At 57.9% G+C, this 57,671-nt stretch carries 41 protein-coding genes and 3 pseudogenes; 25 read left to right on the plus strand and 19 right to left on the minus strand.

Annotated features, from left to right (window positions below):
- The coding region (locus tag ACM6IR_RS08555; protein ID WP_414907310.1) for a retention module-containing protein at positions 1-1,843 on the minus strand (1,843 nt) is incomplete at its 3' end.
- A 596-nt stretch (positions 1,844-2,439) separates the two neighbouring features.
- On the opposite strand from ACM6IR_RS08555, the gene ACM6IR_RS08560 reads away from it, so the two are divergent.
- From ACM6IR_RS08560 to ACM6IR_RS08570, 3 genes are read left to right on the plus strand one after another with little or no spacing between them, the layout of a single operon-like run.
- Positions 2,440-3,798, plus strand: a complete 1,359-nt coding sequence (locus ACM6IR_RS08560) for a TolC family outer membrane protein (RefSeq protein WP_414907311.1) — start codon at positions 2,440-2,442, stop codon at positions 3,796-3,798.
- Positions 3,799-3,816: 18 nt separating this feature from the next.
- Positions 3,817-5,976 (plus strand): type I secretion system permease/ATPase, encoded by a 2,160-nt coding sequence (locus ACM6IR_RS08565; RefSeq protein WP_414907312.1) that lies wholly within the window; start codon positions 3,817-3,819, stop codon positions 5,974-5,976.
- Positions 5,977-5,985: 9 nt separating this feature from the next.
- Positions 5,986-7,365: an HlyD family type I secretion periplasmic adaptor subunit gene (locus ACM6IR_RS08570; protein ID WP_414907313.1), complete on the plus strand. Its 1,380-nt coding sequence runs from the start codon at positions 5,986-5,988 to the stop codon at positions 7,363-7,365.
- Positions 7,366-7,476: 111 nt separating this feature from the next.
- On the opposite strand, the gene ACM6IR_RS08575 is transcribed toward ACM6IR_RS08570, so the two are convergent.
- Both ACM6IR_RS08575 and ACM6IR_RS08580 read right to left on the minus strand, forming a co-directional pair.
- Entirely contained in the window at positions 7,477-8,073 is a 597-nt protein-coding gene (locus ACM6IR_RS08575) for a tRNA-uridine aminocarboxypropyltransferase (RefSeq protein ID WP_414907314.1), read from the minus strand.
- 14 nt (positions 8,074-8,087) lie between these two features.
- Positions 8,088-8,984, minus strand: coding sequence for a LysR family transcriptional regulator (locus ACM6IR_RS08580; protein WP_414907315.1), 897 nt, complete (start codon positions 8,982-8,984; stop codon positions 8,088-8,090).
- 242 nt (positions 8,985-9,226) lie between these two features.
- On the opposite strand from ACM6IR_RS08580, the gene speB reads away from it, so the two are divergent.
- From speB to ACM6IR_RS08600, 4 genes and pseudogenes are all read left to right on the plus strand, one after another.
- On the plus strand, positions 9,227-10,177 hold the full coding sequence (speB, locus tag ACM6IR_RS08585) for an agmatinase (RefSeq protein ID WP_178129018.1): 951 nt from the start codon (positions 9,227-9,229) through the stop codon (positions 10,175-10,177).
- 9 nt (positions 10,178-10,186) lie between these two features.
- Positions 10,187-10,288: pseudogene (locus ACM6IR_RS08590) on the plus strand (DUF4440 domain-containing protein); the annotation flags it as partial.
- Between the two features lie 342 nt (positions 10,289-10,630).
- Positions 10,631-12,010 (plus strand): sodium:solute symporter, encoded by a 1,380-nt coding sequence (locus ACM6IR_RS08595; RefSeq protein WP_414907316.1) that lies wholly within the window; start codon positions 10,631-10,633, stop codon positions 12,008-12,010.
- A gap of 184 nt (positions 12,011-12,194) precedes the next feature.
- A complete protein-coding gene (locus ACM6IR_RS08600; protein ID WP_414907317.1) occupies positions 12,195-12,446 on the plus strand; it encodes an acyl carrier protein in 252 nt (83 codons plus the stop codon).
- 214 nt (positions 12,447-12,660) lie between these two features.
- Here ACM6IR_RS08600 and ACM6IR_RS08605 read toward each other — a convergent pair whose 3' ends face one another.
- Entirely contained in the window at positions 12,661-12,789 is a 129-nt protein-coding gene (locus ACM6IR_RS08605; RefSeq protein WP_007914492.1) for a PA1414 family protein, read from the minus strand.
- Between the two features lie 139 nt (positions 12,790-12,928).
- Entirely contained in the window at positions 12,929-13,822 is an 894-nt protein-coding gene (gene ptrR / locus ACM6IR_RS08610; RefSeq protein WP_414907318.1) for a putrescine utilization regulator PtrR, read from the minus strand.
- Between the two features lie 103 nt (positions 13,823-13,925).
- Between ptrR and ACM6IR_RS08615 the strand changes: the two genes are divergently transcribed.
- On the plus strand, positions 13,926-15,107 hold the full coding sequence (locus ACM6IR_RS08615) for an MFS transporter (RefSeq protein ID WP_414907319.1): 1,182 nt from the start codon (positions 13,926-13,928) through the stop codon (positions 15,105-15,107).
- On the opposite strand, the gene ACM6IR_RS08620 is transcribed toward ACM6IR_RS08615, so the two are convergent.
- Together ACM6IR_RS08620 and ACM6IR_RS08625 are read right to left on the minus strand one after the other, a co-directional pair.
- Positions 15,052-15,984, minus strand: a complete 933-nt coding sequence (locus ACM6IR_RS08620) for a DMT family transporter (RefSeq protein ID WP_414907320.1) — start codon at positions 15,982-15,984, stop codon at positions 15,052-15,054. The genes ACM6IR_RS08615 and ACM6IR_RS08620 overlap by 56 nt on opposite strands.
- 426 nt (positions 15,985-16,410) lie before the next feature.
- Positions 16,411-16,674 (minus strand): hypothetical protein, encoded by a 264-nt coding sequence (locus tag ACM6IR_RS08625; RefSeq protein ID WP_414907321.1) that lies wholly within the window; start codon positions 16,672-16,674, stop codon positions 16,411-16,413.
- Between the two features lie 208 nt (positions 16,675-16,882).
- On the opposite strand from ACM6IR_RS08625, the gene ACM6IR_RS08630 reads away from it, so the two are divergent.
- A complete protein-coding gene (locus ACM6IR_RS08630; protein ID WP_414907322.1) occupies positions 16,883-26,092 on the plus strand; it encodes an amino acid adenylation domain-containing protein in 9,210 nt (3,069 codons plus the stop codon).
- 166 nt (positions 26,093-26,258) lie between these two features.
- A complete protein-coding gene (locus ACM6IR_RS08635; RefSeq protein ID WP_414907323.1) occupies positions 26,259-27,467 on the plus strand; it encodes an MFS transporter in 1,209 nt (402 codons plus the stop codon).
- On the opposite strand, the pseudogene ACM6IR_RS08640 reads toward ACM6IR_RS08635, so the two are convergent.
- Positions 27,430-27,890: pseudogene (locus ACM6IR_RS08640) on the minus strand (DUF2177 family protein). The gene ACM6IR_RS08635 and the pseudogene ACM6IR_RS08640 overlap by 38 nt on opposite strands.
- Positions 27,891-28,001: 111 nt before the next feature.
- Positions 28,002-28,838, minus strand: a complete 837-nt coding sequence (locus ACM6IR_RS08645) for a S1 RNA-binding domain-containing protein (RefSeq protein WP_414907324.1) — start codon at positions 28,836-28,838, stop codon at positions 28,002-28,004.
- A 352-nt stretch (positions 28,839-29,190) separates the two neighbouring features.
- Between ACM6IR_RS08645 and ACM6IR_RS08650 the strand changes: the two genes are divergently transcribed.
- The 3 genes from ACM6IR_RS08650 to ACM6IR_RS08660 all read left to right on the plus strand — a co-directional run bounded on the left by ACM6IR_RS08650 (position 29,191) and on the right by ACM6IR_RS08660 (position 31,236).
- Positions 29,191-29,379 carry a hypothetical protein gene (locus ACM6IR_RS08650; RefSeq protein WP_017337097.1) on the plus strand — a complete coding sequence of 63 codons (189 nt, stop codon included), beginning with the start codon at positions 29,191-29,193 and terminating at the stop codon, positions 29,377-29,379.
- 208 nt (positions 29,380-29,587) lie between these two features.
- Positions 29,588-30,301 (plus strand): TorF family putative porin, encoded by a 714-nt coding sequence (locus ACM6IR_RS08655; RefSeq protein WP_414907325.1) that lies wholly within the window; start codon positions 29,588-29,590, stop codon positions 30,299-30,301.
- 65 nt (positions 30,302-30,366) lie between these two features.
- Entirely contained in the window at positions 30,367-31,236 is an 870-nt protein-coding gene (locus ACM6IR_RS08660) for a DUF6279 family lipoprotein (RefSeq protein ID WP_414907326.1), read from the plus strand.
- Positions 31,237-31,298: 62 nt separating this feature from the next.
- Here the strand turns inward: ACM6IR_RS08660 and ACM6IR_RS08665 are convergent, their stop codons facing one another.
- On the minus strand, positions 31,299-31,691 hold the full coding sequence (locus ACM6IR_RS08665; RefSeq protein ID WP_414907327.1) for a transcriptional regulator: 393 nt from the start codon (positions 31,689-31,691) through the stop codon (positions 31,299-31,301).
- A 174-nt stretch (positions 31,692-31,865) separates the two neighbouring features.
- On the opposite strand from ACM6IR_RS08665, the gene ACM6IR_RS08670 reads away from it, so the two are divergent.
- The 3 genes from ACM6IR_RS08670 to ACM6IR_RS08680 all read left to right on the plus strand — a co-directional run bounded on the left by ACM6IR_RS08670 (position 31,866) and on the right by ACM6IR_RS08680 (position 33,594).
- On the plus strand, positions 31,866-32,597 hold the full coding sequence (locus tag ACM6IR_RS08670) for a DUF899 domain-containing protein (protein WP_414907328.1): 732 nt from the start codon (positions 31,866-31,868) through the stop codon (positions 32,595-32,597).
- Positions 32,598-32,606: 9 nt separating this feature from the next.
- Complete coding sequence (locus ACM6IR_RS08675; RefSeq protein ID WP_414907329.1) at positions 32,607-33,074, plus strand: AraC family transcriptional regulator; 468 nt, start codon at positions 32,607-32,609, stop codon at positions 33,072-33,074.
- 244 nt (positions 33,075-33,318) lie between these two features.
- A complete protein-coding gene (locus ACM6IR_RS08680; RefSeq protein ID WP_414907330.1) occupies positions 33,319-33,594 on the plus strand; it encodes a hypothetical protein in 276 nt (91 codons plus the stop codon).
- Between the two features lie 132 nt (positions 33,595-33,726).
- On the opposite strand, the gene ACM6IR_RS08685 is transcribed toward ACM6IR_RS08680, so the two are convergent.
- On the minus strand, positions 33,727-35,073 hold the full coding sequence (locus ACM6IR_RS08685) for a DEAD/DEAH box helicase (protein ID WP_414907331.1): 1,347 nt from the start codon (positions 35,071-35,073) through the stop codon (positions 33,727-33,729).
- A 193-nt stretch (positions 35,074-35,266) separates the two neighbouring features.
- Between ACM6IR_RS08685 and ACM6IR_RS08690 the strand changes: the two genes are divergently transcribed.
- A complete protein-coding gene (locus tag ACM6IR_RS08690; RefSeq protein ID WP_414907332.1) occupies positions 35,267-36,565 on the plus strand; it encodes a mechanosensitive ion channel family protein in 1,299 nt (432 codons plus the stop codon).
- Positions 36,566-36,664: 99 nt separating this feature from the next.
- Here the strand turns inward: ACM6IR_RS08690 and ACM6IR_RS08695 are convergent, their stop codons facing one another.
- The 3 genes from ACM6IR_RS08695 to ACM6IR_RS08705 form a co-directional block, all read right to left on the minus strand.
- Positions 36,665-37,534 (minus strand): carboxylate/amino acid/amine transporter, encoded by an 870-nt coding sequence (locus ACM6IR_RS08695; RefSeq protein ID WP_414907333.1) that lies wholly within the window; start codon positions 37,532-37,534, stop codon positions 36,665-36,667.
- 342 nt (positions 37,535-37,876) lie between these two features.
- Complete coding sequence (locus ACM6IR_RS08700; RefSeq protein WP_414907334.1) at positions 37,877-38,476, minus strand: FMN-dependent NADH-azoreductase; 600 nt, start codon at positions 38,474-38,476, stop codon at positions 37,877-37,879.
- 240 nt (positions 38,477-38,716) lie between these two features.
- Positions 38,717-39,031 (minus strand): 3-phosphoglycerate kinase, encoded by a 315-nt coding sequence (locus tag ACM6IR_RS08705; protein WP_414907335.1) that lies wholly within the window; start codon positions 39,029-39,031, stop codon positions 38,717-38,719.
- A 49-nt stretch (positions 39,032-39,080) separates the two neighbouring features.
- Here ACM6IR_RS08705 and ACM6IR_RS08710 point away from each other — a divergent pair, with 49 nt between their 5' ends.
- The 6 genes and pseudogenes from ACM6IR_RS08710 (at position 39,081) to ACM6IR_RS08735 (ending at position 44,919) form a co-directional block, all read left to right on the plus strand.
- Positions 39,081-40,004 carry a LysR family transcriptional regulator gene (locus ACM6IR_RS08710; protein WP_414907336.1) on the plus strand — a complete coding sequence of 308 codons (924 nt, stop codon included), beginning with the start codon at positions 39,081-39,083 and terminating at the stop codon, positions 40,002-40,004.
- A gap of 14 nt (positions 40,005-40,018) precedes the next feature.
- Positions 40,019-40,824, plus strand: a pseudogene (locus tag ACM6IR_RS08715) (alpha/beta fold hydrolase).
- A gap of 3 nt (positions 40,825-40,827) precedes the next feature.
- Complete coding sequence (locus ACM6IR_RS08720) at positions 40,828-41,385, plus strand: peptidylprolyl isomerase (RefSeq protein WP_414907337.1); 558 nt, start codon at positions 40,828-40,830, stop codon at positions 41,383-41,385.
- An 82-nt stretch (positions 41,386-41,467) separates the two neighbouring features.
- Entirely contained in the window at positions 41,468-43,300 is a 1,833-nt protein-coding gene (locus tag ACM6IR_RS08725; RefSeq protein WP_414907338.1) for an ABC transporter ATP-binding protein, read from the plus strand.
- A 284-nt stretch (positions 43,301-43,584) separates the two neighbouring features.
- Positions 43,585-44,280: an aquaporin Z gene (gene aqpZ, locus ACM6IR_RS08730; protein ID WP_414907339.1), complete on the plus strand. Its 696-nt coding sequence runs from the start codon at positions 43,585-43,587 to the stop codon at positions 44,278-44,280.
- A 237-nt stretch (positions 44,281-44,517) separates the two neighbouring features.
- A complete protein-coding gene (locus ACM6IR_RS08735; RefSeq protein WP_414907340.1) occupies positions 44,518-44,919 on the plus strand; it encodes a hypothetical protein in 402 nt (133 codons plus the stop codon).
- Between the two features lie 67 nt (positions 44,920-44,986).
- Here ACM6IR_RS08735 and ACM6IR_RS08740 read toward each other — a convergent pair whose 3' ends face one another.
- Positions 44,987-46,111, minus strand: a complete 1,125-nt coding sequence (locus ACM6IR_RS08740) for a GNAT family N-acetyltransferase (protein ID WP_414907341.1) — start codon at positions 46,109-46,111, stop codon at positions 44,987-44,989.
- Between the two features lie 281 nt (positions 46,112-46,392).
- Between ACM6IR_RS08740 and ACM6IR_RS08745 the strand changes: the two genes are divergently transcribed.
- Entirely contained in the window at positions 46,393-47,724 is a 1,332-nt protein-coding gene (locus ACM6IR_RS08745; protein ID WP_414907342.1) for a putative porin, read from the plus strand.
- Positions 47,725-47,840: 116 nt separating this feature from the next.
- On the opposite strand, the gene ACM6IR_RS08750 is transcribed toward ACM6IR_RS08745, so the two are convergent.
- From ACM6IR_RS08750 to aceK, 3 genes are all read right to left on the minus strand, one after another.
- The gene (locus tag ACM6IR_RS08750) at positions 47,841-48,962 is read right to left on the minus strand and encodes a beta-ketoacyl-ACP synthase III (RefSeq protein WP_414907343.1); all 1,122 of its coding nucleotides are present in this window, start codon (positions 48,960-48,962) and stop codon (positions 47,841-47,843) included.
- 339 nt (positions 48,963-49,301) lie between these two features.
- Entirely contained in the window at positions 49,302-53,213 is a 3,912-nt protein-coding gene (hrpA, locus tag ACM6IR_RS08755; RefSeq protein WP_414907344.1) for an ATP-dependent RNA helicase HrpA, read from the minus strand.
- A 257-nt stretch (positions 53,214-53,470) separates the two neighbouring features.
- Entirely contained in the window at positions 53,471-55,189 is a 1,719-nt protein-coding gene (gene aceK, locus ACM6IR_RS08760; RefSeq protein WP_414907345.1) for a bifunctional isocitrate dehydrogenase kinase/phosphatase, read from the minus strand.
- Between the two features lie 203 nt (positions 55,190-55,392).
- On the opposite strand from aceK, the gene ACM6IR_RS08765 reads away from it, so the two are divergent.
- Positions 55,393-56,301 (plus strand): DMT family transporter, encoded by a 909-nt coding sequence (locus tag ACM6IR_RS08765; protein WP_414907346.1) that lies wholly within the window; start codon positions 55,393-55,395, stop codon positions 56,299-56,301.
- Positions 56,302-56,450: 149 nt separating this feature from the next.
- Here ACM6IR_RS08765 and ACM6IR_RS08770 read toward each other — a convergent pair whose 3' ends face one another.
- Positions 56,451-57,314 carry a DMT family transporter gene (locus ACM6IR_RS08770; protein WP_414907347.1) on the minus strand — a complete coding sequence of 288 codons (864 nt, stop codon included), beginning with the start codon at positions 57,312-57,314 and terminating at the stop codon, positions 56,451-56,453.
- Between the last annotated feature and the right edge of the window lie 357 nt (positions 57,315-57,671).

Consider the following 57,671-nt stretch of genomic DNA (forward strand, 5'->3'; position numbering starts at 1 on the left):
TGACATCGGCATGCGCAGTCGGCACGTCATCGACGATGTTGACGTTGATTTGCCCGTGCGCGGTACTGCCATCGGCATCGGTGGCGACGACGTGGATGTTCTCGGAAATGCTGTTGGCGCCGTTGCCGGTCGGATGCGTGTCGCTGTAGTTCAGGGTGTAGCTGTAGCTCACCACGCCCGTGACCGGGTTGTAACCGGTGACTGTGAAGGTGGCGCCGTGGTCGGTGGCGGCCGATTGCGGGAAGCTGGCTGCCATGCCGCCACTGATCACCGCAACGCCACCCACGGTCAGGGTTTGCAGGCCGTCCGGCGCGCTGACGGTGAAGGTGCCGGTCTGGGTCAGGGCCGGTGCGTTGGGCTCGCTGCCGGAGGTGAGGTTTTTCTCGTAGACCGTCAGCTCGCCGCCCTGGACGTCGAGGCCGTTGAGGGTCACCGGGCTGTTATGGATGTTCAGCTGCAAGGTGGCGGTGCTGGTATCGCCGTCGGCATCGGTCAGGGTGTAGGTGAACTTCTCGGTGCCGCTGCCGCCGTCGTGCAACGCGTTGAAGTCGGCACTGCTGGTGTTCAGGGTGTAGGTATACGTGCCGTTGGCATTGAGCACCAAAGTGCCATAAGTGCCGGTGAAGGTGCCCGCCGTAATCGGTCCCGAGTCCGGCCCGGTGGGGACGCGGTCTGCACCCTGCACGTCGTTGGTCAGCACATTGCCTTCCAGCGTCAGGGCTGTTGGCGTGGCGGTAATGGCGTTGCCGTCATCGACCGCTTTGGGCACGTCGTCGGTGATGTTGATGTCCAGCGAACTTGTGGCGGTATCACCATTGCGGTCTCCGGCAACCACGCTGAATTGTTCGATGAGGTTATTCGTGCCGTCACCGGCTGAATGGGTTTCGTTGACGTTGAGCGTATAGCTGTAACTCACCATGCCGGTCGCCGGGTTGTAGCCGGTGACGGTCAGGGTATTGCCCAACTGAGTTGTGATCGAATGTGGAAAGCCTGCGGCCACACCGCCGCTCATCACACTGATGCCGCCGATGTTGAGAGTCAGCAAACCGTCAGGGGCCGCCACGGTGAAGGTGCCGCTTTGGGTCAGGGCCGAAGGATTGCTGGCCGAGCCATCGGGCAGATTGGCCTCGTTGAGGGTCAACTCACCGCCGAGACCGCCGAGGGTGACCGGATGGTTGACCACAACCGGTGGCACCACGCCTGGAACAACGGCTGGAACAACGGCTGGAACAACGGCTGGCACCACGCTTGGCACAGCGTCTGGCACCACGCCTGCAACCACATCTGGCACAACGTCTGGCACAACGCCTGCCGCTGGGGTGTTGCCGTTGATATCGGCGTTGTGGCGCTCTTCAGGGAGTTCAGGAATGCCGCCAAACCCGGCCGTAGGGAAACCGATCGCAGGATCGATGTGCCCGCCCACTTCTTCCAGCATCACAAAACTGTGACCGCCACCCAATGCGCCACCGGGGGCCCCGGGCGCATCAGGCCCCGCCGCCGTGGCTTCGCCGGTCTGGGTCGGGTCGGCGCCGGCTGCGATGGCTTTTTGCAGTTGCTGGACATCGGTCAGTTGCGCTTCGCTCGGCGTGACCGCTTCAGATGCGACTACGTGTGGCGTCTGATGCGCGAGCAGTTGCGAATTCATTTGCAGATTGCTGTCGCGCCCGAGCGTCAGTTCCTGGCCATTTTGCAGATGCACCGCCACTGCGCCTTCAGCCCCGGTAACCAGTTGATCGCTGGCGAACAACCGGTCCCCCTCGATCAAGGCGCGTCGGGTGCCATCGCTCGCGACTGCGAACACCTGACCAATGACTTTACTGACGATACCGATGAGCATTGCCATGTGCATTTCCTCCGCTGCCAACTGCTGTCGGCGTCCTGTTTTTTGCGAAGAACGTGCTCATGGCTCAAGCAGGTTGCCCGGCAAGTCGTCTTCCCCCAGAGGCGCAGTTTTTTGAAGTCAACCGCAACCTTGGCGACGTCCTCGCCAAACATGGCACTCGCGGACTGCTTGTCCGGTTGGGATAAAACCCTATGCAATCAATGGCATCGGGATCCACTTTCCAAAACAACTTGCCCTGCGAGCAATGCGTAACGGTTCTGAAGCACCACCGTGACAGAAAACCGTCACTCAAAACCCGTTCCGCGTCCCTCCCCTCCAGCACTTCTCCGCCCTATGCCAATAAGTGGATTGAACTTTTTTTAACCCCCATGAGCTCCCAAAGGCTCGTAAATCAAGGGCTTTCGAATTGAACAATGTGCTGGAAATTGCAGAGCGCATAAGTTTTTTTTGAAATAAGCTTATGAATATTAGTTCTTAGGTTTTCTCTAAAATGTTCTTAGCTCTCTTGTTAGAAACTTGAAATGACTTTACCTATAAATACCGTCAAATAATTGGCGAACTATAATGTACCTTTAGGACTTCAGGGAGATACACCCATGCGGCATTTGACTCCCCTATGCAGTGCGATTCTGCTGGCCATGGCCTGTGCGTCTCCGGTTCAAGCCATGTCTTTGACAGAAGCGATCCAGAACACCATCGCGACACACCCGGAGCTGGCGTCGCGCGTGGACAGCCGCCTCTCGGCCGATGAGGAAGTGAAAGTCGCCAAGGGGGGCTTTTATCCGTCGGTTGATCTCAATGCCTCTTACGGGCGCGGGTACAGCGATAACACCAATACCCGTGCCTTGGGCAATCACCACACCGAAACCCTGAACTACACCCTATCGGAATTGCGCCTGCGGCAGATGCTCTTCGATGGTTTCCATACGTCCAACGAAGTCGAACGCACCAAAGGCGTGGTCAACTCCCGGGCCTATTACGCTCAAGGCACCGCTCAGGACCTGGCCCTGCGCACCATCGAGGTCTACCTCGAAGTGCTCAAGCGCCGCGAACTCGTGACCCTGGCCAAGAACAACCTGCAAGCCCACCTGCGAGTCAACGACCAGATCGGCCTGCGTACCCAACGCGGCATCGGCAGCCGTGCCGACGCCGATCAGTCGGCTGCTCGCCGGGCACTGGCGGAGAATAACCTCGACACCGCCGAAGTCGATCTGGCCGACGCCGAGTCGAATTTCTCCGCCGTCGTTGGGCGCCTGCCCGATGAACTCGAAACACCGCCTTCGACCCGTGGCGAACTGCCTGCCACCCTGCAAGAAGCCCAGCAAAGCATGGTGGAAAACAACCCATACCTGAAATCCGCCCAGGCTGATGTGCAATCGGCCGAGAGTCAGTACGAGGTCGCCAAGTCGCCGTTCTACCCGCGTTTTGACGCCGAAGCCGCGGTGGGGGCGAACAACAACGTGCAGGGTGACGTAGGCCACGACAACGAATGGCGAGTCGGCATCGTGATGAACTACAACCTGTTTCGCGGTGGCAGCGACAAGGCACGCCTGGCCTCCGATGCACACCAAATCAACCAGGCGATGGACATCCGCAATAATGCCCTGCGCCAACTCAACGAGAATATCCACCTGGCCTGGAACGCCATGGTCAACGCGAAAAAACAAACCCCGACCGCCCGCGAATACGCGGAGACCAGTAAACGCGTAAGGGTGGCGTATCAGGATCAGTTCGGCCTTGGCCAACGAACCCTTCTCGACCTGCTGGACAGTGAAAACGAACTCTATAACGCCAACCGCCGCTACACCGAAGTGCTCTACACCGAGGAATACTCGATGTACCGCGTACTGGCAAACATGGGGCAGTTGCTGAGCAAACAACGGGTCGTGCTGCCCGCCGATGCGATCCCCCAGGCCGAAGTGAAAAGCGAAGCCCGGTTGCCGGAACTGAAGTAGTGCAATGGAGTGACCAATTTGACCAGCATGGAACCCGGCAACATCGGTGTCGACCCGCGTCTGAGCTTTGATGACCCGCTTCTGGACGGTCTGTTGATTCTCTGCAAACTCCACGGCGCGACGGTCAGTCGCGCCAGCCTGAGTGCCGGCCTGCCCCTGAACAAACAACGTTTGAGCCTGGACTTGCTGCCGCGCGCAGCGGCCCGTGCGAGCTTGCAGGCGCGATTGCTGCGCCGTGAACTGGCGGACATTTCTGCCCTCAACCTGCCCGTATTACTGATCCTCAACAACGGTCGAACCGCCGTCCTGCGACGCTTTGGCGATGACGATCAGTTGCAGATTCTGCCCAGCGAAGCCGATGGCGGCGAACAATGGGTCAGCCGTGCAGAGCTGGCCGAAAACTACAGCGGCCAGGCCTTGTTCGCCCGGCCACGCCACGAACTCGAAGACTTGCGCTCGCCGCTGGTGCCGCGCGTAGAGGCCTGGTTCCGCGACACCCTGAAGCTGTCGAAATGGCTATATGGCGATGCGATCCTGGCGAGTTTCCTGATCAACCTGCTGGGGCTGATGGTGCCCCTGTTTGTGATGCAGACCTATGACCGGGTGGTGCCGAACCAGGCCACATCGACCTTGTGGGTGTTGTCCATCGGCTTGCTGATTGGCACCGGGTTCGAACTGGCGCTGCGGGTCGTGCGCGCGCACTTGCTGGACACCGCCGGGAAGAAGACCGATGTCATTCTTTCCGCCACGTTGTTCGAACGCATCACCGGCATGGCCATGAAAGCACGACCGGCAACCATCGGCGGTTTCGCCCAAAGCATTCACGACTTCCAGGGCCTGCGCGAATTCCTCACCGCCGTGACCCTGACCAGCCTGATCGACCTGCCCTTCGCCGTGCTGATACTGCTGGTGATCGGTCTGCTCGGCGGTTGGCTGGTGGTGATTCCGCTGTTGGCGTTTCCGATCACGATTATCTTTGCGATGGTGATTCAGGTTCGCCTGCGCGACACCGTACAGAAAAGCCTCAGCCTCGGCGCCGAACGCCAGGCCCTGCTGATCGAAACCCTCGGTGGCCTGGAAACCCTCAAGGCGTGCAGCGCCGAAAGCGAACGTCAGCACAAATGGGAGAGCACCCACGGCGCGCTCACCCGCCTCGACAGCCACGCGCGCAACCTCTCGGCGGTGGCCACCAACGGCACGCTGTTCATCCAGCAATTTTCGGGCATGGCGACCATTGTCGCCGGGGTCTACAGCATCATCGCCGGTAATCTCAGCGTCGGCGCGCTGGTGGCGACTTACATGCTCGGCAGCCGCGTGCTCGCACCGCTGGGGCAGATTGCCGGGCTGATCACCCGTTACCAGCAAGCGCAACTGACCATGAAAAGCACCGATGCATTGATGGGGTTGCCACAAGAGCGCGACGCCAGACAACGGCCACTGGAGCGCACGCAACTGCAAGGCGCGCTGGACGTCAGCGGCGTGACGTTCCACTACACCGGCCAGAGCGCGCCGGCGCTGGCTAATGTCAGTTTCAGCGTAAATCCCGGGGAACGGATCGGCATTATCGGTCGCAGCGGTTCGGGCAAAAGCACCCTGGCACGACTGGTGATGGGGTTCTATGCGCCGGAAGAAGGTCAGCTGTTGCTCGATGGCCTGGATCTGCGCCAGCTCGATGTCGCCGACCTGCGCCAGCAGATCGGTTACGTCGCTCACGACCTGCCACTGCTGGCCGGCAGCCTGCGCGACAACCTGACCCTCGGTGCGCGCTACATCAGCGATTCGCGCATGCTCGAAGTCGCGGAACTGACCGGCGTCACCGAGCTGGCCCGTCAACACCCGCAAGGTTTTGATCGGCCCGTCGGCGAACGCGGACAATTGCTCTCCGGAGGCCAACGCCAGGCCGTATTGCTGGCCCGGGCCATGTTACTGGACCCGCCGATCCTGCTCCTCGACGAACCGACCAGCGCCATGGACAACAGCAGCGAAGACGTTCTGCGGCAAAAACTGCACAGCTGGGTCCAGGGCAAAACCGTGCTACTGGTCACTCACCGTACGTCGATGCTCAGCCTGGTGGATCGACTGGTAGTGCTGGACAACGGACGGATCGTCGCCGACGGTCCGAAAGAATCGGTCATCGATGCACTGCGCAAGGGCCGGGTCGGCTCTGCGGCTGTCTAGGAGCTACCCATGGCCCGTTCATCGTCCGACGCCTCGAACTCTAATTCGAAGAAACGAGGCTATTTTGGCAGCTTCAGAAAAAGCGCCGAAAGCGAATTCATGCCGGAAACCGCTGGCGCGGCGTTGCAGGACTCCCCGCGCTGGTCGCGGATCACTGTGTGGCTCGCTGCCGGGCTGATTATCAGCGCGCTAGTCTGGGCCAAGTTCGCCGTGCTGCAGGAAGTCACCATGGGCGAAGGCAAGGCGATTCCGTCGAGCAAGGTTCAGGTGATCCAGAACCTGGAGGGCGGCATTGTCACCGAAATCTTCGTGCGCGAAGGGCAAATGGTGAATAAGGGCGATACGTTGCTGCGCCTGGATGACACGCGCTTCCTGTCAAATAAAGGCGAAAGCGAGGCGGATCGTTATGCGCTGACGGCCCAGGTCGAACGCTTGTCGGCCGAAGCAGAGGGGCGCCCCTTCAAGTTATCGACTGAAGTCATCGCCAAAGCCCCGCAAGTGGCGGAAGACGAACGCTCGCTGTACGACCAACGCCAGCGTCGATTAGCCAGTGAGCAGCGCACACTGAGTGAACAACTTCGGCAAAAAACCCAGGAGCTGGCGGAATTCCGCTCCAAACAGAGTCAGTTCAGTTCCAGTCTGGCGCTCTTGCAGCAGGAGATGAACATGTCCACGCCGCTGGTGAGCACCGGGGCGGTTTCACCGGTGGAAATCCTGCGACTCAAGCGCAGCGCCGTGGAGATTCGCGGCTCGCTGGATGCCACGACGCTGGCGATTCCCCGGGCGGAATCGGCGATTAACGAGATCAAGAGCAAGATTGACGAGTCAGAACAATCCTTCCGCTCGGACGCGGCGAAAGAGCTGAACGAGAAACGCACGGACCTGTCGAAAATCACCGCCTCGAGCATCGCCATCGACGACCGCGTGACTCGCACCACGGTGGTCTCGCCGGTGCACGGCATTATCAAGGTGCTCAAGGTCAACACCATCGGCGGCGTGGTTCAGCCAGGCAGCGACATGGTGGAAATCGTGCCCCTGGAAGACAATTTGCTGATCGAGGCCAAGGTGCGGCCACAGGATGTAGCGTTCCTGCATCCGGGGCAGAAAGCGATGGTCAAGTTCAGTGCTTACGACTACACGATTTATGGCGGGTTGAGTGCCAAGCTCGAGTTGATCGGGGCGGACACGATAACGGATGACAAGGGCAACAGCTTTTATCTGATTCAGGTTCGCACTGATAAAAACCACTTGGGTGGGGATGTGAAACCGTTGCTGATCATTCCGGGGATGGTGGCGACGGTGGACATTATTACCGGGGAGAAAAGTGTGTTGGATTACCTGTTGAAACCGGTGCTGAAAGCCCGGACCGAGGCGATGCGCGAACGATAAGTCCGGCTGGCGTTTGCTGTGATGGTTCCACTGCATTCGCGAGCAGGCTCGCTCCCACCACTGCTCCTGTGGGAGCGAGCCTGCTCGCGAAGAGATCATCACAAACACCGACTATTTCGGCCCATGATTACGCCGGTAGATCTCCTCCCCCATCGCCGCAATCTGCCCTTCGATCAACGCCTCGAAGGGTTTTAGCAAGGGTTCAAAGGTCATCGGTGCTTCAAGCGTCTGCAACGCCTGAACAATCGCCTCCACCGTCGACAACGCACCTGGCCCGGGCGCCTTACGCAATCGATAACGCGACACCGCACCCTCGGCCAACGTCACTCTGGGCAACGCTGCCAGCAGCGGATTAAGGTGCAACATTTTGCGTGCCTTGCGCCATGTGCCGTCCGGAACGACCAGCAGCAAGGGCTCATCGGTGGCGGCATAGGCCTGCAACGGCTGAGCCTCATCGGCAGGAAACAGCAGCCGCGCCTGATAGCCTGCCTGATTCAACAGCGTTGGCAGTTCCTCGAACACTTCGCCAACGATCAACTCGGCATTTTTCAACCCCAAGGCTGCCAGCCGCGCAGTGTTCAGCGCATGGTTCACTTCGCTCGGATGCTGCAACAGCAACACCCGGGTGCGACTGTCGAGGCTCGGAATCAGTGGGCACAGGCAATGGGATTGCGGGCGCAGACACCGGGAACATTGAATTCGGGACATCGCTTCCTTTTCCTTTAAGCCGCCTGGTTCAGTTGTGCTTTAAGCAGGTCGCGAAAGGTCTGGATCAGCGGCTCGCGGCTGCGGCCACGACGCACGATCATTGAAAACGGCGCCTGATAACCAAAGGTCGCCGGCAGTAGCACGCGCAAATCGCCCCTGTCCGCCCAGGACTGAGCATAGTGCTCCGGTAGATAACCGATGTAAGCGCCGGACAGCACCAGAATCAGCTGTGCCTCCATACTTTCCACCGTCGCGGCGCTGTGCTTGAAACCGTGCCGTGCCAGTTCGGCCTGACTCCAGTAACCACGGCCAACCATGCGCTGCTGGGTGATGACTTGCTCAGGTATGCGCCGTTCGGTGAACAATGGATGGCGACTGCTGCAATACAGCCAGTGTTGTTCGCGGTACAGCGGCATGTAGACCAGACCACTCATACGCGTGGAAAACGCACCGATGGCCAGGTCGAGGCGATTGTCCTGCACGCCGAGTTGCAGTTCGTAAGGGCTCATGACCGACAAGTGCAAATGCACGGCCGGGTGCTCCTGGCTGTAGGCACCGATGGCTTCGGCGAACGGCAGGGCCTTGTCGCTGACGGTGGAGTCGATCACACCCAGGTTCAGCGTGCCGCGTAACTCGCCCTTGAGGGCGGCGGCGTATTGCTCGAAGCCTTCGAGTTCACCCAGCAGGCGCAAGGTCTCCTGATGGAACAATTCGCCCTTGCTGGTCAGGCTGAAACCGCCCCGGCCGCGATGGCAGAGCACCAGGCCGAGCGTCGATTCGAGCTGGCTCATGTAGGTGCTGATAGCCGAGGTCGAGAGGTTGAGCTCTTGCTGGGCGTTGGCGAATCCCTGATGGCGCACTACGCTGACGAAGATACGCAATAGTTTCAGGTCGGGTAAAGCGTTGGCCATTGGGGGGCTCCAGCAAAAACACATTCAGGTGTTGAGTCATGTAGCAGCTGCCGAGCCTGCTACAGGAAACCCTGCAAGTCTATCTCTGCTCCCGCCATTAGTTTAGAAAAATCTGAACTAAGTATTTGCCCCTAGCGATTCTTCCCGGACACCACATTTCGCAGAATTGACCCCAATGGTGCCCGTGTCTCTGCGACCGGTGTAACCAACATAAATAAAACAACGACGATGAGGCCCTACCCGTGGACAAGATTCTTCACCAACCACTGGGCGGCAATGAAATGCCGCGCTTCGGCGGCATCGCCACCATGATGCGACTCCCCCACCTTCCAACCGCTGCCGGCCTGGATGCTGCCTTTATTGGCGTTCCGCTCGACATCGGCACCTCGCTGCGTCCGGGCACCCGTTTCGGGCCTCGTGAAATCCGCGCTGAATCCGTGATGATTCGCCCGTACAACATGGCCACCGGCGCCGCCCCGTTCGACTCGCTGTCGGTCGCCGATATCGGTGACGTGGCGATCAACACCTTCAACCTGCTGGACGCCGTACGGATCATCGAAGAGTCCTACGACAATATCCTTGAACACGATGTGATCCCGCTGACGCTGGGCGGCGACCACACCATCACCCTGCCGATCCTGCGTGCCATCCATAAAAAGCACGGCAAAGTCGGCCTGGTGCACATCGATGCTCACGCCGATGTGAACGATCACATGTTCGGCGAGAAAATTGCCCACGGCACCACGTTCCGTCGCGCTGTCGAAGAAGGTCTTCTGGACCCGGACCGCGTTGTGCAAATCGGTCTGCGCGCACAGGGCTACACCGCTGACGACTTCAACTGGAGCCGCAATCAAGGTTTCCGTGTGGTTCAGGCCGAAGAGTGCTGGCACAAATCCCTGGCGCCATTGATGGCTGAAGTTCGCGAGAAAGTCGGTGGCGGTCCGGTGTACCTGAGTTTCGACATCGACGGCATCGACCCAGCCTGGGCGCCAGGTACCGGCACCCCGGAAATCGGCGGTCTGACGACCATTCAGGCGATTGAGATCGTTCGCGGCTGCCAAGGCCTCGATCTGGTCGGCTGCGACCTGGTAGAAGTCTCGCCCGCTTATGACACCACCGGCAACACCTCGCTGCTGGCGGCCAACCTGCTGTACGAAATGCTCTGCGTACTGCCTGGTGTTGTCCATCGCTGAGAATCGGCCATGAGCGGACGTGATCAGGTCTTGCAAGCTGCCGCCGATCGGGTGGCAGCCTTTGCACGTAACGATCGCGAAGCCTGCTTCGGCGCCGATGCGAGCTTCGTGTAGTCGAACAGATCCCGGACAGCGAACGAACCGCGAGTATTCGCCCCTGACGATGTACGCAGTAACGGTACGGGTTCTCTCGGCAAACCGGTGCTGCGACACGTCGCCTTATTCAAAAAAAAACAGTGATAAACGGCACCTCTGTGGCGAGGAAGCTTGCCCCCGCTCGGCTGCGCAACCGTTGCAAAACAGGCCAGTGAGATTCTCCTGACGAAACTCGACTGCGGGTTTTGGGGCTGACTCGCAGCCAGCGGGAGCGAGTTCCTTCGCGACAAAAAACGGTTTCATTGCCTCATTGCAACTTTGCCTCACCATAAAAAAGACAATTGGAGACACGCCATCATGGCATTGGATTTATTCGTCGTTCTCATTTACGCCGCCGCGATGCTGGTGCTTGGTTACTTCGGCATGCGCAAAGCCAAGACCAACGAAGATTACTTGGTCGCCGGTCGTAACCTCGGCCCGACGCTTTACATGGGCACCATGGCCGCTACCGTTCTGGGTGGCGCGTCCACCGTCGGTACTGTGCGTCTGGGCTACGTCCACGGCATCTCTGGTTTCTGGCTGTGCGCCGCACTGGGCTGCGGGATCGTGGCGCTGAACCTGTTCCTCGCCAAGCCGCTGCTGAAGCTGAAAATCTTCACCGTCACCCAAGTGCTGGAAAAACGCTACAACCCGATGGCCCGCTCCGCGAGCGCGGCAATCATGCTGGCCTACGCACTGATGATTGGCGTGACCTCCATCCTGGCGATCGGCACCGTGCTGCAAGTGCTGTTCGGCTTGCCGTTCTGGATGTCTGTGCTGTTGGGCGGTGGCGTGGTGGTGGTCTACTCGGCGATCGGCGGCATGTGGTCCCTGACCCTGACCGACATCGTCCAGTTCGTGATCAAAACCGTAGGCCTGATGTTCATCCTGTTGCCAATTTGCCTGTACCGCGTCGGCGGCTGGGATGAATTGGTGATGAAACTGCCGGCGACCGCCTTCAGCTTCACCACCATCGGTTGGGACACCATCATCACCTACTTCATGATCTACTTCTTCGGGATCCTGATTGGCCAGGACATCTGGCAGCGCGTGTTCACCGTCAAGACCGCTAAAATCGCTCAGTATGCCGGTACCTTTGCCGGGCTTTACTGCATCCTTTACGGCCTGGCCTGCGCCCTGATCGGCATGGCTGCTCACGTGCTGATTCCGGATCTGGACAACGTCAACAATGCCTTCGCCGCCATCGTCAAACTGTCCCTTCCGGATGGTATTCGTGGCCTGGTGATCGCTGCTGCACTGGCTGCGATGATGTCCACCGCCAGCGCTGGCTTGCTGGCCGCTTCCACCACCCTGACCGAAGACCTGCTGCCGAAACTGCGCGGAGGCAAACAATCGACCCTGGGCCTCAACCGCCTGTTCACCCTGCTGACCGGTTTCGTTGTGCTCGGTATCGCCCTGGTGGTGAATGACGTCATCAGCGCCCTGACCCTGGCCTACAACCTGCTGGTGGGCGGCATGCTGATCCCGCTGATGGGTGCGATTTTCTGGAAACGCGCAACCACCGCCGGTGCTATCGCCAGCATGGGTATGGGCTTTGCCACGGCGCTGGTGTTCATGTTCAAGGATGGTCTGGATGCCAACACCCCGATCTACTACAGCCTCGGCGTAGGCCTGGTGAGCTTCGTGCTCGTCAGCCTGCTGTCCCGCCGCACGGCGCTGGTGGCTAGCGCCGCGTAAGCTGAACATAACAATTTGATGTTTTCTTCGGCGGGTGTGGCGTCGGTTGCCACACCCGTTTTTTTTCGCCTGAAGGAAAGTGCTGATGAAAATCGTCAGCTTGACCAGTGGCAACACCAGCACGGCTGGAGCCTGCTGTACTCACACGCAGGGACAACAACAATAACGCCCTCGAAGATTGACCATGAAAAGAGCCGCCGTTCGTGCCGCCGTGCATCGCTTTATCAGCCGTTTGCTGGAAAGTCAGGATGACTTTGACGACAACACGAGCCTCGCGCAGTTGGGATTGGATAAAGAAGATATCGAGGAGCTGATCTTCCATCTGGAGGATCAGCTAGGGTTGACAGCATTTACGGCAGAAGAAGATCAAATGCTCAAGACCGCGACGACGGCCAATGACTTGAGTCGGTTTTTGCTAGCGATCGGGCGGCATTGAGTTTGCCCCCCTTAAAATCGCGCATTCCCCTGTAGCAGCTGCCGAGCACCGCGAGGCTCGGGCCGCGTTCGGACGAAGCAGTCATAAACCCACCATGCAGGATTTTCCTGATACACCGCGCCGCCTGATTTCACGACGGCTCCGTCCGAACGCGGCCCTCGCCGAACGCAGCCTCGCGGTGCTCGGCAGCTGCTACAACTATGGGTGGGCGCGATTACCGGCGGCGCTGCTGGCGTCGGCGTTGTTCGTCGTCAGTGCGAATAGGCACAGGTTGCAGAGGCGGTTCGATCAAACCGAGTGCGACACCCAGGTCGTGCAGCCAGTTTTGGATTTTCTCTTTCATGGTGCCCCCTTTTGGGTAGTGCCGAGCGACCGGAATTCTGTAGCCGCTTCGCACTGATAATAGTCCGAAGTCCTACGTAATGCTCGCCAAAATCCTCAATGATCTGTTACTGAATCGATCCAAATTCCTGACCGTTAATTCAAGCAATCGCCTGAGCCTGAATCGCTGCGCACGGATAGACCGCTTGTTGCTGTTCGATCCACGCATTCAGATTGGCCCCGACCATGCCCTTGCGCCACATCAGCCAGGTTGTGGCGTTGGCAAACGGCTCAGCCAAGGGATGCACCGCCACGCTTTCACGGCCCGGCAGACTGGCGAGCATCGACTCCGACATCAGCGCCACTCCTGAGCCCGCAATCACACAGGCAAGCATCCCCGGATAGGACTCAATCTCCATCGCGCGCCCCATGGCCGCGTGATCGTGGGCAAACCAGGCTTCCAGGCGCATCCGGTAAGAACAACCCTGCCGAAAGGTGAACACCGACCGCCCTTCCACATCCAAAGCGCTGCGCACCGGCGGGTGATCGGCCTCGCTGATCAGCACCAGCCGTTCGTCGCACAGTGGCACGCCATCGAGCCCGGCCAGCTCCAACGGGCCGTCCACCAATGCCGCGTCGAGCCGACCGGTGAGCAAACCTTCCAGCAATTCGCCGCTGGGTCCGGACTGCACCTGCAGGTTCACCGCCGGGTAAGTGCGGTGATAGCGCGCCAACAGCCCTGGTAGGTGAATGGCGGCCGTGCTGTACATGGTGCCGAGCACGAAGTCGCCAGCCGGTTGCCCGCCTTGAACGGCCGCACTGGCTTCGTCATGCAAGGCGAAGAGCTTGGCGGTGTAATCCAGCAGGACTTTGCCCGCAGGTGATAACTGCAAACGCTGACGCTCACGAACGAAGAGTTCTACACCAAGCTGTTCTTCAAGTTGTTTAAGCCGCGTCGACAGGTTCGACGGCACCCGATGCAACCGTTCGGCAGCACGCGTGATCGAACCCTCCTGCGCCACGGCCTGGAAGATCCGCAATTGGCTGAACTCCACGATCTTCTCCAAATCAGAACAAGTTACTCACTATTATTCATTTTTAAAGAAAGTCAATCAGTCCTAGCCTGACGGTCATTGATCCTCTGCCGGAACTCAGACCATGCCCCCTCTGATTCGCTTACTCGCCAGTTTTATCGCCCTGATGATGGCCATGGGCATCGGGCGTTTTGCGCTCACGCCGCAACTGCCGCACTTGCTCAGCGAAGGTCAGATCGACCTGACCGCCGCCGGTCTGATCGCAGCCGCCAACTACCTCGGTTACTTCGTCGGCGCCATCGACGCGATGTTTTCCCGGCGCCCCGAGCAAGTCCGCCGCCGTTTGCTGGGTGGTTTGTGGCTCTGCGTGTTGCTGACCTTGGCATCGTTCTGGGCCAATGGTTTCTGGTCGCATCTATTGCTGCGTTTCGGGACCGGGGTGGCCAGCGCCTGGGTGCTGGTGATGATCACGGCGTTGAGCCAACCACTGGCCGCAGCGGCCGGTCGTCCGCGACTGGGCGCTCTGGTATTTGCCGGACCCGGCTTAGGGATTTTTCTGACAGGACTGCTGGCCTTGGGTTCGAACCTTCTAGGTCAGACTTCCGCCACCTTGTGGCTGGTGTATGCCGGCGTCGGGTTGGTGATGCTGCTGGGGATTCTGCCACTCCTGCCCCAATCTGCCACGACTGCGACTGTCGTCCCCACCGCAACGACTTCCGGCAATCAAGGCATTGCCCGTTTAGGCGTGATCTATGGGTTATACGGTTTGGGCTACATCATTCCGGCCACTTTCCTCTCGCAAATGGCTAATGCGCAGTTCCATGGGCAATGGCAGGCCGATCTGTTCTGGCCGTGCTTCGGGCTGGCGTCGGCTATCGGCGTGGTGCTGGTCAGTCTGCGTCGACAACGCCCGGATGGCACTCGTCATTGGCTGATGGCGACGTTATGGCTGCAGGCCGCCGGCGTGTTCGCCTGCCTGCTGGGCAGCGGGCCGGGCCTGGCGTTGGGGGTGATCCTGTGTGGCACACCATTCCTGGCCTGCATGCAGCTGGTGATGCAACGCTCCCGGGAGTTGGCGCCCCATGCCGCCCAGCGCAATGCGGGATTGCTGACGGCGTGCTTCGCCGTGGGCCAACTCACCGGACCGTTGCTGGCCGCCTTAAGTAGCCACTTCAGTGGAGGGTTGCAGCCAGCGTTAGTGATCGCCGGCAGTGGTTTGTTCATCGCCGGCGGGTTGTTGTTGCGCCCGGTCAGTATTGCCCGAGGGCTTTGCGTAAACGACGGCGAACCCACTGCTCAGCGCTGACAAACGTGATACCTAAAAGCACCAGCACCGCGCCGATAATGAAGTTGAGGCTCAGTTTTTCACCCAGCAACACCACGCCGAACGTGACACCGAACAACGGTGTCATGAATGAAAACACTGCCAGGTTCGCCGCCAGATAGCGGCGTAGCAGCCAGAACCAGGTCAGGTAACTGAAGAACGACACCACCAGTCCCTGAAACAGGACACTGGCCACCGCGACGGTGGTCAGGCTGACGTGGGTGACCTGGCCGCTGAGGATCGCGATCAACAACAGACCGACGAACCCCACAATCAATTGATAGAACAACGTCAGGGTCACTGGTGCTTCCGACAGGCGCGAAGCACGCACCACCACCGTGGTCGCGCCCCAAGAGGCCCCGGCCAGTATGCCTAATGCATCGCCCATCAACATGCGGTGATCGAGGTTGTCCCAGGACACCCCACCGGCAAACGCGACGGCGATCCCGACGAAGGCGAGGAAAATTCCCAGCCATTGGACGGGCCTTAAACGTTCACTGGGCAACAACCAATGAACGCCCAACGCAGTGAAAATCGGTGCGGTGTAGAGGAACACCGACATGTGTGCGGCCGTAGTCAGCTGCAATCCTTCGGAAATGAAGAAGAACTCCAGGCCAAATAAAGCACCGGCCAACAATCCGCCACGCCAGGTGCGACCGACCTGATCCCAGCCGCCCTTCCAGCAGATCAGCAATCCGACGAGCAATGCGGAAATACCCGATCGCGCGGCGGCCTGCATGACAGGTGCGATATCAGGCGCCGCCCACTTGATCATGACCTGTTGAACGCCCCAGATCAGGCACAAGCCAACCATCACTTGCAGAGCAAACCCATCGGCGTTACGCCGGGTGGCGCTCACCGGAAGACCTCAAACACACAAAACATGGCAGTGACTCGCAAAGCCCCAGTGCAAGGCTGGGGCGAAAAATTATGCGGTCGATTATTAACCAGATGGCTAGAAACTGCCTCCTCTGGATGACGTTTAAATGCCCGATTGCGTCATCCGGCCGTAACCACCGCACCCGCTCTTTTCAGTTTTACTTGGGTAAGATGGTCAACTTTCCATCAGTATTGACTTCGGTGTGTCATGGGTAGACCCTGATCGTTAATGAGCCCCAGAGTTGAATCGGATCGAAATCCTCTAGCGAAAGATCAAGTACGAGGGGCTCGTCTTATCGCAAACATACACGGACAGGGCTAGAGGGCGCCCTCGACTGCAACCAGGTTGTATCCGGCAAAGATTACACCCTGACTTTTAACAAAGCATTTAATGGCAGGTGGTGTCTCACTGCTCAGTGGCTTGTGCCAGGCGGCTTTTGCGACAGTACTTTTCGCAGACAACCCAGGATTCATCACGAGAATAACCCAAGCTGCAACTTTGATTTTTTGTTACCGAATGTACTCCAAGATCGTTATTTATCTCTATTGCAAAAACGAAACATCCTGTTTCATCTGACCGCGCCAGCAGGTTACTTTCCGTGGAGAGGAAGTATAGTAAATTCTTAGCTGCGAAATTTTCAGCATACACAACAGCTCTAGAATTAGTCATGTACGACAATTCTGACAGAAAAATATCCGCTGATACCCACTCTACATAACAAACAGTAGTTATTCATGACGATCGATATTTATCGGCGGATGATCGTGGGGACGTACGGCAGTATATTTCAATAGATAATATTTCATGAAATTTGCACTTACAGGCTGTAGGTGCAATCAATCGATAGAAGTGACGTCATTCGCTTCTGGAGGCAAGGATGCAAGACCAAGTTACTGCTAAATATTCAGATCATCTGTGTATTCATCATCTATTCGAAGAACAGGTTGCACGCGATCCTGAGGCAACCGCACTGGTCTTTGAGAGCGAGGTGCTCAGCTATGGCGAACTCAACGTCAGGGCCAATCGGCTGGCGCATAGGCTGATCGCTTTGGGAGTCCGGCCTGATCAGCGGATAGCAATCTGTGTCGAGCGCTCTGCGGCCATGGTTGTTGGCCTGATGGCGATCCTGAAGGCCGGCGGCGCCTATGTGCCGCTCGATCCGGAGTATTCGGGCGAGCGACTGGTTTTCATTCTTGCCGATACGGCTCCGGCCCTGGTGCTGGCTGATGCGGCCGGGCGCCAAGCGCTCGGGGACGCTTTGCAGGCTCGTACCGTACTCGATCCCGATGAGGTCCATGCTGATGCTTTGACGGGGGCTGACGCCAACCCTGAACTTCCTGACCTTAGTCCCAGTAACCTCGCTTATATCATCTATACCTCGGGTTCAACCGGGCAGCCTAAAGGGGTCATGGTCGAGCACGTCCAAGTGGTACGTCTGTTCGATACGACACACGCCGCCTTTGGTTTTGCGGCCAGTGACGTTTGGGGCCTGTTCCACTCTTTTGCCTTCGACTTCTCGGTCTGGGAACTGTGGGGAGCCCTTCGTTATGGGGGCACGCTGGTGTTGGTTCCTCAGGCCACTACCCGTTCTCCGCTAGCGTTCTACCAGTTGATTTGTGAGCAAGGCATCACAGTCCTGAACCAGACCCCGAGCGCCTTTAACGCCTTGATGTCGTATATGAAACCGACATCGGACCGGCTGCGCTATGTCATCTTTGGCGGTGAGGCACTGCAGCCTTCGACCCTGCGCGACTGGTATGACATGCGTGGGGAATCTGCCCCGCAACTGGTCAACATGTATGGGATTACGGAAACCACGGTCCACGTCACCTATTACCCCCTGACTTCATCCGATGCGCAACAAGTCGGCAGCGTGATCGGTCAATGTCTGCCGGATTTGGATCTCTATCTTCTGGACGTACATGGCCAGCCTGTTCCGATAGGGGAAGTGGGTGAACTGTACGTAGGCGGTGCCGGTGTGGCACGCGGCTATCTGAACCGTCCCGAGCTGACGACAGAGCGTTTCCTGCACGACCCCTTTGCGGGGAAGGCTGGCGCGCGGATGTACAGGTCGGGGGATCTGGCCCATTACCTTCCGAACGGCAATCTGGCGTTTCTGGGGCGCAATGACGATCAGGTCAAGATCCGCGGCTTCCGGATCGAGCTGGGTGAGATTGCGGCCAAATTGGCCGAGCATCCCTCCATCCGCGAGGCCGTAGTGGTGGCGCAAGGCGAGGAGACCGACAAGCGCCTGGTTGCTTATGTTTTGGCTCAGTCTGACGTAGCGGGGAATGACGTCGCTCAGCACACGTCGGTTGCCTCTGAGGCCAGCTTAGCGCTGGCGGGAGCGCTGCGTGATTACCTGAGCAGCCGTTTACCCGACTACATGGTGCCGTCTGCCTTTGTGCGGATGGAACGCTTCCCCCTGACGGCTAATGGCAAGCTTGATCGCAAGGCGTTGCCTGTTCCGCAGGAGGACGCCTTTGCCCATGAGGCCTACGAGGCGCCGTTGGGCGAGATTGAGGTCATCCTGGCCGGGATCTGGTCAGAGCTGCTTGGGGTGGAACAAATCGGTCGCCATGATAACTTCTTCGCCCTCGGCGGCCATTCACTCATGGCCGTGCGTCTGGTCAGTCGCATAGCGGCCGTTGGGGCTGAAATACCTCTTGCAACCTTGTTCGCCTCTCCAACGCTCAAGGCTGTGGCATTGGCGATTGAGGCTGAACGCAAAACTGGCGCTGTAGCGCGCGCATCGATCAGGCCCCTCTCTAGCGACGAGTCCTTGCCGCTGTCTTTTGCTCAGCAGCGACTATGGTTTCTGGCACAACTCGACAGTGAAATCAGCGACGCCTATCACATCCCCCTAGCTCTGAGATTGCGTGGCCAATTGAACGTGACGTTCTTGCAGCAGGCCCTTGATGCACTGTGGTCCCGCCATGAGGCATTGCGCTCGGTCTTTGTCACCAAAAAGGGTGAGGTCGAAGTGCGTCTGCTCTCCTGCAACCAGGGTTTGCCATTGCGCCACATTGATCTCTGTGAGGGACCGATCAAGGGATCGGGCGCAGAGGTCGAGCTTGCAAGGCTTTGTACGGAAGAGGCTTGCGCCCCCTTTGATCTCGCTATAGGACCGCTGATCCGGGCTTGCCTAATCCGAGTGTCTGTCACCTCATCTGTAAATGAGCATGTTTTGCTACTCACCCAACATCACATCGTCTCGGATGGCTGGTCGCTCGGCATACTTTTGCCTGAGTTAAGTGCGCTGTACACGGCGTTTAGCAACCACGAGGCCAGTCCATTGCCGCCGCTGGCGATCCAATATCCGGACTATGCCGCCTGGCAGCGGCACTGGCTCTCGGGGGAGCGCTTGAATGAGCAGGCCGCTTACTGGAAGCAGGCACTGGCCGATGCGCCAACGCTGCTCGACCTGCCCACAGACCGGCGGCGTCCTGAACAGCAGTCCCTTGTGGGCGCGTCTGTGCCGATCCAACTCAATGCAGAGCTGACAATGGCCCTCAAGCGTTTCAGTCAGCAGCAGGGTGTGACGCTATTCATGACCGTGTTGTCGGCCTGGGCGGCAGTACTGTCACGCCTGTCGGGGCAGGAGGATATTGTGATCGGCGCGCCAAGTGCCAACCGGGGCCATTGCGACATCGAGCCGCTGATCGGTTTCTTCGTCAACACACTGGCGCTGCGGATTGATCTTGGCGACAACCCGAGCGTTGCCGACCTCATTGGGCGAGTGCGCGAACGGGCACTCAAGGCCCAGGATCATCAGGATCTGCCGTTCGAGCAGGTGGTGGAGATAACGCAGCCACCAAGACGGTTGAGCCATACACCACTGTTTCAGGTGGTGTTTGCCTGGCAAAACCATGATGCAGGCCAATGGGCCTTACCCGACCTTGAAGCCAGCCCGGTGGGTTCTACTTATGAGGTAGCCCGATTCGATCTGGAGCTGAACCTGGCCGAGGCGGACGATCGAATCGTGGGGGCTCTTGGCTATGCGACGTCGTTGTTTGACTCGGCCACGATCGAGCGCCACGTGGGTTACCTGAAGACTGTCCTTGCCGAGATGACCCGGGATGCCAGCCAGCCTGTCGCCCAAATAGACCTGCTTGATGAGTCTGAGCGCACCTTGTTGCTCAATACGTGGAACTCGATGGATGAATCCTGCCCAGCGCATCTGTGTATGCATCAGCTATTCGAGGAACAGGTTGCACGCAGTCCTGAGGCAACGGCACTGGTCTTTGAGGGCGATGTGCTCAGCTATGGCGAACTCAATGTCAGGGCCAATCGGCTGGCGCATCGGCTGATTGCTCTAGGCGTCAAGCCTGACCAGCGTGTGGCGATTTGTGTCGAGCGCTCTGCGGCCATGGTTATTGGCCTGATGGCGATCCTGAAGGCCGGCGGCGCCTATGTGCCGCTCGATCCGGAGTACTCGGGCGAGCGATTGGCTTTCATTCTTGGCGATACGGCGCCGGTTTTGGTGCTGGCTGATGCGGCCGGGCGCCAAGCGCTCGGGGACGCTTTGCAGGCTCGTACCGTACTCGATCCCCATGAGGCCCAAGCTGATGCTTTGACAGGGGCTGACGGCAACCCTGAACTTCCAGGCCTTACCCCCAATAACCTCGCTTATATCATCTACACCTCGGGTTCAACCGGGCAGCCGAAAGGGGTCATGATCGAGCACGCTCAGGTAGTGCGTCTGTTCGATACGACACACGCTGCCTTTGGTTTTGCGGCCAATGACGTTTGGTGCCTGTTCCACTCTTTTGCCTTCGATTTCTCGGTCTGGGAACTGTGGGGAGCCCTTCGTTATGGCGGCACGCTGGTGTTGGTTCCGCAGGCTATTACCCGTTCTCCGCAGGCGTTCTGCCAGTTGATTTGTGAGCAAGGCGTCACCGTCCTGAACCAGACCCCGAGCGCCTTTACCGCATTGATGGCGTATATGAAAACGACATCGGACCGGCTGCGCTATGTCATCTTTGGCGGTGAGGCACTGCAGCCGTCGATGCTGCGCGACTGGTATGGGGTGCGTGGCGAATCTGCCCCGCAACTGGTGAACATGTACGGGATCACGGAAACCACGGTCCACGTAACCTATTACCCCCTGACTTCATCCGACGCGCGACAAGACGACAGCGTGATCGGTAAGCGTCTGCCGGATTTGAATCTGTATCTTCTGGACGCGCATGGCCAGCCTGTTCCGATGGGGGCCGTGGGTGAAATGTACGTCGGCGGCGCCGGTGTGGCGCGTGGTTATTTGAACCGGCCCGAGCTGACAGCAGAGCGTTTCTTGAACGATCCCTTTGCCAGCAAACCTGAAGCGCGAATGTACAAAACAGGGGACCTGGCCCGTTACCTTCCGAACGGCAATCTGGCGTTTCTGGGGCGCAATGACGACCAGGTGAAGATCCGCGGCTTCCGGATCGAGCTGGGTGAGATTGCTGCGCGATTGACCAAGCATCCCTCTATCCGCGAGGCGGTGGTGGTGGCACAAGGCGAGGATGCCGACAAGCGCCTGGTTGCTTACGTGGTAGCGCAGCCCGAGGTTCAGGACACGCCGGTAGACTCTGACGCTGGCTTGGCGCTGGCGGGAGCGCTACGTGATTACCTGAGCAGCTGCTTACCCGACTACATGGTGCCTTCTGCCTTTGTACGCTTGGACAACTTACCGCTGACGGGTAATGGCAAGGTTGATAGGCGAGCATTGCCGGCTCCTGAGGGCGATGCCTTTGCTCATGAGGCCTACGAGGCGCCGTTGGGCGAATTAGAGGTCACCCTTGCAGGGATCTGGTCAGATCTGCTTGGCGTTGAACAAGTCGGTCGCCATGACAATTTCTTCGCCCTCGGCGGCCATTCACTGTTGGCTGTGCGGTTGATCGAGCGGTTGCGCCGCCAGGGCTTGAACCTTGCTGTGCGTGATCTGTTTCAGACACCGGTGTTATCGGTGCTGTCCAGCGCGCTTGGCCAACACCGCGAGGTGGTGGTGCCACCCAATCTGATCAAGCTCGAGACGTTCAGAATCACGCCCGACCTCCTGCCGTTGATAGATATCAGCCAATCGGACATCGACCTGATCGTTTCACAGGTACCTGGGGGGGCAGCCAACATCCAGGATATCTATGCGCTCTCACCCATGCAGGACGGCATCCTGTTCCACCACATGCTGGCAAAAGAAGGTGACCCTTATTTGCTGGTAGCCCAGATGGCCTTTGCTGATCGTGAAACATTGGAACGGTATCTTGGCGCCGTTCAACAGGTTGTAGACCGCCACGACATTTTGCGTACCGCCTTTTTTTGGGAAGGATTGTCTCGCGCCGCGCAAGTTGTCTGGCGACAGGCTCCACTCTCCGTCACTGATGTTGTTATCGATCCGGCAGACGGCCCCATTGCCGAACAGCTTTCCCGGCGCTTCGATTCATCTCGGCACCGAATTGACCTGACCCAGGCACCGGTGCTGCGCTTTATTGTTGCCCATGATCCTGTCGAAGGCCGCTTCATTCTGATGCAGCTGCAGCATCACTTGATTGACGATGCTTCTTCATTGCAGTTTTTTTATAACGAAGTGCAAGCCTTCCTTGCTGATCGCGGTGGGAAATTGCCATCGCCTCAGCCGTTCCGCAATCTGATCGGTCAAGTGCAGTTGGGCAAGAGCGTGGAAGAGCATGAATGTTTCTTCAAATCAATGCTGGCTGACATAGAAGAGCCGACGCTGCCATTTGGATTGGCGGAAGTGCATCTGGACGGTGCGAAAGTGGGACAGACCCACCGCATGGTTTCGGCCGAACTCAATGATCGGCTACGAGCGCAGGCTAAGCGATTGAATGTGAGTCTCGCAAGTCTGTGTCATGTCGCCTTTGCTCAGGTACTGGCACGCACCAGCGGTCAGGAAAAGATCGTGTTTGGTACGGTGCTGTTTGGGCGCATGCAAGCAGGCCATGGGTCAGATCGAGCCATGGGCATGTTCATCAACACGCTACCGATCCGATTTGACTCAGGCGGCATTGATACCGCTGGGAGCGTCCAACAGGCTCATGCTCGACTGGCTGAGTTGCTCGCCCATGAGCATGCCTCGCTGACACTGGCACAAAGGTGCAGTGGGGTGGCTACAGGTGCGCCACTGTTCAGCGCATTGCTCAACTATCGGCACAATGACCTGGCTGGTGAGGACAACATTGTCCAGACCATGAGGCAAATGCCAGGTGTCGAGTTCTTGAGTGAACAAGAACGGACCAACTATCCGTTCACATTGTCCGTGGAAGATTTCAGTCACTCATTGGGGTTAACGACCCAAGTGGTCACGCCGTTCGATTCCGCTCGCGTGTGTGGCTACATGGAACAGGCGCTGGAAAGTCTGGCGCAGACCTTGGAGCGCTCGCCGCACCATCCGGTTCGACAGCTGGCGATTCTGCCTGCGTCCGAGCGTACATTACTACTCAAGACGTGGAACGCGACGGATGCACTCTGCTCAGATCATTTGTGCATTCATCATTTATTCGAAGAGCAGGTTGCGCGCAGTCCAGAGGCCATGGCACTGATCGTTGAGGGAGAGGCGCTCAGTTATGGTGAGCTCAATGCCAGGGCAAACCGACTGGCACATCGGCTGATCGATCGAGGCGTCGGGCCAGACCAACGCGTGGCGATCTGTGTCGAGCGCTCGACGGCGATGGTCGTTGGCCTTATGGCGATCCTGAAGGCGGGCGGCGCTTATGTGCCGCTTGATCCGGCCTATCCCGGAAATCGACTGGCCTACATTCTGGCCGATACGGCTCCGGCCCTGGTGCTGGCCGATGCGGCCGGGCGCCAGGTGCTAGGTGAGGCGTTGCAGACCCATATCGTGCTTGATCCCAATGAAACACAGACGAGGATATTGACGGAGGATGATGTCAATTTCCAGGTTCCCGGCCTTACACCCCGCAACCTCGCTTATCTTATCTATACCTCGGGTTCAACCGGACAGCCCAAGGGTGTCATGATCGAACATCGTGGATTAATCGCATCGACACTGGCAAGAACCACGGTCTATAAACCGAGATCCGATGCCGTATTTTTACTGTTGTCATCGATGGCGTTTGACAGTTCCGTAGCAGGAATCTTCGGAACGTTAACCACCGGTGGTGCTTTGTGTTTACCAGGCAGCAACACAGTGGTAGATCCACAAACTATCAGCAGTCTTGTGATTGAAAACAGCGTCACGTCAGTGCTGCTTGTGCCGTCTCTGGCAAGATTGGTGCTGCCGCAAGTCGCCCAACTCGGATATGGACAACTGCGTCAGGTGATTGTCGCGGGTGAATTATGTCCTGCGAAGCTAGTCCAGGAAGTGACTTCAGCATTTACCAGTGTTGAATTATTCAATGAATATGGCCCGACTGAAGCGACAGTCTGGGCGGCGGTCCATCGCTGTTCCTCTGATGACGTTGATCCGGTTCCGATAGGCCGACCGATTTCAAACACACGCATTTACCTTCTTGACGCGCATGGCGAACCTGTTCCGTTGGGTGCAGTGGGTGAGATGTATATCGGGGGAATGGGGGTTGCGCGGGGATATCTGAACCTCGCCGAGCTGACGGCTGAGCGTTTCTTGCTCGATCCATTCGCCAGCAAGTCTGACGGGCGAATGTATAAGACGGGGGACCTGGCCCGTTATCTGCCGAACGGAAACCTGGTGTTTCTTGGCCGCAATGACGACCAGGTCAAAATCCGTGGCTTGCGGATTGAGCCGGGTGAAATTGCGGCCAGATTGACCGAGCATCCCTCCATCCACGAGGCGGTTGTGGAGGTGCAAGGCGTAGGCCCCGACAAGCGACTGGTCGCATATGTAGTGGCTCTTCCAGAGGTCACGGGAAATAATGCCTTTATATCCAAGGCAGACTCAGAGGCGGGTTTACCGCTTGCACGACGACTGCGTGATTATCTGAGTGTACGTTTACCCGACTACATGGTGCCATCTGCCTTTGTGCTGATTGAACGCTTGCCGCTGACCCCAAATGGCAAGCTTGATCGGCGGGCGCTGCCAGTCCCTGAGGGCGATGCCTTTGCCCGTGCGGCCTATGAGGCACCACAAAGTGAGACTGAGACGATCCTGGCAGCGCTTTTGGCAGGGTTACTCGGGGTTGAACAGGTCGGTCGCAATGACAACTTTTTCGCCCTAGGCGGCCATTCACTCATGGCCATCCAACTGATGCAAAAAGTCAGAAGTTATGGTTTGGAGTGTTCGCTGAGCGACATTTTTGAACATCCGCGATTGGCTAACCTTGCCTCTCAGATAGCACAGTTTCCTGTGTTCAATCCGCATACCGGGGCGATTACGGTGCGCGCTGGCGGGACTGAGCCTCCAGTCTTTTTTGTTCCCTCGGGACTGGCTGATTATTCATATGCTATTTCTCTGGCGCAACAAATCCGAGTGAGCTGTCCGATCCATGTATTGCCCTGGTCGGCCATTGGCGACCCTCTACCTCACTCAATGGAGGATATGGCCGAAAGAATGATACCGCTCATCAAGGCGATCCAGCCTGAAGGGCCTTATCGAATAGTGGGGTATTCTTCTGGAGGAATCCTCGCTTATGCCATCGCCCATGGGCTTATGTGCAAAGATGCCTGCATTGAGTTTTTAGGGTTTATTGACGTTCCTGCGCCGCATAAGTTGTTTTATAAAAATCAAGATATTAAGCAGTATTTTATTGAGCATGTTAAGGCGGTTGCTTCGGAGGCGGAGCGTCATGTATTCGATGCATTAAATGAGGGTGATGAGTTTGCTGAGCTGATTAAAAAAGCCCAAGATTTGGGTGGCTATGATTTAAATGCAGCCCCCTCACTGGAGACCGTCAAATGGCGAGCCATTTATCATTTTTCAAAAATCGCCGGTGCCTATAAACCATCACTATTGCCGATCAACCTCTATCATTTCTACGCGGCTGATCGTGAGCGCACCCATCTTCCGAAGGTTGATATGGTAGGCGGGTGGAGGGAGCTATTACCTGACTTAGCGATTAGTTCTGTTTCTATTCCAGGCAATCATGTGTCCGTGATGGAGGATGTTAGTAATCGCAAGCACTTGGCTGAAGCCTTAAATCGAGCGCTTTTGTAAGAGGTGATGATTGAGCGTAATGCTCATCTACCTGCAAGTGGAGCAGTTACACCTGTTGTAACTGCCTCACTTGCTTAAATGCACCTTTCAGTCACCGGTAAACCGCCCACAATATTTTGCGTCGCGTTTAGCACTCACCAGCGTCAAATTATAAACTGGAGAAATCATGGCAAATCCCTACCGGGAACTTCTCACAACCCCAGGCGTCATGGGGTTAGTGATCGCAAGCTCCATTGCCCGCCTGCCACAGGCAATGATCGGCATCGGCATCATTATCATGTTGGTGCAGCAGACGGGTCTTTATTGGCTGGCTGGCTCGGTCGCGGGTACCTTTACATTAGCCAATGCGCTTATCGGCCCACAAGTATCGAAACTCGTTGATCAGCGAGGTCAGAGTCGGGTTCTGCCCTTTGTGACTGCCTTCAGCATTGGTATGTTGCTGACGCTGATTATTGCTGTCTATATAAAAGCCCCCGCCATAGTGCTGTTTATTCTTGCGGCACTGGCGGGCACGATGCCAAGCATGCCCGCCATGATAAGAGCACGCTGGACACAGATTTTCCGTGGCAAGCCGCAATTACACACGGCCTTCTCCTTGGACACCGTTCTAACTGAGCTGGCGTTTATTATCGGTCCACCACTTGCCATTGGTTTGAGCACCAGTTTCTTCGCCGAAGCCGGACCTCTTGTTGCCGTCTTGTTGCTGGTCATCGGCGTGACGGCTTTTCTTCTGCAGCGGCAGACAGAACCCAAGGTGATCGTGGTCAGCAGAAGGCGCGCAGGCTCGACCTTGCTTATCCCTGGCCTTCGCACCATTGTTCTGGCGCTTTTAGCGATGGGAGTGATTGGTGGATCAATCGATGTGGCGGTTGTGGCCTTCGCCACTGCACAAGGCTGGCCAACGTCCGCAAGCTTCATCCTGGCAGCCTATGCGCTCGGCTCAATGATCGCTGGCCTGACGTTCGGCGCGTTAAGGATTTCCTTGCCGATTGAAAAGCAGTTCTTTGTTGGGGTATTGGTTACGGCAGTCACAGCCGTATTGCCCATTTTCTCACCGGACGTTTACATCCTTTCTGGGATGCTCTTTGTGGCAGGTATGTCATTTGCGCCAACTATGGTCGTCGTTATGAATCTCGGTACGATCATTGTTCCACCGTCCAGGATCACCGAAGGACTAACGTGGATGACAACAGGCATCAGCATCGGCGTAGCGATCGGCGGAGTACTTTCGGGCTTAATCATCGATGTCTATGGCGCGCAGGCAGGGTTCGGTGTAGCAATTGTCGCGGGACTCATGATGGTAGTGATCGTGCTTTTGGGATTGCGAACACTTCGTGCTACGTCAGCGACTTACGCCGAGCCGACCTTTCACTAATCAGCAACATGAGACAGCGTCTTTGGGTGACTGCTCGCGATGCCGTCATTACATACAACCGCGCACGCAATGCAGGTCGCCACGCGCCCCACGCTATGCCCATCAACATCAACTGCGCCGGCCAACCCCGCAGCGTAGCCCAGTTGCTCAGGTCATAGGTGCCGTAAGCCACTAATCCCAGTAACGCGCCCAGACGGGCGGCTCGCTGTCAGCAGTTCGCCGGCAACACCACGAACACCACGCAACCAAGGACATAAAGGAGATAGAAAAGGACTGCCGTGCCGGGGCCAGCAACGGTTGGTCGAGCATCAGCGAGCCGAGCAGCGCCCTATACGTCGGGGCCATCAGCACGCCGAGCCACAAGTCGTCGAGCACGAGAAACGCGAGCAACGTTGCGGAGTAAGCAATCAATGCTTTCTTCACGACACCCGACTTCAAATAAACCTGTGGAGCTGCCGCAGGCTGCGACCTTTTGATGTTAAAAAGATCAAAAAATCGCAGCCTGCGCAGCTCCTACGGGAGGGCGACGCGAGATCAGCTGAGTTCAATGCGATCAGCATGAATGACGATCTGGCCGTTCTTGTACAACGCACCTATGGCTTTTTTGAAGTTGCCTTTGCTGACGCCAAACATGCTGCTGATCACCGTCGGATCACTCTTGTCGCTGACCGGCAGGCTGCCGTTGTTTTCACGCAACTTGGCGAGAATCTTCGAGTTCAGGCTGGTGGCCGCTTCTTCACCCACCGGTTGCAGGCTCAAGCTGATTTTGCCGTCGGCACGGACTTCCTTGATAAAGCCCTTCTCTTCTTTACCGGCGCGCATGAACTTGAAGATTTCGTTCTTGTGAATCAGGCCCCAGTGCTTGTTGTTGATGATCGCCTTGAAGCCCATGTCCGTGGCTTCAGCCACCAGCAAGTCTACTTCCTGGCCCGGGGTGTAGTTGGCCGGAGTCTTGTCCAGGTAGCGGTCCAGACGCGCCGTCGCGGTGATGCGGCGGGTGTGCTTGTCGAGGTAGACGTGCACCACGCAATACTCGCCAGCGGTCATCTGACGCTTCTCTTCGGAGTACGGCAGCAACAGATCCTTCGGCAGGCCCCAATCCAGGAATACACCGATGCTGTTGACCTCAACGACTTTCAAACTGGCAAATTCACCGACTTGAACTTTCGGCTTTTCGGTAGTTGCGATGAGTTTGTCATCGCTGTCCAGATAAATAAAAACGTTGAGCCAATCTTCATCTTCGCTGGGAATATCTTTGGGAATATAACGATTAGGCAGAAGGATTTCGCCATCCGCGCCACCGTCCAGATATAAACCGAAGTTAGTGTGTTTAACCACTTGCAAACTGTTGTAACGCCCAATTAAAGCCATTTCCAATACCCTCATTGCGTGGGCGGCATTCTACCCGGTTTTACGGGCGGTGTTTGGCGGCCAGCCCGGTGGCGGCAGAAATTCCTCTGAACACCTTCATTTTCCTGGGTTTTGTCAGCGAGCTCGCGGCCGCTCGTCAGACCGATCTGGCAACATTGGCCAGCACCTGTCGAACCGAATGGGTTTTTCCACAGGCAATGTTCTTATTTAAAACAGCAGCTTAGCCGGACAACTCGGACAATTACCGGTGAATGATCAAGCACCACCTCCGGTTATTTCAGGAGGATATTTACCAAGCAATTGTCAAGTATTTCCTGTACGATGCCTGGCCAAGTTAATTTTCTACAGGTTAATGGCCGCCATGCGTGTAAAAGCATCCAACAGCAAAGCAAAGCCAGCTCCAGCCGTTGAAACCAGCGAATCGATCAACAACCAGATTGCTGCGTTCCTCAAGTCCGGCGGCGAAATCCAGCAAATTGCCAAAGGCGTCAGCGGCCAGACATTCGGCCCGTCCAAGCAGATTACACTCGGCAAGAAGTAACACCCTGCTTTAACTGGTCCCAAAGCGCTTTGAGCTTCGAAGCGCTTGGACTGGAACCTTCCCTGCAACACCTCGCCAACACATCAATATTTCAAAAATCGACGAACGGCCTTCGATGCCGAGCATTCGCCGGTATGCTTGCACCCGTCTAGATCAAGCGTTTCAGTAGGTTTACGGTTCCTGCTGCGCGCTGCTCATGGAATGACGCATGCTCAAGCCCTCACTCATATTGCTCGGCACCTTGCTGTCGTGTTCTGCCCAAGCGCAAATCTTCCAGCGTGAACTGGGTGACTTCGATCTCAAACTCGGCACCACTCCCAGCCGCAGCATGGCTCAGGGATTGGTCAAACCTGCCAGCACCGGTTCGTTCCACGGCGGGCTCGACCTGAGCCACGACAGTGGATTCTATGTGGGCCAATGGTCACCGAGCGCCGGGTTGAGTCCGGGGAACAACCTGGAAGTCGATTCCTACATGGGCTTCAAACAACCTTTCGATCATACTCTTGGCTACGAAGTCGGCATGATCCGCTACAGCTATCCGAAAGTGGACACCCTCGACAGCCAGGAGCTTTTCGGTGGCCTGACCGTGCTCGGCAGCCGTTTCGGCGCAGCCTTCAGCAACGACCCGGACAAACAGAACAGCACCGTGTTCGCCGACCTCGGCGGCAATCAACCGTTTGGCATCGGGATCAGCCTGAAGTACACCACGCACCAGCTCAATACACCGGTGTCCGTCGACGGGGGATATGTCGCGAGTTTTACCGATTGGTCGGTGCAACTCTCGCGACCGTTCATGGGTATCGACCTGGACCTGATCTACAGCGATTCCAACTTAAGCGGCAGCGACTGCTCGGCTTATTCCGGGCATAACAGCCAGTGCGACGGTCTGGTGACACTCAAGGCTGAACGCGCGTTTTACTGATTGGCTGAACTGCCGGGTTCATCCAGCGCTCAAATGAGAACCTACGCTTTCGCAAGGGCTCGCCCATGACGCGCTGGTTGCAGCATTTCGCCGTTCTCATCGCGATGAGCGTCGTCCTCTGCGCGTGCAGCCGTATAGGTCTGGCCTACCGCAATCTCGACGTGCTCATTCCTTGGGCGCTCAGCGACTATCTGGACATGAACAGCGAGCAGAAAGGCTGGTTTAACGAACGCCTCAAAGAGCACCTGAGCTGGCATTGCAGAACGCAGTTGCCGGACTATCTCGACTGGCTGGATCGCTTGCGGCTCATGGTCGAAACCAACCAGGTCACTGACGCCGAGCTGCAAGCCCGTACACAAGAAGCCAAACAGGCTATCGCCCAGACTGCCCGGGAGATCACGCCGTCCGCCATTGAGTTGTTAAAGGGGCTGGACGACAAGCAAGTCGCGGAAATGAACGACGCCTTCGCCAAGGACCTGCGCAAACACCAGGAGGAATACCTCAAACCGCCTCTCGCCCAACAGATCAAGGAGCGTGGCGAGCGCATGGAAAAACGCCTGAATGACTGGCTCGGACCGCTTAACGCCACCCAACAACAACGGGTCGTTTCGTGGTCGCACGCGTTGGGTGATCAGAATCAGCAGTGGATCGCCAACCGCGCCCATTGGCAGAAGCAGTTCAGTGAGGCGGTAGCGCAGCGCCAGAGCCCTGAATTCCCACAGCGAATAGAAACACTTTTGGTGAATCGCGAAAGTTTATGGACACCGGCCTACCGCCAGGCCTACGCCAATACTGAAGCCCAGGCGCGCGGGTTGCTGGTGGATTTGATGGCCGAGAGTACGCCGACTCAGCGCCAGCGGTTGTTGAAGAAGATTGATGGGGTGAGGAAGGACTTCAGCGATTTGAAGTGTCTGAAGACAACGAAACAAAGTTAACCCCAACACAAGTCAATGTGGGAGCGCCGCACCGTCGCTCCCACATTGGAAATGGGTCGTCTTCAGGCAATCTGCGCGTTGGACGCTATTCTTTCAAACGTTGCCTCATCCAGCGGATCTTCCTGCTCATCCAGCACCTGCCGCGGATGGTCATTACCCGGAATGCAGCTGTCGAGCAGGCTCAACAAACACGAGCCGCGCATCGTCAAAATGTAGTTCGAGCCATTACCGCCCTGGTCTTCCGGACGAGGCTCGATATAACCTCGCAGCAACAGTAACTTTTCGTACTCGCCGGCCACCGTTTTCAGGTGATCGAGGTTTTCAATCTGCTCTCCCGCCGCCGATTTCTCTGCTGCGTACTGTTCGGCATAGGGGCGTGGTGTGAAGTTGTGACCGGCGCTGTTCTGGGCTTCGTGCAACAGGCGTTCAATCAAATCCCAGTTATAAGTCGTCATCCTATTCAACCTCCAAAGCGAGAGTGAGATGTCCCTATTAGTTGTGACCGGCGCCAGGTGCAGCCGTTCAGCTGAGCTTTAAACGTGTACCGACCGGCGGCATGTCGAATTGAGCGTAGGCCAAACGACTAATCTGTGTAGGTCACCTCCCAGCATTCCGCAGGAGAAATCACCATGAAGATTCAGAGTCATGCCGTCGTATCCCGGGAAGAATGGCTCACCGCGCGCCGCCGGCATCTGGCCCACGAAAAAGCCTTCACCAGGGAGCGGGACAAACTCAGCGCTGAACGCCGCGCCCTGCCCTGGGTGAAAATCGACAAGGACTATCGCTTCCAGGGCCCCCAGGGCGAACTTAAACTCGCCGATCTGTTCGGCGGCCGTAGCCAGTTAGTCATCTATCACTTCATGTTCGGCGAAGGCTGGGACGAAGGCTGCTCCGGTTGCTCGTTCCTGTCCGACCACGTCGACGGCGCCAACCAACATTTGGCCCACCACGACGTGGCAGTGGTGGCGGTTTCCCACGCACCGTTCGCCGAATTTCAGCCCTTCAAACGACGCATGGGCTGGAAATTCGACTGGGTATCGTCAGACGGTAGCGATTTCAACTATGACTTCGGTGTCTCGGCCCGAGCCGAAGAAGTCGCCGCCGGAACGGCCACTTACAACTACGAAAAATCCGATGGTGCCGAAGAAGAACTCCCCGGCCTCAGCGTGTTTTATCGCAATGACGCCGGCGAAATCTTCCACACCTACTCTACCTATGCCCGAGGCCTGGACCTGCTGGTCGGCGCCTACAACTACCTCGACCTCACACCCAAGGGGCGTAATGAACAAGAAATCATGGAATGGGTACGGCATCATGATCGGTATGAAGACAAGGAACCGGCCAGTGGCTGTCACTCATAGGAATCCCCAATGAACGTTACCCTGAAAACCCTGCCCCCGGCCCGTGTCGCTTACCTGCGCTACACCGGCCCCTACGGCCCGGAAATCGGCACTTTCTGGCGCGAAACCATCGCCCCGTGGATGATCGAAAACAACCTGCTCAACCGCGTACGCTACGGCATCGGCCACGACGACCCGAGCACCACGCCGCCGCAATACTGCCGCTACGACGCCTGCGTCGAAGTGCCCGCCGACTTCGAACCCAACTACCCATTCGCCGTCACCCACCTGCCTGGCGGGCGTTACGCTGTCGCCCACTTCAAAGGCCCGGTCCGTGACATCCCTGCGGCGTGGGGTGAGTTTTGCGAAAAGTGGATGCCTGAAAGCGGATTGGCCTACGACCAGCGTCCGGGTTTCGAGCGTTATCCGGTGGAAGCGGTCTACGACCAGAAGTCCGATGTGATGGAAATGGAGATGTGCATCGCAGTGAAAGGTTGATAACCCCTTCGCCCAAACCACAAAAAACCCTGTGGGAGCGAGCTTGCTCGCGAAAGCTGTCCAACATTCAACATTGATATCGAATGATAGACCGCGAACAGGCTCGCTCCTACAAGGTTCCGTATTGTTCTGTAGACCGCCCCCTCCACCGTCACTCAAATTTTGGGGTCAATTCGCTGAACTTTCCCCTGTTCTCAACCCTCAACCGGTTAACCCGCCTTAACTGGAAATGAGGCCCACCCCCATGAAAACCCTGCTAAAAATCATCCTGGCCGCCACTCTCGCCTGCGCCCTCCCCGTCTGGGCCTGCACGCTTGAGGAAGCCACGGCCAAGCGCGAACAATTGGCCAAGGAAGTGGCCACGCTCACAGAGCAGAATCCAAAGAAGGCCAAGGAGATCAACGACGAGTTGCAGAAAATGGATTTGGCTACGGCCAGTGCGGATTTGCCGGACAAGTGCCAGCTGATCGATCAGCGCATGAAGGAGTTGGAGACGGCGGATAAAAAGGCCGAGGGTTAATAGCAGATCAAAAGATCGTCCGAACGCGGCCCGAGCCTTCGCCAGCGCCTACAGGCGCTGCCGCAGCCTGCGATCTCTTGACATAAAAAAACCGGACATTGGTCCGGTTTTTTTATGGGTCGCGACGCAGCTTTATTCAGCGGCCGGCGCTTCCGGCTTGCGGCGCTTGAGCGGCGCCATGCCGTCCTTGCTGACCAGCGACAGAGCGTCGGTCTTCGGACGGTTGGCGATTTTGCGCTTGGTCGGGGCCTTGGCGCCGGTTTTCTTCTTGTCGCCTTTGGCGTCGACCTTTTTCTTCTTCACGCCAACGGCTTTGCCCGAGGCCTTGACCTTTTTCGGTCCGCCGTAAGTGCCTTTGACTTCCTTGATGGTACGGCGCTCGAAGCTCTGCTTGAGGTAGCGCTCGACGCTCGACATCAGGTTCCAGTCGCCGTGGCAGATCAGCGAGATGGCCAGGCCATCGTTACCGGCACGGCCGGTGCGACCGATGCGGTGAACGTATTCGTCGCCGCTGCGCGGCATGTCGAAGTTGATCACCAGGTCCAGGCCTTCCACGTCGAGGCCGCGAGCGGCGACGTCGGTGGCGACCAGGATCTTCACGCCGCCCTGCTTCAGGCGATCGATCGCCAGTTTGCGGTCTTTCTGGTCTTTGTCACCGTGCAGGACGAACGCCTTGTAGTCCTGCGCCACCAGGCGGCCGTAGATGCGGTCGGCCATGGCCCGGGTGTTGGTGAACACGATGGCTTTCTGATAGGTCTCGTTGGCCAGCAGCCAGTTCACAATTTGTTCTTTGTGCTGGTTGTGGTCAGCGGTGATGATTTGCTGACGGGTGGTTGCGTTCAGGTCGCTGACGTTGTTGAGCTGCAGGTGCTCTGGATCGTTCAGCACCTTGGCAACCATCTCGCGCAGGCCCGAACCGCCGGTGGTGGCGGAGAACAGCATGGTCTGCTGGCGATTGGTGCACTCTTCGACCAGACGCTGGACGTCTTCGGCAAAGCCCATGTCGAGCATGCGATCCGCTTCGTCGAGGACCAGCACTTCAACTTCTTTCAAGTCGAGGTTGCCGGCGTTCAGTTGCTCGATCATCCGGCCCGGCGTACCGATCAGGATGTCTGGCACCTTGCGCAGCATGGCGGCCTGGACCTTGAAGTCTTCACCGCCGGTGATCAGGCCGGACTTGATGAACGTGAACTGGGCGAAGCGTTCGACTTCCTTGATGGTCTGCTGGGCCAGCTCGCGGGTCGGCAGCAGAATCAGGGTCTTGATGCTGACGCGGACTTTTGCCGGGCCGATCAGACGGTTGAGGATCGGCAAAACGAAGGCGGCGGTTTTGCCGCTACCGGTTTGCGCTGTCACCCGCAGGTCACGCCCTTGGAGCGCCAGCGGAATAGCCGCTGCTTGCACTGGCGTTGGCTCGACAAATTTAAGCTCGGCCACGGCTTTGAGCAGGCGTTCGTGCAGGGCGAATTGGGAAAACACGGGTGCTACCTCGAAGAAATACAAAAAAACAGCTGCATAGGGTACCGGTTTCGGGCGCTCAGGCCGAGTTTCTTTATGCAATCGGCAATAAACAGTCGCTTTTTTGTTGCCTGATTTGTCCTCGAACGTAATACAAAGCGTCTTAAATGCTCTAATCGCCCTGTCGCGTCCTATAGAAGAATCGTTTCCGCCCATGGATATCAAACAGCTCTGGCTCAACACCCAAGACCTTTGGGGTGCCCTCGATCAGCATCCGCTCCTGCATTCCAGCCTGGCGCTGGTGGTGTTGCTGGTGATTGCCCTGTTCCTCGGACGAGTGGCGCGCTACCTCACGCTTCACGCAACCAAAATGCTCGGCCGCCAGCCGGCGCTGCACTGGGTCAACGATTTGCGCCACAACAAGGTCTTTCATCGGCTGGCGCAGATGACACCGTCCCTGGTGATCCAGTTCGGCCTGCACCTGGTGCCGGAGTTGAGTAAAACCAGCCTGATCTTTCTCGGCAATGTCGCGCTGGCGTTCACCATTCTGTTCCTGGTGCTGGCAATCAGCGCCCTGCTCAACGCCCTGCTGGACATCTATGCGCGTACCGAGCACGCCCGCACCCGTTCGATCAAAGGCTATGTGCAATTGACGAAGATGGTCTTGTACGTGTTTGGCGCGATCATCATTGTCGCCACGTTGATCGACCGTTCGCCGCTGTTGCTGCTGTCAGGTCTGGGTGCGATGTCGGCGGTGATTCTGTTGGTCTACAAGGACACGTTGTTGTCATTCGTCGCCAGTGTGCAGCTGACCAGCAACGACATGCTGCGGGTCGGCGACTGGATCGAGATGCCGCAAGTCGGCGCCGACGGCGACGTGGTGGACATCACGCTGCACACGGTGAAGGTGCAGAATTTCGATAAAACAATCGTTTCGATTCCAACCTGGCGTCTGATGTCCGAGTCGTTCAAAAACTGGCGCGGCATGCAACAGTCCGGCGGGCGGCGGATCAAGCGCAGCCTGTTCATCGATGCCAGCGGCGTGCGGTTCATCCGCGATGAGGAGGAGCAGAAGCTGTCCCAGGTTCACCTGCTGACCGATTACATCAGCCGCAAGCAGGCCGAACTCAAGGCCTGGAACGCAGCCCAGGGCAACGTCGCGGCAATGTCGGCCAATCGACGGCGGATGACCAACATCGGGACCTTCCGCGCGTATGCGTTGGCGTACTTGAAGAGTCACCCGGAGATTCAGCCAAACATGACCTGCATGGTTCGACAGATGCAGACCACCGCCCAGGGGATTCCGCTGGAGATCTACTGCTTCACCCGCACCACGGCGTGGACCGATTACGAGCGGATTCAGGGGGATATTTTCGATTACCTGCTGGCAGTGATGCCGGAGTTTGGATTGAGTGTTTATCAACAGCCGAGTGGCGGGGATCTAAGGGCCGGGCTCTTGCCGGCCATGCTCGGTGCGAATCATATCCCCGCGCCCGAAAAACACCTGATGTAACACCCATCTCCCTCGTAGGAGCGAGGCTTGCCCGCGAAAGCGGTGTGTCAGCAACACACATATCGACTGACACTCCCTCTTCGCGGGCAAGCCTCGCTCCTACGAAGTGCGGATTGCGGCAGGCCTGATACCCAACCGGCTGATCCACACCGCCATCAAAATCACCGATCCCCCCAGGAACAACCGCCCCAGCTCTTCATGCTGATTCCAGATCAGCAAGTTGATCAACAAACCCACCGGTACATGCAGGTTGTTCATCACCGCCAGCGTCCCGCCGTTCACCAGGCAGGCGCCTTTGTTCCACCAGTACAGCCCCAATGCGGTCGAGACCAGGCCCAGAAACACCAGCACGCCCCATTGCAGCGGCGCTTCAGGCAGGTAGTTTTGTTTGCCGAACAGCAAAAACGCTGGCAATGCCACCGCCAATGCGCCGAGGTAGAAATAGCCGAAGCGCCGGTAATGCGGCAGATCGCTCGGGTGGCGCGCCACCAAATGCTTGTAAAGCACCTGCCCGGCGGCGTAGGTGAAGTTGGCCAGTTGCAGCAACAGGAAACCCATGAAGAAGTCCGGGTTGATCCGGTCGTAGCGAATCACCGCCGCGCCCGCGATCGCTACCAGTGCCGCGATCAATGCCCATGGATTGAAGCGGCGATTCAGCGCGTCCTCGATCAGCGTCACATGCAGCGGTGTGAGGATGGTGAACAGCAACACTTCCGGCACTGTCAGCACCCGAAAGCTCAGGTACAGGCAGACATAGGTCACGCCAAACTGCAACGCACCGATCAACAACATGCCGCGCATGAACACCGGTTCGACCTGGCGCCAGCGCGTCAGCGGAATAAACACCAGCCCCGCCAGCACCACCCGCACCAGCACCGCGAAGTAACTGTCGACATGACCGGCCAGGTATTCACCGATCAGGCTGAAGGAAAACGCCTGAATCAGCGTGACAAAAAGTAGATAGCCCATGCTCGCCTCGTTTCGATTGGCGGCGACGATAGCGGTTTTTGCCCGATATCGCGAACGTCAGCCACCACACAATCCCCTGTGTAGGAGCGAGCTGGCTCGCGATGGAGGGTCAGCATTGTGTCGACTGACACACCATCGCGAGCCAGCTCGCTCCTACACAGAGGGGTTGTGTTCGGTCATTAAATAAATTGCAGGCAAAAAAAAGCCCGATCTCGCCAATGCGTTCAATCGGGCTACAGCACTCAGAAGCAACAAGTGCAAAGGGAGGTTCATGCGCGTAAAGCTTTAAAGGGGATGCGCCAGGTCACTAGACCATCCAGCGATTATCTGGCGATTAACGGCTCAGGCCACCAGGGAAAGCTTGGCATTGGCCTGGTTCAAGCCCTTCTCCTGGAAGTCACCGCCCAGGTTCATGCCCTCGGCATGAATGAAAGTCACGTCGTGAATCCCGATGAAGCCCATGACCTGACGCAGGTAGGGTTCCTGATGATCCGCAGTACTTCCGGCGTAGATCCCGCCGCGAGCCGTCAGCACGTAAGCGCGCTTGCCGCTGAGCAAACCTTGAGGACCGGTGTCGGTGTATTTGAACGTCACGCCGGCCCGCAGCACATGGTCGAGCCAGGCCTTGAGGGTGCTCGGGATGGCGAAGTTGTACATTGGCGCGGCCATGACCAGCACGTCGGCGGCCAGCAGCTCATCGGTCAACTGATTGGAGCGTTCCAGGGAAGTCTGTTCGATGTCGTTACGCTGTTCGGCAGGTTTCATCCAGCCGCCCAACAAGTTGATGTCCAGGTGCGGGACCGGGTTGACGGCCAGGTCACGAACGGTGATTTGGTCGTTCGGGTGAGCGGCTTTCCATTGATTGATAAAGGTCTGGGTCAGTTGACGGGAAACCGAGTCTTGCTGACGGGCGCTGCTTTCGATGATCAGAACGCGTGACATGGGATGTAGGCTCCATCTGAGAATGCTGTAGGTCGATGGAGTGAAGGTTAAACAGAGTCATATCGATGAAAAAGCGCAAATAACTGCTATAAACCATCAATAAATTCGTTTATAAGCGGAGCATACTCTGTGGGAGCGAGCCTGCTCGCGATAGCGGTGTGTCAGTCAATATCAATGTTGCATGTGACACCGCTTTCGCGAGCAGGCTCGCTCCCACAGGATCTCCCACAGGGTTTGATGCTATTTCGGGGTGCAGGTCAGGTCGATGCGCATTTTAATGATGCTGCGGGTGAACTTGGCGGAGGCATAGGTGTGTTTGCCCGCGAGCACTTCGATTTTACGGGTGCGCGGCGCCTCCGGGCCATTGTTGAACACCACCTTGCAGACTGCATCGGTGTGGCCGAAGTTGTTCACCTGAATGGAGGCCATGTCGTTGTCGGTGGCAGATGCATTGTAGTCGATGCTCAACCCGTTCAGCTGCTTTTGCACGTCGATCGAATAAGCAAACGCCGTCAGCGGCAACATCGCCAACAACACACAACAGATTTTTTTCATTCGGCAGACTCCAATAAGGGCTGCCAGCTTAGGACAAGAGGAGCTGTTCATGAAAGCGCCCCGCGTGACCCTTGATCAATGGCGAACGCTTCAGGCCGTGGTCGACCACGGCGGCTTCGCCCAGGCCGCCGAAGCGCTGCACCGCTCACAGTCGTCAGTGAGCTACACCGTGGCGCGCATGCAGGACCAACTGGGTGTGCCGCTGTTGCGCATCGACGGCCGCAAAGCGGTGCTGACCGAAGCGGGCGGCGTACTGCTGCGCCGCTCCCGGCAACTGGTGAAGCAGGCCAGTCAGCTGGAAGACCTGGCCCATCACATGGAACAAGGTTGGGAGGCGGAAGTGCGGTTGGTGGTCGATGCCGCTTACCCGAGCGCCCGCCTCGTCCGAGCCTTGACCGCGTTCATGCCGCAAAGCCGTGGTTGTCGTGTGCGACTGCGCGAAGAAGTGTTATCGGGTGTAGAAGAAGTATTGCTCGAAGGCGTGGCCGACCTGGCCATCACCGGCTTCAGCATTCCCGGTTACCTTGGGGCGGAATTGAGCGACGTAGAGTTTGTGGCCGTCGCCCACCCCGAACATCCCTTGCATCGTCTGAACCGCGAACTTAACTTCCAGGATCTGGAATCCCAGATGCAAGTGGTGATCCGCGACTCTGGCCGACAGCAGCCACGGGATGTCGGCTGGCTCGGCGCCGAGCAACGCTGGACCGTCGGCAGTCTGGCCACCGCCGCGACATTTGTCAGCAGCGGGCTGGGTTTTGCCTGGTTGCCTCGGCACATGATCGAGCGGGAACTCAAGGAAGGCACGCTCAAGCTGCTACCGTTGGATCAGGGTGGCAGTCGCAACCCAAGCTTTTATCTGTATTCGAACAAGGACAAACCGCTGGGTCCGGCAACGCAGATTCTCATCGACCTGCTGCGCACGTTCGACACCGCGCCGCTGGATGTGCCTTTCGCCGCCCCTGAACAAGCCTGACATGGAGTGATTGCATGGCCTATTTCGAACACGAAGGTTGCAACCTGCACTACGAGGAATATGGCCACGGTACGCCGTTGCTGTTGGTCCACGGTTTGGGCTCGAGCACTTTGGACTGGGAAAAACAGATCCCGGCCCTGGCCATGCACCACCGAGTGATCGTCCCGGACGTGCGCGGCCATGGCCGCTCCGATAAACCCCGTGAGCGCTACAGCATCGCCGGGTTCAGTGCCGACCTGATCGCCCTGATAGAACACCTGAACCTCGGCCCGACGCATTATGTGGGCCTGTCGATGGGTGGCATGATCGGCTTTCAACTAGCGGTTGATCAGCCTCAATTGCTCAAAAGCCTGTGCATCGTCAACAGCGCGCCCGAGGTCAAGCTGCGAAGCCGCGACGATTATTGGCAGTGGTTCAAACGCTGGAGCCTGATGCGCGCGCTCAGTCTGGGCACCATCGGCAAGGCCTTGGGCAGCAAGCTGTTCCCCAAGCCGGAACAGGCTGATTTACGCCAAAAAATGGCCGAGCGCTGGGCAAAAAACGACAAACATGCTTATCTCGCCAGCTTCGATGCGATCGTGGGTTGGGGCGTTCAGGAACGACTGTCGAAGGTCACCTGTCCAACCCTCATCGTCAGCGCCGACCACGACTACACCCCGGTCTCGCTGAAAGAGACCTATGTAAAATTGCTGCCCGATGCGCGGCTGGTGGTCATCGCCGATTCACGCCATGCCACCCCGCTGGATCAACCCGAACGCTTCAACCAAACCCTGCTCGAGTTTCTTACCGCAGTCGACACCACCACACCCAGGATCACTGACCCATGTTGAAAAAAATCGCCCTCGTCGCTGGCTCCGTTCTGTTTGCCGCCAACCTGATGGCTGCAACGCCTGCCAAGGCGCCGCACGTTTTGCTGGACACCACCAACGGCCAGATCGAAATCGAACTGGACCCGGTCAAGGCACCAAAAAGTACCGAGAACTTCCTCAAGTACGTGGACAGCGGCTTCTATAACAACACGATTTTCCACCGTGTGATTCCAGGTTTCATGATCCAGGGTGGCGGCTTCACTCAACAAATGCAGCAAAAGCCGACAGAAGCGTCGATCAAGAACGAGCACAACAACGGCCTGAAAAACGTCCGTGGCACGTTGTCCATGGCCCGTACCTCCGATCCTGATTCGGCCACCAGCCAGTTCTTCGTCAACGTCAAAGACAACGACTTCCTCGACAACGGCGACGGTTACGCCGTGTTCGGTAAAGTCGTCAAAGGCATGGACGTCGTGGACATTATCGTCAACTCGCCAACCACCACCCGCGGCGGCATGAAAGATGTGCCGGCCGACCCTGTGTACATCAAGTCGGCCAAGCGCATCGACTAAGCTACACAGGACGTCTTGAGCGGCTGCCGGAGTGCGCCGCTCGTACTGTTCAAAGGAGAGCCCGTGTGCGGGCGGAGAACTGATGCTTTATCGCCGTTTTGAAAAACTGATCGACATTTTTCGCGATGCACCGACGGCGGCTCCTCCGGATCGGGTTCTCCCTTTTTATACCTATTACTTGAAGCAGGTCTGGCCGAGTTTCGTCGCCCTGCTGATCGTCGGCCTGTTCGGCGCGCTGATCGAAGTGGCGTTGTTCAGCTACCTGAGCCGCATCATCGATCTCGCCCAAGGCACACCCAACGTCAATTTTTTCCAGGAACACGGCATCGAACTGGCCTGGATGGCCGTGGTTGCGCTGATTCTGCGCCCGGTGTTCGTTGGCTTGCATGACCTGCTGGTACACCAGACCCTGAGCCCCGGCATGACCAGCATGATCCGCTGGCAAAACCACAGTTACGTGCTCAAGCAGAGCCTGAATTTCTTCCAGAACGACTTCGCCGGGCGCATCGCCCAACGGATCATGCAGACCGGCAACTCACTGCGCGATTCGGCCGTGCAAGCGGTGGACGCGCTGTGGCATGTGCTGATCTATGCGATCAGTTCGCTGGTGCTGTTCGCCGAAGCCGACTGGCGCCTGATGATCCCGCTGCTGTCCTGGATCGCCGCCTACATCGGCGCGCTCTGCTACTTCGTGCCGCGGGTCAAGGAACGCTCGGTGGTATCGTCCGATGCGCGCTCCAAACTCATGGGCCGGATTGTCGACGGCTACACCAACATCACCACCTTGAAGCTGTTCGCCCACACCAATTTTGAACAGCAATACGCCAGGGAAGCCATCGAAGAGCAGACCGAAAAAGCCCAACTGGCCGGCCGCGTGGTCACCAGCATGGACGTGGTCATCACCAGCATGAACGGCTTGCTGATCGTCGGCACCACCGGCCTTGCCCTGTGGCTGTGGACACAGTCACTGATCTCGGTGGGGGCCATTGCCCTGGCCACTGGCCTGGTGATCCGCATCGTCAACATGTCCGGCTGGATCATGTGGGTCGTCAACGGCATCTTCGAAAACATCGGCATGGTTCAGGATGGATTGCAGACCATTGCCCAACCGGTCAGCGTCACCGACCGCGATCAGGCCAAACCGCTGAGCGTGGCCCGTGGCGAAGTGCGTTTCGAGCACGTGGATTTCCACTATGGCAAGAAGAGCGGAATCATTGGCGGCCTCAACCTGACGATCAAACCCGGCGAGAAAATCGGCCTGATCGGGCCCTCCGGTGCAGGCAAGTCGACCCTGGTCAACCTGCTGCTGCGCCTCTACGACGTGGAAGGTGGGCGCATCCTCATCGACGGCCAGAACATCGCCGAGGTCGGTCAGGAAAGCCTGCGCGAGCGCATCGGCATGATCACCCAGGACACGTCGCTGCTACACCGTTCGATCCGCGACAATTTGCTGTACGGCAAACCCGACGCCACCGACGCCGAACTCTGGGAAGCGGTGCACAAGGCCCGTGCCGACGAGTTCATCCCGTTGCTGTCGGACGCGGAAGGTCGTACCGGTTTTGACGCCCATGTGGGTGAGCGCGGGGTGAAACTCTCCGGGGGCCAGCGTCAGCGGATTGCCATCGCCCGAGTGCTGCTCAAGGACGCGCCGATCCTGATCATGGACGAGGCCACCTCGGCGCTGGATTCGGAAGTCGAAGCGGCGATCCAGGAAAGCCTGGAAACCCTGATGCAGGGCAAAACCGTGATCGCCATCGCCCACCGGCTTTCGACTATCGCCCGGATGGACCGGTTGGTGGTGCTGGAAAACGGCAAGATCGCCGAAACCGGCAGCCATGCTGAACTGCTGGCCCATGGCGGGTTGTATGCGCGGTTGTGGCAACACCAGACGGGCGGGTTTGTCGGCATCGACTAATACGCCCCACCCCTTCAAGTCTAAACATACAAGCGAGCCTGCTCGCAAAGACGGTGGCTCAGATACAACAATATCGACTGACACACCGCCTTCGCGAGCAGGCTCGCTCCCACAAAGACCTGGAAAACTGCCAGAGGCCGTCAACCATGGGCTCTGGCGGTTTTTTGTGCTCACTGGAAATACCTAAAAACCCTGCTGTACTCAGCCCAGGTTCTGGAGATGGGCCTGTCGTAAGTCTGCAGGATGCATAACTTGATGATAGGAAGCCTATCAAGGACGCTCTCATGTCTCTGTTCAAACGTTCGGTCACTGAGTTGTTAGGTACGTTCTGGCTGGTGTTGGGGGGATGCGGCAGTGCGGTGCTGGCCGCATCGTCTCCGCTGGGAATCGGGGTGCTTGGCGTGGCCCTGGCGTTTGGCCTGACGGTGCTGACCATGGCATTCGCCATTGGCCATATCTCCGGCTGCCATCTGAACCCTGCGGTATCGGTCGGTTTGTTCGTAGGCGGTCGGTTCCCGGCCAAGGAATTGCCTGCCTACATCATCGCCCAGGTGATTGGCGGGATTATCGCCGCCGCATTGCTCTACTACATCGCCAGCGGCAAGGAAGGCTTCGACCTCTCTGCCGGCCTCGCCTCCAACGGCTATGGCGAACACTCTCCCGGCAAGTACTCGATGGCCGCAGGTTTTGTCTGTGAACTGGTGATGACAGCGATGTTCGTGCTGATCATCCTCGGTGCCACCGACAAGCGCGCCCCCGCCGGGTTGGCACCGATTGCCATCGGTCTGGCACTTACGCTGATTCACCTGATCTCGATTCCGGTCACCAACACCTCGGTCAATCCGGCTCGCAGTACCGGCCCGGCACTGATTGTCGGCGGTTGGGCTATCGCGCAATTGTGGATGTTCTGGGTCGCACCGCTGCTCGGTGCGGTGGTCGGCGGCGTGACGTATCGGTGGCTGGGCAAGGAGAGCAACTGACACGCTGGGTGACGTGTGGGTCTGGATTGCCGGCAAAACAAATCAGCCCCTCACGTTCGCCGATGCTTTTATAAGTGCCCCTTTTCAATATTTACTGCAGCGCCCGCACAAACAGATACAACCCCGCCCTTACTCCTTCATGGAAAGCAGTTACTCTTCCCGAGCAACAACGCAACCCGGAACACCCAGAAAAAACAATCACACAAACAACTAAACCAACCAGCAAAGGATTGCTGTATGAACCCTCTAAAATTACTCGCAACAGTTACTTTCCTCGGACTCTGTGTTTTTCAAGTCAATGCCAATGCAATGGACCTGAAAGAACATATAAAAATCGAATCGGCGAAAATTTATTACGAGTACAACTGCACGATCGACGATACGGAAGAAAGTATCCCCAGCAAATTGAGAGACCCAAAAGAAGTCGCGCAAGAACTCACCGAGTTGCTGGCCGCGTCAACACCAGTGACCTGTACAAGACCAAAATATGAATATGCCTGCTTCTTTCCAGGAAACAAAGACATCCCGCTCTCCCGCAATGTGTCTTACCCCTATTGGTCGAATGAACCCACGCTGGAAGGATTCAAAAACTCAGAGTTGGGTAAAAAGCTTCATAACTGTCAGGCACCGTGGTGGTAATTACTAACCCATAGATTTCTCATAAAAAAGGCCCTTCAGTGAAGGGCCTTTTTAATGAATATAGTTTTCAAGACTGTCGATAGGGCAATGCGGCACTTGCTTGCTCGGCGTAAGCCAAAACACCGGCTCGCTCCTCTTCAAGGAATGCCTTGACTGCCGCCTTCAACCCCGAATGGCGCAAGTAATGCCAGGAATGCGTGATCACAGGTTCAAACCCGCGAATCAACTTGTGCTCACCTTGAGCACCGGCATCGAAACGCTGAAAGCCATGGGCAATCGCGTAGTCCATGCCCTGGTAAAAGCAGGTCTCGAAATGGAGACGGTCGAACTCCGCCAGGCATCCCCAGTAACGACCATAAAAACTGTCGCCCCCCACCAGGCTGAACGCCATCGCGACCGGGCGTGAGCCTTGTTTGGCCAACACCACGCGAATCGATTCCGGCATGCGCTCGGCCAACAGACTGAAAAACGCCCGCGTCAGGTACGGCGCTTGCCGACGCACCGCGTAGGTATTGGCGTAGCAGGCATAGACAAAGTCCCACTGTGCCTCGGTCAATTGCCGACCTTCGAGCCATTCGAAATCAATGCCCTGCCCCGCCACTTGCTCGCGCTCCTTGCGCATCTGCTTGCGCTTGCGCGAACTGAGCACGTCGAGGAAGTCCTGAAAGTCCCGATACCCGCGGTTCTGCCAGTGGTACTGGCAGCCGATTCGCTGTAACCAACCCGGCTGTCCGGCTAATGCAGCATCGGTAAACGGATCGGTGAAGTTGATGTGGGCGCTGGAGAGTTCTTCAATTTCAAGGTAGCCCGGCAGGCTCTTCAGTAACTCGAAGCCGTCTTCGACAGTAGCCGCCAACAACCGTGGCCCGCTGACCGGGCTGAACGGCACGGCAGTTAAAAGCTTGGGGTAATAGTCGATGCCGGCACGCTCGCAGGCATCGGCCCACGCATGATCGAACACGTACTCGCCGTAGGAATGCCATTTACGGTAACTGGGCAGCGCGGCGATGAGCCGATCACCTTCAATATGCAGCAAGTGCTCGGGTTGCCAGCCGGAATGAGGGCCGAGGCTGCCACTGTCTTCCAAGGCACTGAGAAAGGCATGCCTTAGAAACGGCTGACTCTCGGGCACGAGGGCGTCCCACGTCTGAGGCGCGATTTCGGACAGACTTTCCAGACGTTGCAACGGCATCAACTACCTCTCCACTTCTTTGCGTCTAAGCCCCGCGAGTATCGCTTATCGGGGCGCAATCCACACCCGTGATTCGCCGAAAAGCCCGGAATAGAACGGTCACTCGCGCTTCATAACGTCATCGAGACGCCATTACTTTGCCACTGCTTTGTCATAAACCGTCGCGATACTTGCGCCTGTTTTTAGAGCGTCGGGTTCTACCCGGCCACTGCTTTCCGTCCGGCAACGGTCGGTTGTGTCCTGGATGGCCAAGTCATCCCTTTTCATCTCCGGAGATTGATATGCGTCTTGCTTCCACAAAAACTGCGACAGCCCTGTGTGGCGGGCTGTTGCTGGCCATGAGTGTTCCGGCCAGCGCCGCAGTCGACGCCAAACTGCTCGACATGCTTAAGGCTAACGGCTCGATTACCAACGCTCAGTACAGCGAACTGCAAGCCGACTTGGCCAAGGATCAGAAAGACCAGCAGATCGCCCGTCAGGCTCAACAAGAGACCAACGAGCAGATCGCGGCGACGGCGAAGAAAACCAATGAACTGAGCACCTTCGACCAGAAACTGGCGTGGGCGGCCAAGACCCAGTTCAAGGGTGACGTTCGTTTCCGTCAGGAATCGGTCCAAAACGATGACGTTCCAAACAATAAAGACCAGAATCGTCAGCGTATTCGCGCCCGTCTGGGTGCCTACAGCGAAATCAACCCGCAAGTCGACACCGGTATTCGTATTGCCACTGGCAGCAACGACGACGCTCGCTCCACCAACCAGGACCTGAACAACTACTTCGACAAGAAGGCGATCTGGCTGGACCAGGGTTACATCGACTACCACCCCGACGCGATCAAGAACCTGCACGTGATCGGCGGCAAAATGAATCAGCCATGGGTGAGCATGGGCGACATCATCTGGGATAGCGACGTCAACCCGGAAGGTCTGGCACTGACGTACAAATACCCGGTGGGCGGCAGTACCGAACTGTTCGGTAGCGCCGGTTACTACACCCTCAAGGACAACGTCGACGGCGAGGGTGTGGAGTTCAAACACGACCTGCGCCTGTACGCTGGCCAGTTGGGTGGGCGCTTCGCCATTACTGACAATCTGAAAATGACCCTGGGCGGCAGTATCTACGCCTACGACAACGCAGACAACAGTGCTTGCCCTGGCACCGGCACCGTCACCGCGCCCTGCGCACTGGCCGTCAACGGCAACAGCCCGGGAGAAGAGTTCAAACTGTACGAAGGCTTTGGTCAGCTGGATATCGGCGGCCTGCCAATGCCACTTTCGCTGTACGGTCAGTACGTCAACAACACCGAAGCCAGCAACAATCAGGATGTTGGCTGGCTAGCTGGTGTGAAGTCCAAGTTCTACGGTTTCAACGTGGACTACAACTACCGCGACGTGCAGCGTAACGCCGTGGTCGGCGCCTTCACCGACTCCGACTTCGCCAACGGCTTTACCGGTTCACGCGGCAGCAAGTTGAAAGTGAGCTACGAGTTGGACAAAAACTTCAACCTCGGCGCGACGTACTTCATGGCTACATCTGACCAAACCAACGCCAACATCAACAAGAAAGACTCCGACATCAACACCCTGCAACTGGATGCCGAAGCGAAGTTCTGATTCCCGCTACACGGCTCGGGCAAGGACGCCTGAGCTGCTTGTGATGGTCGTCAACGATAACGCTGCAAACCCGACACCCCACAGCACTCTCAGGTTTATCGCGAGCAAGCTCGCTCCTACAGTTTGCGCAGAATCACGCTACCAATCGAGTAACCGGCACCGAACGAGCTGAGTACCCCCAGCGAACCGGCCGCCAGATCATCCTGATTCTTGTGAAACGCAATCACCGAACCGGCAGAGCTGGTATTGGCGTAAGTGTCGAGAATCACGGGCGCCTCTGCTTCAGTGGCTTCGCGACCCAGCAGTTTCTTGACGATCAAGTGGTTCATGCTGAGGTTGGCCTGGTGCAGCCAAAAACGCTTCACATCGTTGATGTTCAGCTTGTTCTCCTCCAAGTGTGTAGCAATCAGCTCAGCCACCATCGGGCACACATCGCGGAACACCTTGCGGCCTTCCTGCACGAACAGTTTGTCCCTGGCACCGATGCCCTCCTCCGCTGCGCGGTTGAGGAAACCGAAGTTGTTGCGGATGTTGTTGGAGAACTTGGTCAAAAGCTTGGTGCTGACCACTTCGAACTGGTGCTTGGACGTTGCAAGGTCTGCGCGCTCGATGATCACCGCTGTGGCGGCGTCACCGAAGATGAAGTGGCTATCGCGATCGCGAAAGTTCAGGTGACCGGTGCAGACTTCCGGGTTAACCATCAGGATCGCCCGGGCCTGGCCCAGCTGCACGCTGTTGGTGGCGGCCTGAATACCGAAGGTCGCCGAGGAGCACGCGACGTTCATATCGAACCCGAAACCCTGGATACCCAACGCTTCCTGAACTTCGATGGCGATGGCCGGGTAGGCCCGTTGCAGGTTGGAGCAGGCGACAATCACGCCGTCGATGTCAGCGGCGGTTTTGCCAGCGCGCTGCAAGGCTTGTTCGGCGGCGCCGATGGCCATTTGACAGAGCACAGACCATTCGTCATTCGAGCGCTCTGGCAAGCGTGGTGCCATGCGATTCGGATCAAGGATGCCGTCCTTGTCCATGACAAAGCGACTCTTGATGCCGGACGCTTTTTCGATAAACGCTACGCTGGATTCGGTCAAGGCATCGACTTCGCCACGGGCGATGGCGTCGGCATTGTCGGCGTTGAACTGCACGACGTAAGCATTGAAAGACTGCACCAGCTCTTCATTGGAGATGCTGTTGGCCGGGGTGTACAGGCCGGTGCCGCTGATGACGACGTTATGCATGGTCGTTTCTCTAATCTGTTCAGGCAGAAAATATTGGCACCGTCGTACCAATACACAAAAAGTCTGTTCCCGTCCCGGGAAGCAAACCTGGCATCGTTTTATTCCACTCCGCTAATACCGGTGAAGGCTTGAAACAGCGGGGCCGGCGTTTATAGGCGCGAAGTTTGCCATAAACGCTGGGGTTTGGCCCCATTTGCGAGATAAAACGGCGCAACACAATTACTGTAGGAGCTGCGAAGGCTGCGATCTTTTGATCTTTATTTGTCGCGACGCCAGAAGATCAAAAGATCGCAGCCTTCGGCAGCTCCTACAGTGGATCGCAGTGATCATAGTGTGGATTCAGGGCTCGACCTGGCTCCATTGCTTGTTCAGGCGTTTGTCGGAAATCGGTACCTTGGTCCCCAGTTGCTGAGCGAACAGCGAAACCCGATATTCTTCCAGCCACCAGCGATACAGTTCCAGCTGCGGATCGCGTTTGCCTTCCTGGACGTGCTTGTTGGCGCGGGTCTGGTATTGAGCCCAGAGGCCGGACAATTCGCCGCTCCAGACCCGATCCCTCTGCACCTGAGCGCCGATTTTTTCGAAGCGCTGCTCGACCGCTTTCAGGTAGCGCGGCAATTCCTTGAGCCATTGCATCGGAGTTTCACGGACAAAGCCCGGGTAAACCAGATGACTGAGCTGCTGTTTGATGTCGTTCAGGGCCACGGCTTGCGCCAGATCGATCTTGCCCTTGAAGCGCTTTTGCAGGCCGTGCCAGAGCTTGAGGATTTCCAGCGTCAGCTTCGCCAAACGCTCGGCGTGCTCGGTCCACGCACCGCGCTTGCGCTCGGCCAGCGCCGCGAGTCCTGCGCCGTCACGCGGCAATGGGTCTTCGCCGTCGAGAATGCAGCTGTCGAGGCTGGCCAGCAGAATGTCTTCGACCAGGCTGTCGATGCGCCCCATGTCGCGGTACATCAGGCCCAACTCGGTCAGCCCCGGCAACTTGCCACGTAGAAATTTCGCAGGCTCCGCCAGCTGCTGCATCAGCAAACGCTGCAAGGCGCGGCGATGCTGGAACTCGGCTTCGGCCGGCGTCGAGAAACGCCCTTCCTTCACGGTTCCGGCTTCTTCCACCAGCGCCGGATAGACCGTCATCGACAGCCCGGCAATTTTCTGTTGAGTCTTTTGCGCCACCGCGGCGAACACTTTAGCCTCGACCGGTTGCTGGCTTTTCGCGGTGTGCGGCACGGCCAATGCCGCCTGGCTCGCTTCGGCAAAACGAGCGGTCAGTTCTGCCAGATCCCGCCCTTCGCCCAGGAACATGCCTTGGCCGTCGACGATTTCGAGGTTCATTCGCAGATGATTTTCGACCTGTTGCGCGGCTTCGGCCCAGGCCTCATCGCTGACCCGTGCCCCCGTCATACGCAGCAGTTCTCGGCCCAACGCCTGAGGCAGCGAGCCCTCAGCGAAGGTCATGCGCTGCAATGCGGCTTTGACGAAGTCCGGCACCGGCACGAAATTCTTGCGCAGCGCCTTGGGCAGGTTACGAACCAGCGCAATGCACTTGGCCTCGATCACGCCCGGCACCAGCCATTCCAGACGCTCCGGCGGCAGCATCGGCAACAGCGGTGCCGGCACGCGCAGGGTCACACCGTCGCGCGGATGGTTCGGCTCAAAGTGATAACTCAGTGCCAGCTCCAGATCGCCAATGTGCAAGCTGTCCGGGTAATGCAGGGCCGTGACTTCGCTCGCCTCGCGGGCCAGCACGTCTTCCTCGCGCATGATCAGCAACTGCGGATCTTTCTGGTTGTTGACGCGATACCAGCTGTCAAACGTCGCGGTCTGGTGGATCTCCGCCGGCAGTCGCGCGTCGTAGAAGGCGAACAGGGTTTCTTCGTCGGCCAGAATGTCACGACGGCGGGCCTTGGCTTCCAGTTCGTCAAGCTGTTCCAGCAGTTGCGCATTGGCCGTCAGACACTTGGCCCTGGATTGAATTTCGCCGCGCACCAAGCCTTCACGAATGAACAGCTCACGGGACGTGACAGGGTCGATTGGACCGTAATGCACCGGCCGGCGACCGACCACGATCAACCCGAACAAGGTGATCTGCTCGAACGCCACGACCTGCCCGCGCTTCTTCTCCCAATGCGGTTCGAAGTGGTTTTTCTTGATCAGGTGCCCGGCCAGCGGTTCGATCCAGTCGGCATCGATCTTGGCGACCATCCGCGCGTAAAGCTTGGTGGTTTCCACCAGCTCGGCGGTCATCAGCCATTGCGGACGTTTCTTGCCCAGACCGGATGAGGGATGAATCCAGAAGCGCCGCTGGCGGGCACCGAGGTAATCGCCCTCATCGGTTTTCTGACCGATCTGACTGAGCAGACCTGAAAGCACGGCTTTGTGCAGTTTCGGATAATCCGCTGGTTCTTTGTTGATGCTCAACTGCATGTCGCGGCAGATCAGGCTCAACTGACGGTGCGAGTCGCGCCATTCGCGCAGGCGCAGGTAATTCAGGAAATTTTTGCGGCACCAGTTACGCAACGGACTCGCCGTCAGCGCCTGGCGTTGTTCTTCAAAACCACGCCACAGATTGACCAACCCGGCGAAGTCCGAATCCACGTCTTTCCATTGTGCGTGGGCCTGATCCGCTGCTTGCTGACGCTCCGGCGGACGCTCGCGCGGGTCTTGAATCGACATGGCGCTGGCGACGATCAACACCTCTTGCAAGCTGCCGAGTTTCGCCGCTTCGAGCAGCATGCGGCCCATGCGCGGGTCCACCGGCAGCCGCGCCAACTGGCGGCCAAGCGGGGTCAGCTGACTGTTGCGATCCACTGCCGAGAGTTCTTGCAGCAGGTTGAAACCGTCACTGATGGCTTTGCCATCCGGCGGCTCGATAAACGGGAAGTCGGTGATCTCGCCAAGGCGCAGGTGCAGCATCTGCAGGATCACGGCGGCGAGGTTGGTCCGCAGGATTTCCGGGTCGGTAAACTCCGGGCGCCCAATGAAATCTTCTTCGCTGTAGAGGCGAATGCAAATGCCCGGCTCGACCCGGCCGCATCGGCCTTTACGCTGGTTGGCGCTGGCCTGGGAAATGGCTTCGATGGGCAGGCGCTGGACCTTGGCACGGTAGCTGTAGCGGCTGATGCGCGCGGTGCCACTGTCGATCACGTAACGAATGCCCGGCACGGTCAACGAGGTTTCGGCGACGTTGGTTGCCAGAACGACGCGGCGGCCCGGGTGCGACTGGAAAATCCGCTGCTGCTCGGCCGGCGAAAGCCGCGCGTACAACGGCAGGATTTCGGTGTGCTTGAGCTGGGCCTTGCGCAGCATGTCGGCGGCATCGCGAATCTCGCGCTCGCCGGGCAGGAACACCAGCACGTCACCGGGGCTCTTGCGCTCGCTACGCTCGAACGCGGCGATTTCGTCGAGCGTGGCGAGAATCGCCTGATCCACGGTCAAGTCGTCCTCGACGCGGTTGCCCTCTTCGTCCTGTTCCAGCGTCAGCGGGCGATACCAGGTGTCTACTGGAAAGGTGCGACCTGACACCTCGACAATCGGCGCATCGTCGAAGTGCTTGGAGAAGCGCTCCAGGTCGATGGTCGCCGAAGTGATGATGACTTTCAGGTCCGGACGACGGGGCAGCAGGGTTTTCAGGTAACCAAGCAAAAAGTCGATGTTGAGGCTGCGTTCGTGGGCTTCGTCGACGATGATCGTGTCGTAGCGTTCCAGGTAACGGTCATTCTGGGTTTCCGCCAGCAGGATGCCGTCGGTCATCAGTTTGATCAGGGTATTGGAATCGCTCTGGTCCTCGAACCGTACCTGATAACCAACCAGCGCACCCAACGGCGTCGCCAGTTCTTCGGCAACACGACTGGCGACGCTGCGGGCGGCGATTCGGCGCGGCTGGGTGTGACCGATCAGGCCATGTTGGCCGCGACCGATTTCCAGGCAGATTTTCGGCAACTGGGTGGTTTTACCCGAACCGGTTTCGCCGGCAATGATCAGCACCTGATGCTTGAGCAGTGCCTCTTTGATTTCGTCGCGTTTGGCGGCGATCGGCAGGCTGTCGTCGTAACGAATCACCGGCAGGCTGGCCCGTCGCGCCAACACCTGATCACAAGACGCCTGCGTACGCGTCACCCACTGCGCCAGCTTGGCTTCGTCAGGTTTCTTGCGCAGCTCAAGCAACTGCCGCCGCAGCCGGTGGCGGTCGGCGAGCATGGCGTGATCAAGGTTTTTCAGCAGTTTGTCGATGGAAGGCGATTCGTCAGTCATCAGGTACGCAATAAGTTGTCTAGTGGCGCAAGGAACGGATTGTCGCAGATTTAAAGGACAAACGAGATCCCTGTAAGCCGGCGTTCGGCTCAGTAGCAGCTGTCGAGGCCCTGTGGGAGCGAGCTTGCTCGCGATAGCGGTTTAACATTCAACAATGATGTTGGCTGGGATTCCGTCATCGCGAGCAAGCTCGCTCCCACAGGGGCTCAGGCGCAGCCTCGCTGGGGCTCGACAGCTGCTACATAGATCCAATCCGGTTATTCGTTATCCCGGCCTTTGCGGCGGTAGGGGAACACGTCAATCACCTTCCCCGCCTGAATCGCGGCTTGCAGGCTTTTCCAGTAATCAGCGTTGTACAACTCGCCATGCAGTTGATCGAACAACTTGCGCTGCCCCGAATCGGCAAACAAAAACGGCGGAAACTCCTCGGGAAACACATCCAGTGGCCCAATCGAATACCAGGGTTCGGACGCCATCTCGTCTTCCGGCGTACGCGGCTGCGGGATATGCCTGAAGTTGGCCTCCGTCAGGAAGCAAATCTCGTCGTAATCATAAAACACCACCCGACCGTGGCGCGTTACGCCGAAGTTCTTCAGCAGCATGTCGCCCGGAAAGATATTCGCCGCCGCCAGTTGCTTGATCGCCAGACCGTAATCCTCCAGCGCCTCGCGCACCTGTGCTTCGTTGGCGTTTTCCAGGTAAAGATTCAACGGCGTCATCCGCCGCTCGGTCCAGCAGTGGCGGATCAGTACAGTGTCGCCCTCCACAGACACCGTGGACGCGGCCACTTGCAGCAGTTCTTCCAGGCACGCCGGATCGAATTTGCTCAACGGGAAACGGAAATCGGCGAATTCCTGGGTATCGGCCATGCGCCCGACCCGGTCGACGCTTTTCACCAAACGGTACTTTTCGATCACCGTCGCACGGTCGACGTTTTTCGACGGTGAAAAACGGTCCTTGATGATTTTGAATACGGTGTTGAACCCCGGCAGGGTAAACACGCTCATCACCATGCCGCGTACGCCGGGCGCCATGATGAACTGGTCATCGGTGTTGGCCAGGTGGTTGATCAGTGCCCGGTAGAACTCGGACTTGCCGTGTTTGTAGAAACCGATCGAGGTGTACAACTCAGCGATGTGCTTGCCCGGCAGGATGCGCTTGAGGAAGCCGATGAACTCCGCCGGCACCGGCACATCCACCATGAAATACGAACGGGTGAACGAGAAGATGATCGACACGTCCGCTTCATCGGTGATCAGTGCATCGATCTGAATCCCACGCCCTTCGCGGTGCAGCAGCGGAATCACCAGCGGCCATTGCTCATCCTGCGTGTAAATGCGCCCGACCAGGTAGGCGCCCTTGTTGCGGTAGAGCACCGAGGAAAACAGTTCGACGCTCAAATGCGGGTCCTTGCAGACCCAGTCCGGCAGGTTCTCGCGCAATTGTGCTTCGAGGCGGCGCAGGTCGCCGGCCAGGTCAGCGTAATCCTCGCTGAAGCGGTAGTCGGCAAAAATGCTCGAGAGCATGCCGGACAACTGACCTTGAGGTTTGTAGACGCGGGTTTGTGCGGCGCGGGCCCGACGCAGGCTTGGCCGGGTGGTGTGGATGAACATGCAGCCGTCGCTGATCAGGTCATGGCTGAACAGCCCGCAGAAGATCGAGTTGTACCAGGTCTCGGACAGTTCATCGTCGAAACGCAGGTCGATCAAGGTGATGTAAGCGCTTTTGACCAGTGGCCAGCAGCCGACGTCCAGCGTGTCGGCGTCAAACGCAGTGCGCAACCGCTCCACCGTTTCGCCGACTTTTTCTTCATACAGATTGATCCGCGCTGCCGATGCCGATTGCGTCTCCTGCCACTTGGCCTGTTCGAATCGGGCTCGGGCACCGTCGGTGATCTGACGGAAATGCTCGCGGTAATCGTCAAAGCCATCGAGGATCATTCGGGCGATGTCGGCGGCTGGCCATTGCTGCGGCATGGTGAGACCTCTGCGGGAATTCGGAAGGGCTGAGCTTAGCCAGTGAACCGGGTGCAGGAGAAGCGTAATTTTTACGCCGATGCTGCATCAATGCCACGAACTCACCGTCAGGGTTTTCATCCTCATATTAAATGCCCGTTTTTCGGTTGCCAGACACTTGGCTCTCGGCAACACTCTCGCCCCCATCAAGGAAGGAGTGCGTCGTGAGCCCCGTCGATATTTTTCGTTTGCTGTCGCTGGCGGCCATTTGGGGCGCGAGCTTCTTGTTCATGCGCATCATTGCCCCAGTGATCGGCACCGTTCCGACGGCGTTTTTCCGTGTATCGATTGCCGCAACCGGGTTGTTGGTGATCCTCGGATTGATGCGTATCAGCTGGGACTTCAAAGGCAAACTCAAGACAGTGATGCTGCTCGGGGTGATTAACTCCGGGATTCCGGCGACCCTTTATTCGGTCGCCGCGCAAGTACTGCCGGCCGGTTACTCGGCCATTTTCAATGCCACCACGCCATTGATGGGCGTGTTGATCGGCGGCCTGTTCTTCAGTGAAAGACTCACCGCCACCAAGCTTGGCGGCGTATTCCTCGGGCTGTTCGGCGTCGGCATCCTGACCCGTGCCGGCCCGGTGGCATTCGACATGGAACTGCTGATGGGCGCCCTCGCCTGCCTGCTCGCCACGACCTGCTACGGTTTCGCCGGATTCCTCGCCCGCCGCTGGCTCGATCAGGCCGGCGGTCTCGACAGTCGTCTATCGGCACTGGGCAGTATGCTCGGCGCGACGCTGTTTCTGTTGCCGCTGTTCGGTTACAGCGTGCTCAGCCAGCCACCGGCGAGCTGGGGCGGCTGGAGTGTCTGGCTGTCGTTGCTGGGGCTGGGTCTGGGCTGCACGGCGTTTGCGTACATCATTTACTTCCGTTTGCTCACCTCCATCGGGCCGGTGAAGTCGATGACCGTGACGTTCATGATTCCGCCGTTCGGGGTGTTGTGGGGGGCAATGTTGCTGGATGAGCCGCTGTCGATGGCGCACATTTATGGCGGGGTGTTGATTGCGGCGGCGTTGTGGCTGGTATTGAAGCCGGCGGTGTTGAAGTCTGTTGAGGTCGCTACCAGATAGTTTTGTGGTGACGCCTGCTCGCGAAAGCGGTGGTTCGATCAGCACAAACTACAATGCCGCTTCACTCGTTTCGCATCCCCCCATCGCACACGCTGGCCAACTAAAAAAGCCCGGAGCACCGCTCCAGGCCTTTTCGGGTTCTAGCGGATTTACGCGTTTTTACGGAACACAAACACCAGGCCGACGATGATCAGCAGCATGCCGAGCATGCTCAATGTCGCCAGTTTGTTGCCGAAAAACAGGTAGTCCATTATCGCCGTCACCGCCGGCACCAGGTAAAACAGGCTGGTGACATTCACCAGATTGCCCCGGGCGATCAAACGGTACAGCAGCAAGGTCGCCAGTACCGATACCACCAATCCCATCCACAACACCGGCACGATGAAACCGCTGCTGTATTCGACATCAAACGGCTGGAACGGCACGAATATCCCGCAGAGCAACAGTCCCGCCAGGTACTGCACGGGCAGCGTACCGAGCGGATTGTCGGTGATGCGCTTCTGCATGATCGAACCGAACGTCATGCTCGCCAGCGCCAGCAAACCGAAGAGCATGCCGGCCAGCGACATGCCGGCCAAGCCGATCCCCTGATAGACCACCATGATCAACCCGGCCAGCCCCAGGGTCAGGCCGAACATTCGGCTGGTTGATCGCTGACGCTCCATGATCACCACCGTGAGAATGGGCTGCACGCCCATGATCGTGGCCATCACGCCCGGCGTGACTTTCAGGTCCAGGGCCAGCAGATAGAAAATCTGATAAGCCCCCAGCAACACCACGCCCGTGGCCATCGCATACAGCATCGGCTTGCCGCCCTTGGGCAGTTTCAGCTTGAGCAACGGTACCAGCAGCACCAGGCCGCACAACGCAATGGCAAAACGAAACAGCAGAAAGGCAAAGGGCGACGCGTGGGCCAGCCCCCATTTAGAGAAGATCGCCCCGCTGCTCCATAGCAAAACGAACAGACTCGTAGACGCCGCCGCGAGCGCGGATTTTTTCGAAAGGACAAACATGAATACCACCTGTAGTCAGGCAAAAAGCCAACTCAGCCGAAGCTGAAATCCAGTAGTTTTTTCAGGCGAGCGTTTTTCAGAAGGGCATGGGAGCAGCAAAGAGCAGCTGATCAGCCCGAAACGCAAACACCCGGCGGTGATACGACTGCGTACACCGGCGTGCTACGGACAGGTGGGGGGTAATGACTGATCTGCGCAGGCTGCTGATTCCCGCACGGCACGACGCCAGCGTTGACCGCTGAATCGACTACCGCGTTGATGAGGGAAGCAGGCATGAGCTGATCTTTTTTGATGAAGTGGACGGCGAGTTAGAAATCACCGAGCGCCGACTATAACCAGCGGCCGGCGTGGATTGCA

The sequence above is a fragment of the Pseudomonas sp. IT-P253 genome (assembly GCF_949768125.1).
Classification (GTDB): Bacteria; Pseudomonadota; Gammaproteobacteria; order Pseudomonadales; family Pseudomonadaceae; genus Aquipseudomonas.

Bases quoted from the DNA above. Each gene is read 5' to 3' on its own strand.
- ACM6IR_RS08560 (WP_414907311.1), top strand. From the start codon at position 2,440: ATGCGGCATTTGACTCCCCTATGCAGTGCGATTCTGCTGGCCATGGCC.
- ACM6IR_RS08570 (WP_414907313.1), top strand. From the start codon at position 5,986: ATGGCCCGTTCATCGTCCGACGCCTCGAACTCTAATTCGAAGAAACGA.
- ACM6IR_RS08575 (WP_414907314.1), bottom strand. From the start codon at position 8,073: ATGTCCCGAATTCAATGTTCCCGGTGTCTGCGCCCGCAATCCCATTGC.
- ACM6IR_RS08580 (WP_414907315.1), bottom strand. From the start codon at position 8,984: ATGGCCAACGCTTTACCCGACCTGAAACTATTGCGTATCTTCGTCAGC.
- ACM6IR_RS08595 (WP_414907316.1), top strand. From the start codon at position 10,631: ATGGCATTGGATTTATTCGTCGTTCTCATTTACGCCGCCGCGATGCTG.
- ACM6IR_RS08600 (WP_414907317.1), top strand. From the start codon at position 12,195: ATGAAAAGAGCCGCCGTTCGTGCCGCCGTGCATCGCTTTATCAGCCGT.
- ACM6IR_RS08605 (WP_007914492.1), bottom strand. From the start codon at position 12,789: ATGAAAGAGAAAATCCAAAACTGGCTGCACGACCTGGGTGTCGCACTC.
- ACM6IR_RS08615 (WP_414907319.1), top strand. From the start codon at position 13,926: ATGCCCCCTCTGATTCGCTTACTCGCCAGTTTTATCGCCCTGATGATG.
- ACM6IR_RS08625 (WP_414907321.1), bottom strand. From the start codon at position 16,674: ATGACTAATTCTAGAGCTGTTGTGTATGCTGAAAATTTCGCAGCTAAG.
- ACM6IR_RS08630 (WP_414907322.1), top strand. From the start codon at position 16,883: ATGCAAGACCAAGTTACTGCTAAATATTCAGATCATCTGTGTATTCAT.
- ACM6IR_RS08635 (WP_414907323.1), top strand. From the start codon at position 26,259: ATGGCAAATCCCTACCGGGAACTTCTCACAACCCCAGGCGTCATGGGG.
- ACM6IR_RS08645 (WP_414907324.1), bottom strand. From the start codon at position 28,838: ATGGCTTTAATTGGGCGTTACAACAGTTTGCAAGTGGTTAAACACACT.
- ACM6IR_RS08650 (WP_017337097.1), top strand. From the start codon at position 29,191: ATGGCCGCCATGCGTGTAAAAGCATCCAACAGCAAAGCAAAGCCAGCT.
- ACM6IR_RS08655 (WP_414907325.1), top strand. From the start codon at position 29,588: ATGCTCAAGCCCTCACTCATATTGCTCGGCACCTTGCTGTCGTGTTCT.
- ACM6IR_RS08660 (WP_414907326.1), top strand. From the start codon at position 30,367: ATGACGCGCTGGTTGCAGCATTTCGCCGTTCTCATCGCGATGAGCGTC.
- ACM6IR_RS08665 (WP_414907327.1), bottom strand. From the start codon at position 31,691: ATGACGACTTATAACTGGGATTTGATTGAACGCCTGTTGCACGAAGCC.
- ACM6IR_RS08670 (WP_414907328.1), top strand. From the start codon at position 31,866: ATGAAGATTCAGAGTCATGCCGTCGTATCCCGGGAAGAATGGCTCACC.
- ACM6IR_RS08675 (WP_414907329.1), top strand. From the start codon at position 32,607: ATGAACGTTACCCTGAAAACCCTGCCCCCGGCCCGTGTCGCTTACCTG.
- ACM6IR_RS08680 (WP_414907330.1), top strand. From the start codon at position 33,319: ATGAAAACCCTGCTAAAAATCATCCTGGCCGCCACTCTCGCCTGCGCC.
- ACM6IR_RS08690 (WP_414907332.1), top strand. From the start codon at position 35,267: ATGGATATCAAACAGCTCTGGCTCAACACCCAAGACCTTTGGGGTGCC.
- ACM6IR_RS08695 (WP_414907333.1), bottom strand. From the start codon at position 37,534: ATGGGCTATCTACTTTTTGTCACGCTGATTCAGGCGTTTTCCTTCAGC.
- ACM6IR_RS08700 (WP_414907334.1), bottom strand. From the start codon at position 38,476: ATGTCACGCGTTCTGATCATCGAAAGCAGCGCCCGTCAGCAAGACTCG.
- ACM6IR_RS08705 (WP_414907335.1), bottom strand. From the start codon at position 39,031: ATGAAAAAAATCTGTTGTGTGTTGTTGGCGATGTTGCCGCTGACGGCG.
- ACM6IR_RS08710 (WP_414907336.1), top strand. From the start codon at position 39,081: ATGAAAGCGCCCCGCGTGACCCTTGATCAATGGCGAACGCTTCAGGCC.
- ACM6IR_RS08720 (WP_414907337.1), top strand. From the start codon at position 40,828: ATGTTGAAAAAAATCGCCCTCGTCGCTGGCTCCGTTCTGTTTGCCGCC.
- ACM6IR_RS08725 (WP_414907338.1), top strand. From the start codon at position 41,468: ATGCTTTATCGCCGTTTTGAAAAACTGATCGACATTTTTCGCGATGCA.
- aqpZ (WP_414907339.1), top strand. From the start codon at position 43,585: ATGTCTCTGTTCAAACGTTCGGTCACTGAGTTGTTAGGTACGTTCTGG.
- ACM6IR_RS08735 (WP_414907340.1), top strand. From the start codon at position 44,518: ATGAACCCTCTAAAATTACTCGCAACAGTTACTTTCCTCGGACTCTGT.
- ACM6IR_RS08740 (WP_414907341.1), bottom strand. From the start codon at position 46,111: ATGCCGTTGCAACGTCTGGAAAGTCTGTCCGAAATCGCGCCTCAGACG.
- ACM6IR_RS08745 (WP_414907342.1), top strand. From the start codon at position 46,393: ATGCGTCTTGCTTCCACAAAAACTGCGACAGCCCTGTGTGGCGGGCTG.
- ACM6IR_RS08750 (WP_414907343.1), bottom strand. From the start codon at position 48,962: ATGCATAACGTCGTCATCAGCGGCACCGGCCTGTACACCCCGGCCAAC.
- hrpA (WP_414907344.1), bottom strand. From the start codon at position 53,213: ATGACTGACGAATCGCCTTCCATCGACAAACTGCTGAAAAACCTTGAT.
- aceK (WP_414907345.1), bottom strand. From the start codon at position 55,189: ATGCCGCAGCAATGGCCAGCCGCCGACATCGCCCGAATGATCCTCGAT.
- ACM6IR_RS08770 (WP_414907347.1), bottom strand. From the start codon at position 57,314: ATGTTTGTCCTTTCGAAAAAATCCGCGCTCGCGGCGGCGTCTACGAGT.